The sequence below is a fragment of the Nannocystis punicea genome, assembly GCF_026965555.1.
In the GTDB taxonomy this organism is placed as follows: Bacteria; Myxococcota_A; Polyangia; order Nannocystales; family Nannocystaceae; genus Nannocystis; species Nannocystis punicea.
In genome coordinates, this window is sequence record NZ_CP114040.1 from 11,333,415 (window position 1) to 11,391,085 (window position 57,671).

The 57,671-nt window shown below is 72.3% G+C and carries 47 protein-coding genes (1 of these 47 only partly in view); 26 read left to right on the forward strand and 21 right to left on the reverse strand.

Annotated elements, in window-relative coordinates:
- The 5 genes from O0S08_RS43500 to O0S08_RS43520 form a co-directional block, all read right to left on the reverse strand.
- Window positions 1-1,086, reverse strand: the 5' portion of a protein-coding gene (locus O0S08_RS43500; RefSeq protein WP_269035405.1) for a tetratricopeptide repeat protein. The gene continues 105 nt to the left of window position 1, outside the view; the window shows 1,086 of its 1,191 coding nt (coding positions 1-1,086); it begins with the start codon at window positions 1,084-1,086; the stop codon falls past the left edge of the window.
- Window positions 1,087-1,186: 100 nt separating this feature from the next.
- Complete coding sequence (locus O0S08_RS43505) at window positions 1,187-2,917, reverse strand: HEAT repeat domain-containing protein (RefSeq protein WP_269035406.1); 1,731 nt, start codon at window positions 2,915-2,917, stop codon at window positions 1,187-1,189.
- A gap of 278 nt (window positions 2,918-3,195) precedes the next feature.
- Window positions 3,196-3,885: a bactofilin family protein gene (locus O0S08_RS43510; protein WP_269035407.1), complete on the reverse strand. Its 690-nt coding sequence runs from the start codon at window positions 3,883-3,885 to the stop codon at window positions 3,196-3,198.
- Window positions 3,886-3,887: 2 nt separating this feature from the next.
- A complete protein-coding gene (locus tag O0S08_RS43515; protein ID WP_096328205.1) occupies window positions 3,888-4,202 on the reverse strand; it encodes a bactofilin family protein in 315 nt (104 codons plus the stop codon).
- Window positions 4,203-4,234: 32 nt separating this feature from the next.
- Window positions 4,235-4,609 carry a bactofilin family protein gene (locus O0S08_RS43520; protein ID WP_096328206.1) on the reverse strand — a complete coding sequence of 125 codons (375 nt, stop codon included), beginning with the start codon at window positions 4,607-4,609 and terminating at the stop codon, window positions 4,235-4,237.
- Window positions 4,610-4,797: 188 nt separating this feature from the next.
- On the opposite strand from O0S08_RS43520, the gene O0S08_RS43525 reads away from it, so the two are divergent.
- Complete coding sequence (locus tag O0S08_RS43525) at window positions 4,798-6,204, forward strand: glutamate--cysteine ligase (protein ID WP_269035408.1); 1,407 nt, start codon at window positions 4,798-4,800, stop codon at window positions 6,202-6,204.
- Window positions 6,205-6,287: 83 nt separating this feature from the next.
- Here the strand turns inward: O0S08_RS43525 and O0S08_RS43530 are convergent, their stop codons facing one another.
- The gene (locus tag O0S08_RS43530) at window positions 6,288-8,150 is read right to left on the reverse strand and encodes a hypothetical protein (RefSeq protein ID WP_269035409.1); all 1,863 of its coding nucleotides are present in this window, start codon (window positions 8,148-8,150) and stop codon (window positions 6,288-6,290) included.
- Window positions 8,151-8,189: 39 nt separating this feature from the next.
- Entirely contained in the window at window positions 8,190-10,868 is a 2,679-nt protein-coding gene (gene alaS, locus O0S08_RS43535; RefSeq protein ID WP_269035410.1) for an alanine--tRNA ligase, read from the reverse strand.
- A gap of 165 nt (window positions 10,869-11,033) precedes the next feature.
- Between alaS and O0S08_RS43540 the strand changes: the two genes are divergently transcribed.
- Window positions 11,034-11,240, forward strand: a complete 207-nt coding sequence (locus O0S08_RS43540; protein WP_269035411.1) for a hypothetical protein — start codon at window positions 11,034-11,036, stop codon at window positions 11,238-11,240.
- Between the two features lie 48 nt (window positions 11,241-11,288).
- Window positions 11,289-11,810 carry a hypothetical protein gene (locus O0S08_RS43545; protein WP_269035412.1) on the forward strand — a complete coding sequence of 174 codons (522 nt, stop codon included), beginning with the start codon at window positions 11,289-11,291 and terminating at the stop codon, window positions 11,808-11,810.
- A 92-nt stretch (window positions 11,811-11,902) separates the two neighbouring features.
- On the opposite strand, the gene O0S08_RS43550 is transcribed toward O0S08_RS43545, so the two are convergent.
- Window positions 11,903-13,237, reverse strand: a complete 1,335-nt coding sequence (locus tag O0S08_RS43550) for a class I SAM-dependent rRNA methyltransferase (RefSeq protein ID WP_371879521.1) — start codon at window positions 13,235-13,237, stop codon at window positions 11,903-11,905.
- Window positions 13,238-13,462: 225 nt separating this feature from the next.
- Here O0S08_RS43550 and O0S08_RS43555 point away from each other — a divergent pair, with 225 nt between their 5' ends.
- Both O0S08_RS43555 and O0S08_RS43560 read left to right on the forward strand, forming a co-directional pair.
- On the forward strand, window positions 13,463-15,151 hold the full coding sequence (locus tag O0S08_RS43555; protein WP_269035414.1) for a GspE/PulE family protein: 1,689 nt from the start codon (window positions 13,463-13,465) through the stop codon (window positions 15,149-15,151).
- Window positions 15,152-15,165: 14 nt separating this feature from the next.
- Window positions 15,166-16,320, forward strand: coding sequence for a type II secretion system F family protein (locus tag O0S08_RS43560; protein WP_269035415.1), 1,155 nt, complete (start codon window positions 15,166-15,168; stop codon window positions 16,318-16,320).
- 75 nt (window positions 16,321-16,395) lie between these two features.
- On the opposite strand, the gene O0S08_RS43565 is transcribed toward O0S08_RS43560, so the two are convergent.
- From O0S08_RS43565 to O0S08_RS43575, 3 genes are all read right to left on the reverse strand, one after another.
- Window positions 16,396-18,159: a hypothetical protein gene (locus O0S08_RS43565; RefSeq protein WP_269035416.1), complete on the reverse strand. Its 1,764-nt coding sequence runs from the start codon at window positions 18,157-18,159 to the stop codon at window positions 16,396-16,398.
- Window positions 18,160-18,238: 79 nt separating this feature from the next.
- Entirely contained in the window at window positions 18,239-19,498 is a 1,260-nt protein-coding gene (locus O0S08_RS43570) for an OmpA family protein (protein ID WP_269035417.1), read from the reverse strand.
- The gene (locus O0S08_RS43575) at window positions 19,495-19,980 is read right to left on the reverse strand and encodes a DUF4398 domain-containing protein (protein ID WP_269035418.1); all 486 of its coding nucleotides are present in this window, start codon (window positions 19,978-19,980) and stop codon (window positions 19,495-19,497) included. The genes O0S08_RS43570 and O0S08_RS43575 overlap by 4 nt, the downstream gene beginning before the upstream one ends.
- A 328-nt stretch (window positions 19,981-20,308) precedes the next feature.
- Between O0S08_RS43575 and O0S08_RS43580 the strand changes: the two genes are divergently transcribed.
- The gene (locus O0S08_RS43580) at window positions 20,309-21,226 is read left to right on the forward strand and encodes a hypothetical protein (protein WP_269035419.1); all 918 of its coding nucleotides are present in this window, start codon (window positions 20,309-20,311) and stop codon (window positions 21,224-21,226) included.
- 72 nt (window positions 21,227-21,298) lie between these two features.
- Here O0S08_RS43580 and O0S08_RS43585 read toward each other — a convergent pair whose 3' ends face one another.
- A complete protein-coding gene (locus O0S08_RS43585; RefSeq protein ID WP_269035420.1) occupies window positions 21,299-21,658 on the reverse strand; it encodes a hypothetical protein in 360 nt (119 codons plus the stop codon).
- A gap of 740 nt (window positions 21,659-22,398) precedes the next feature.
- Here O0S08_RS43585 and ribF point away from each other — a divergent pair.
- The 12 genes from ribF (at window position 22,399) to O0S08_RS43645 (ending at window position 34,838) form a co-directional block, all read left to right on the forward strand.
- Window positions 22,399-23,394 carry a riboflavin biosynthesis protein RibF gene (ribF, locus tag O0S08_RS43590; protein ID WP_269035421.1) on the forward strand — a complete coding sequence of 332 codons (996 nt, stop codon included), beginning with the start codon at window positions 22,399-22,401 and terminating at the stop codon, window positions 23,392-23,394.
- On the forward strand, window positions 23,387-23,860 hold the full coding sequence (locus O0S08_RS43595) for a hypothetical protein (protein WP_269035422.1): 474 nt from the start codon (window positions 23,387-23,389) through the stop codon (window positions 23,858-23,860). The genes ribF and O0S08_RS43595 overlap by 8 nt, the downstream gene beginning before the upstream one ends.
- Before the next feature lie 553 nt (window positions 23,861-24,413).
- On the forward strand, window positions 24,414-25,310 hold the full coding sequence (dapA, locus tag O0S08_RS43600; protein WP_269035423.1) for a 4-hydroxy-tetrahydrodipicolinate synthase: 897 nt from the start codon (window positions 24,414-24,416) through the stop codon (window positions 25,308-25,310).
- A 36-nt stretch (window positions 25,311-25,346) separates the two neighbouring features.
- Window positions 25,347-26,171 (forward strand): 4-hydroxy-tetrahydrodipicolinate reductase, encoded by an 825-nt coding sequence (dapB, locus tag O0S08_RS43605; RefSeq protein WP_269035424.1) that lies wholly within the window; start codon window positions 25,347-25,349, stop codon window positions 26,169-26,171.
- The gene (locus O0S08_RS43610; protein WP_269035425.1) at window positions 26,171-26,554 is read left to right on the forward strand and encodes an ApeI family dehydratase; all 384 of its coding nucleotides are present in this window, start codon (window positions 26,171-26,173) and stop codon (window positions 26,552-26,554) included. Before dapB ends, O0S08_RS43610 begins: the two co-directional genes overlap by 1 nt.
- Window positions 26,555-26,600: 46 nt before the next feature.
- Complete coding sequence (locus tag O0S08_RS43615) at window positions 26,601-28,199, forward strand: NAD(P)/FAD-dependent oxidoreductase (protein ID WP_269035426.1); 1,599 nt, start codon at window positions 26,601-26,603, stop codon at window positions 28,197-28,199.
- A 119-nt stretch (window positions 28,200-28,318) separates the two neighbouring features.
- The gene (locus O0S08_RS43620; protein ID WP_269035427.1) at window positions 28,319-28,588 is read left to right on the forward strand and encodes an acyl carrier protein; all 270 of its coding nucleotides are present in this window, start codon (window positions 28,319-28,321) and stop codon (window positions 28,586-28,588) included.
- 7 nt (window positions 28,589-28,595) lie between these two features.
- Entirely contained in the window at window positions 28,596-29,138 is a 543-nt protein-coding gene (locus tag O0S08_RS43625) for a hotdog family protein (RefSeq protein WP_269035428.1), read from the forward strand.
- Window positions 29,135-30,367, forward strand: coding sequence for a beta-ketoacyl-ACP synthase (locus tag O0S08_RS43630; RefSeq protein WP_269035429.1), 1,233 nt, complete (start codon window positions 29,135-29,137; stop codon window positions 30,365-30,367). The genes O0S08_RS43625 and O0S08_RS43630 overlap by 4 nt, the downstream gene beginning before the upstream one ends.
- Before the next feature lie 81 nt (window positions 30,368-30,448).
- Entirely contained in the window at window positions 30,449-31,315 is an 867-nt protein-coding gene (locus O0S08_RS43635; protein WP_269035430.1) for a lysophospholipid acyltransferase family protein, read from the forward strand.
- 736 nt (window positions 31,316-32,051) lie between these two features.
- Window positions 32,052-33,662, forward strand: a complete 1,611-nt coding sequence (locus O0S08_RS43640) for an HYR domain-containing protein (RefSeq protein WP_269035431.1) — start codon at window positions 32,052-32,054, stop codon at window positions 33,660-33,662.
- Window positions 33,663-34,112: 450 nt separating this feature from the next.
- Window positions 34,113-34,838 carry a hypothetical protein gene (locus O0S08_RS43645; protein ID WP_269035432.1) on the forward strand — a complete coding sequence of 242 codons (726 nt, stop codon included), beginning with the start codon at window positions 34,113-34,115 and terminating at the stop codon, window positions 34,836-34,838.
- A gap of 268 nt (window positions 34,839-35,106) precedes the next feature.
- On the opposite strand, the gene O0S08_RS43650 is transcribed toward O0S08_RS43645, so the two are convergent.
- Window positions 35,107-37,704 carry a serine/threonine-protein kinase gene (locus tag O0S08_RS43650; protein ID WP_269035433.1) on the reverse strand — a complete coding sequence of 866 codons (2,598 nt, stop codon included), beginning with the start codon at window positions 37,702-37,704 and terminating at the stop codon, window positions 35,107-35,109.
- A 284-nt stretch (window positions 37,705-37,988) separates the two neighbouring features.
- Between O0S08_RS43650 and O0S08_RS43655 the strand changes: the two genes are divergently transcribed.
- The 4 genes from O0S08_RS43655 to O0S08_RS43670 all read left to right on the forward strand — a co-directional run bounded on the left by O0S08_RS43655 (window position 37,989) and on the right by O0S08_RS43670 (window position 42,153).
- Entirely contained in the window at window positions 37,989-38,825 is an 837-nt protein-coding gene (locus O0S08_RS43655; RefSeq protein WP_269035434.1) for an inositol monophosphatase family protein, read from the forward strand.
- Window positions 38,822-39,262 (forward strand): HNH endonuclease, encoded by a 441-nt coding sequence (locus O0S08_RS43660; protein ID WP_269035435.1) that lies wholly within the window; start codon window positions 38,822-38,824, stop codon window positions 39,260-39,262. Before O0S08_RS43655 ends, O0S08_RS43660 begins: the two co-directional genes overlap by 4 nt.
- A 790-nt stretch (window positions 39,263-40,052) precedes the next feature.
- Window positions 40,053-41,126: a hypothetical protein gene (locus tag O0S08_RS43665; RefSeq protein WP_269035436.1), complete on the forward strand. Its 1,074-nt coding sequence runs from the start codon at window positions 40,053-40,055 to the stop codon at window positions 41,124-41,126.
- Between the two features lie 46 nt (window positions 41,127-41,172).
- A complete protein-coding gene (locus O0S08_RS43670; protein WP_269035437.1) occupies window positions 41,173-42,153 on the forward strand; it encodes a hypothetical protein in 981 nt (326 codons plus the stop codon).
- Window positions 42,154-42,306: 153 nt separating this feature from the next.
- Here the strand turns inward: O0S08_RS43670 and O0S08_RS43675 are convergent, their stop codons facing one another.
- On the reverse strand, window positions 42,307-43,203 hold the full coding sequence (locus O0S08_RS43675) for an alpha/beta hydrolase (RefSeq protein ID WP_269035438.1): 897 nt from the start codon (window positions 43,201-43,203) through the stop codon (window positions 42,307-42,309).
- A gap of 17 nt (window positions 43,204-43,220) precedes the next feature.
- Window positions 43,221-43,661 carry an acyl-CoA thioesterase gene (locus O0S08_RS43680; protein ID WP_269035439.1) on the reverse strand — a complete coding sequence of 147 codons (441 nt, stop codon included), beginning with the start codon at window positions 43,659-43,661 and terminating at the stop codon, window positions 43,221-43,223.
- A 165-nt stretch (window positions 43,662-43,826) separates the two neighbouring features.
- Here O0S08_RS43680 and O0S08_RS43685 point away from each other — a divergent pair, with 165 nt between their 5' ends.
- Window positions 43,827-44,666, forward strand: coding sequence for a SirB1 family protein (locus tag O0S08_RS43685; protein WP_269035440.1), 840 nt, complete (start codon window positions 43,827-43,829; stop codon window positions 44,664-44,666).
- Between the two features lie 22 nt (window positions 44,667-44,688).
- Here the strand turns inward: O0S08_RS43685 and O0S08_RS43690 are convergent, their stop codons facing one another.
- Complete coding sequence (locus tag O0S08_RS43690) at window positions 44,689-44,964, reverse strand: hypothetical protein (RefSeq protein WP_269035441.1); 276 nt, start codon at window positions 44,962-44,964, stop codon at window positions 44,689-44,691.
- A gap of 70 nt (window positions 44,965-45,034) precedes the next feature.
- Between O0S08_RS43690 and O0S08_RS43695 the strand changes: the two genes are divergently transcribed.
- Window positions 45,035-45,925 carry a nuclear transport factor 2 family protein gene (locus tag O0S08_RS43695; protein ID WP_269035442.1) on the forward strand — a complete coding sequence of 297 codons (891 nt, stop codon included), beginning with the start codon at window positions 45,035-45,037 and terminating at the stop codon, window positions 45,923-45,925.
- Window positions 45,926-46,133: 208 nt separating this feature from the next.
- On the opposite strand, the gene O0S08_RS43700 is transcribed toward O0S08_RS43695, so the two are convergent.
- A complete protein-coding gene (locus O0S08_RS43700; protein ID WP_269035443.1) occupies window positions 46,134-46,805 on the reverse strand; it encodes a YceI family protein in 672 nt (223 codons plus the stop codon).
- A gap of 116 nt (window positions 46,806-46,921) precedes the next feature.
- Window positions 46,922-47,914: an alpha/beta hydrolase family protein gene (locus tag O0S08_RS43705; protein WP_269035444.1), complete on the reverse strand. Its 993-nt coding sequence runs from the start codon at window positions 47,912-47,914 to the stop codon at window positions 46,922-46,924.
- Between the two features lie 137 nt (window positions 47,915-48,051).
- Between O0S08_RS43705 and O0S08_RS43710 the strand changes: the two genes are divergently transcribed.
- Both O0S08_RS43710 and O0S08_RS43715 read left to right on the forward strand, forming a co-directional pair.
- Window positions 48,052-49,200, forward strand: coding sequence for a CaiB/BaiF CoA transferase family protein (locus O0S08_RS43710; RefSeq protein ID WP_269035445.1), 1,149 nt, complete (start codon window positions 48,052-48,054; stop codon window positions 49,198-49,200).
- A gap of 658 nt (window positions 49,201-49,858) precedes the next feature.
- Window positions 49,859-50,623 (forward strand): DUF1963 domain-containing protein, encoded by a 765-nt coding sequence (locus tag O0S08_RS43715; protein WP_269035446.1) that lies wholly within the window; start codon window positions 49,859-49,861, stop codon window positions 50,621-50,623.
- Window positions 50,624-51,040: 417 nt separating this feature from the next.
- Here the strand turns inward: O0S08_RS43715 and O0S08_RS43720 are convergent, their stop codons facing one another.
- From O0S08_RS43720 to O0S08_RS43730, 3 genes are all read right to left on the reverse strand, one after another.
- Window positions 51,041-54,268: an FG-GAP repeat domain-containing protein gene (locus O0S08_RS43720; RefSeq protein WP_269035447.1), complete on the reverse strand. Its 3,228-nt coding sequence runs from the start codon at window positions 54,266-54,268 to the stop codon at window positions 51,041-51,043.
- On the reverse strand, window positions 54,265-55,404 hold the full coding sequence (locus O0S08_RS43725) for a hypothetical protein (protein WP_269035448.1): 1,140 nt from the start codon (window positions 55,402-55,404) through the stop codon (window positions 54,265-54,267). Before O0S08_RS43725 ends, O0S08_RS43720 begins: the two co-directional genes overlap by 4 nt.
- Window positions 55,405-55,884: 480 nt before the next feature.
- On the reverse strand, window positions 55,885-57,156 hold the full coding sequence (locus O0S08_RS43730; RefSeq protein ID WP_269035449.1) for a proteinase inhibitor: 1,272 nt from the start codon (window positions 57,154-57,156) through the stop codon (window positions 55,885-55,887).
- Window positions 57,157-57,671: the final 515 nt, after the last annotated feature.

Sequence of the window (57,671 nt, forward strand, 5' to 3'; positions counted from 1 at the left end):
CGCCAGCGGCGGGTGCGGCTTGCCGAGAGTCGTATCACCTGCGAGCAGCACCGCCTGCAGCTCGCTCAGCTTGGCCTCGGTCTGGGCCGTGAACTCGCTCTCGTAGCCGAGCCGCCGGGCGGTCGCCAGGTTCTTCTCGAACACCCAGATCGCCTTGTTGACCACCGGCCTCAGCTGGCTCTTGAGCTCCTCGTAGTAGACCTGGCGCTGCTTGTCGTCGAGCCACTCCGGCACCGGGGCGTGCATCATGGCGTCGTAGAACTCCTCGAACAGGCTGCCCAGCTGGTAGCCCGCCGCCGAGACCCAAAACATGTGCTTGGCCTTGATGGTCTCGTTGTAGGCGTCCTGGGCCTTCTCCAGCAGGGCGAACTTGCGGGCGAAGTCCTCGGTCATCTGCTTCTCGGGCAGGCGGATCGGCACGTCGCGGAAGCGCCGGTGCCACACCGCGGCCCGGTAGAAGCGGGCCAAGCCGACGAAGTAGTAGTTGCTGAAGCGCTCGCTGCCCGCCTCCTGCGAGGCGACGAAGACCTGGTCGGCCTGCTGCAGCAGCGGCTCGGCCTGGTCGAGCTGGCCGAGCTCGAAGTGAGCGTAGCCCTGGCGGGCCAGCGCCTCGACCCTGGCGCTGGGCAGGGTGGCGCGGGCGAAGGCCTCGGCGTAGCTGTCGGCCGAGGCCTTCCACTCGCCGAGCTCGGCGTAGCAGGCGCCGCGGCGGGCGAAGAGATCGCCGGGGCCGTCGCTGAAGCGGGCCAGGTAGGCGTCGTAGGCGCGGATCGCCGCGGCGCAGTCGCGCAGGAGCTCCTGGGCCCGCGCCAGGCCGAGGTAGGCCTGGCGCACGCCGGTCTCGTCGGGGTCGCCCCCGAGGTAGCCGGAGAACAGGGCCACGGCCCGGGCCGCGTCGCCGCCAGCGAGCGCGGCCTCGGCGTCGGGCAAGGTCGCCGGACCCGTGGGGGCCGCCGCGGCCGCCTCGCCGGGCTTCACGGTGACCGCAGCGTCCTCGGGGGTGACGGTGCCGGCGGGCTTGCCGGCGCAGGCGACGGGCGCGCCCGCGAGGACGACGAGCGCGAGCCGGACGAGCGAGCGGGACATCGGCGTGAGCATGGCACACGAGGCCGTGGACATCACGGCCAGATTGTGAGTTGTCGCGTCGGAGATCGCTCCGGCCGAGTTCGCGCGGGGACGCCGGCGCTCACTCGGAGAGCTTGGCGATCGTGTCGCGGGCGGTCAGCACGGCCTTCTGATAGCTGATGTCGGTCGTGCCCTTCTCGCCCTTCATGATGTCCTCGAGCACGTCGACGCACTTCTGGCAGCGCTTGCCCTGCATGATGCGCGAGGCCATGAGCGCCATCGTCACGCGGGCGTCGACCTCGCGGACCTTGTAGGCCTGGGCGATCGCCTCGGCCACGGCGGCGTCACCGGGCGCCAGGCGGGTCAGCTCCATCGCCGCGTTCTCGCGCGCGACCCAGCTGGCGTTGGTGTCCTTGAGGGTCTTGAGGTAGCAGTCCTTGTCGTTCTTGCAGGTCTCGAGGGTGGTGAGGGCCGGCTCCCACTGCTTGAGGCCCTCCGCGACCTTCGGGTCGGTGTTGGCGGCGAAGGCCTCGCGCACGGTGGCGACCTGGTCGGGGCCGGCGGCGAGGACGGCGAAGCGGCCGGCCTCGATGCGGATCGACAGCGGCGTCTTGTCGGTGGTCGGCAAGGTCTCCGGGTCGCTCTCGGCGGTCTTGAGGAAGTTGGTGAGGCACTTCACGGCCTCGTCGCCGCCGACGTAGCCGAGCGACTCGACCATCATGAACTGCTCCTCGAAGTGCACGCTGGCCTGCGTGCACGGGCAGATCGCGGCCGCGGCCTTGGGATCGCCGATCTGGCCGAGCGAGGTGACGATCGCGTTGCGCAGGTTCTCGTTGTCCGCCTTGTCCGGATCCTCTTCCTCCTCCTCGTCGGCCTTCTTCTTCTTGTCCTTCTTCTTCGGGTCCTCCTTGACCACCGGCTTGCAGGAATCCGCGGGGATGTTCTTGATCAGCGCGTCGACGGCCTGGGGGCTGCCGAGCGAGCCGAGCATCAGCGCGGCGGTGAAGCGGACCACCGGCACGGTGCTGCCGGCCTCGACGACCTTCTTGATGACGATGTCGTCTTCCTTGCCGGTGAGCAGCTCGACGAGGCGCGGGACGGCCGGCTCGCCGATGCTGTTGAGGGACAGCTTGACGCGGTTGCTGAGGTTCTTGCTGTCGGTCTGATCGTCGGGGATCGAGAAGTTGGCGATCACGAGCGGCTCGATGGCCGCAGGGTCGCGCAGGTTGCCGAGCGCCTCGGCGACGATGCGGTGGATCTGCGGCGGCCGCATCTCGGTCGGCTGCTGCAGCGCGGCGATCAGCGCCGGCGCGGCCTTCGGGTCCTTGAGGATCCCGAGCGTGCGCGCGAGCTCGCGGCGGATCTCACCCTCGGCCTTGCCCTTGTCCTTGCTCGGGTCCTTCGTCAGGCCCTCGAACAGGCCGAGCACCGCGTCGGTCGAGCCCTTGGCCTTGGCGCGCTGGATGCCCTGCAGCGCGATCAGCACGCGCTTGCGGCCCTCCTCCGAGCCGTCGAGGGTGCCGAGCGCCTTGCTCCACAGCGGCGCGGCCTCGGGCCGGCCGATGTCGCGGAGCATCTCGAGCATGTTCACCTGGTGCTCCGGCGACGAGTCCCACTGCTCCTCGAACACCGGGATCACCTTCTGCACGAACTCGTCGAGCCGCGGGCCGTTGTCCGGCGAGGTGATGACGGTCTTGACCAGGTCCTTCATCCCCGAGAAGCCGATGCCCTTGGCGCTGGCATTGCGGATGTTCTCGATGTGCGTCTCGAAGGCGTAAGGGTCGGGCTCCTTGCAACCAGTGGTCGTGAACACCGACAGGGCAAACAGGGAGGAGAGAAGGAGCTTGCGCATCAGGCCGACCTTTCAGAAGACGGGGCCGCTCGGGCCGAGGAGGAGGGAGAGACGGAGGATCGCGGCCCAATGGGGCCGGATACGGCCGCGCGGGCCATGACAGATTTGCGCCGATGTTACCAAAGGCGCGCGCGGGATGTTTGCCGCAGTTTCGTCGCGCGTCAAAAAACCCAGGCCCGACGGGGTGCGCGGGGTTCAGGCGCAGCCCGTCGGTTCAGCGCCCCGGGGCGCCCCGCGGCGGCGATCTCGTTGTCGCGGGCGGGTCGCCCGGGGAGCGCTCAGATGCGCTCGACCTTGTGCTTGCCGCGGGCCAAGACCCGCGGGCGCGCGACCTTCTTCGCTCGCTTGACGCTGTCGCCCCAGTCGGCCTCGTCGGCCTCGCTGTAATGCTCGCTCGCATGCTCCTCGAGGCGCGGGCGGGTCAGCGACGGCTTGGCGAGCACGCTCTCGCGTCGCGGGGCGGTCCGCTGCGGGGGCAGACGAACGCCGTTCTGGGTCGCGTACGTGGCGGCGGGCCGGGGCTGGGGCGGGCGCGCCTGGGCGGCGGCCTGCGACCACTGGCGGCCTTCGCGGCGGTCGCGGCTGGACTCGGCCTCGGCCTCGAGCTCGTCCTCGTCGGGCGGCTCCATGCTGACCTGGCCGCGGAAGGCGGCGCCGGGCGCGACGATCAGGCGGGGCGCCCGGAGATCGCCGACCACGCGGGCGCTGGCGGCGAGGACGATGCTGCCGGCGGCGGTCAGGTTGCCGACCACGGTGCCGGCGACGACCACGTCATCGGCGTGCACGTCGGCGGCGATGATGCCCTCGGGCTCGACGTAGAGCGTGGCGGAGAGGTGGATGCGGCCCTCGATCGTGCCGTGGACACGAATGTCCTCCTGGCCAGACAGGCGGCCGACGATGTGCGTGCCGGGGGCGACGACGGTGGTGGCCTCGTCGGGCGAGGATTGCGTGGATTCCGACTGCGACACCTTCATCCCCCCATGTCAACGTTGCCCTTGAACGAGGCGCCGTCGGCGATGAGGATCCGCGGGGCGCGGATGTCACCGACGACGGTGCTGCTCGGGCGCAGCTCGGCGCGCTCGCTGGCGGCGACGTCGCCGCGGAGCGTGCCCTGGACTGTGATCGACGCGGCGTCGACGGTGGCCTCGACGACGCCGCCGTCCTCGATGACGAGGGTGTCCCGGACCTGGATCCGGCCCTTGACGGTGCCCCGGACGACGAGGTGCTCTTCGCCGGTGATCTCGCCGTCGATGAGGATGCTGGAGCCGATGACGGTGCTGGACATGAATCGTGCCTGCGGTCGGGGAAGATGGAAAGTCAGCGAGGGCGCGGTTGCCGGAGGACGTTGCCGGGCAGCGGGACGTCCATCTCGACGGCGCCCTTGAACTGCGCGCCGTCGGCGATCTCGACGCGCGGCGCGCGGAGGTTGCCGACCACCCGGGCGCCCTCCCGGAGGGTGATACCCTCGGCAGCGACGACGTCACCCTCGACCTGGCCGTGGATCTCGACGCTGTCGGCCTCGATGTCGGCGGCGACCAGCGCCGGCCCGGCGATGAGGAGGTGCGCCGTCAAGGCGATGCTTCCCTCCACCCTGCCCTGCACCACGACGTCTTCCTCGCCGACGAGGGACCCGCGGACGGTGATCCGCGGGCCGATGACACAGGGAGCTTCGTGGACGGCAGATCCAGCCATGGCCTTTACGCCGGCGAAGAGTAACGGCGGGCCTGCGCCGCGGTCAAGCGCGGGTGACGGTCGGGCCCGGCGCCGCAGGACCTATAGGCCGTTCATCACGCGCCCGTGGGCTTCAATTCGCTGTCAAGTCTCGCCGAACGCCACGTACACTGATTCTCCGCCAGCCTTGGCCACGACCCGGAGCCTCCGTGAGCAGCACCCCTGAGACCCCCGCCTCCGCCGCGCCGCTGCAGCCCGAAGACCTCACGGGGTTCTTCCGCCGCGCCGAACGCCCCGACCGCCGCACCCACAAGATCGGCACGGAACACGAGAAGTTCGGCGTGTTCGTCGCCGACGGCGAGTACCGTCCGGTCGCGTACGAGGCCCACGTCCTGGCGGTCATGCAGGGCTTCATGGCCCGCTTCGGCTGGAAGCCGGGCGGCGAGCGCGGCAACGACGGGGCGCTCATCAGCCTCGAACGCGACGGCGCCTCGATCACCCTCGAGCCCGGCGGCCAGTTCGAGCTCAGCGGCAAACCCCTGGCGGACGTCCACCTGACCTGCCAGGAGTTCACGCAGCACCAGCGCGAGCTTCACGCGGTGTCGCAGGAGCTGGGGATCGCCTGGCTGGCCTCCGGCTTCCAACCGTTCGCCACCCGCGACGAGATCCACTGGATGCCCAAGCCGCGCTACGCGGTGATGCGGGCCTTCCTGCCGACCCGCGGCCAGCGCGGGCTCGACATGATGCTGCGCACGTGCACCGTGCAGGCCAACTTCGACTACGCGTCGGAGCAGCAGGCAGGGGCCAGGTTCCGCCTGGCGATGGGGGTGTCGGCGCTGACGACGGCGCTGTTCGCCAACTCCCCTTATAAGGAAGGCGAGGACCGCGGGTTCGCCTCGCTGCGCAGCGACAACTGGACCGACGTCGACGCCGCCCGCTGCGGGCTGCTGCCGTGGGCGTTCGAGGCGCCGTTCTCGTACCAGCGCTACGTCGACTGGGCGCTCGACGTGCCGATGTTCTTCATCCGGCGGCAGGGCCGCTACATCCCGCTGCACGTGCCGTTCCGCGAGTACATGGCGACCGGCTACGTCGACCCCGACGGCGTCCGCCACTCCGCGACGCAGGGCGACTGGGAGCTGCACCTGAGCACGCTGTTCCCGGAGATCCGCCTGAAGCCGTACCTCGAGGTCCGCGGCTGCGACTCGGTGCGCCAGAACATCCTCTGCGCGCTGCCGGCGCTGTGGAAGGGCCTGCTCTACGACGACGACGCGGGCGAGGCGGCCTGGGAGCTGGTCGCCGACCTCGACTTCGGCGAGCGCCTGGCCCTGTGGGCCGAGTGCCGCCAGGTCGCCCTCGCCTCGCCGCGCGTCCGCGAGCTGTGTCAGCGCCTGCTCGCCATCGCGCGCGACGGGCTCGAGCGCGCCGACATCCGCGACCATCGCGGCCGCACCGAGGCGTTCTTCCTCGACCCCCTGGAGGCCCTGGTCGCCGCCGGGACGTCGCCCGCCGACGTCGCCCGCGCCCAGCTCGGCCCCCGCCCCGGCCGCGACGTCGAGGCCCGCCGCGCCTTCGTCCGCGCGTTCCACTTCGCCGGCGCCGGGCTCGAAGACACCTGACCTGACGGGCATGTCCCTTCGGGCATGGCTCGAAGGGCATGCCCGGACGAACATGTGCGCGGGGACATGTCCCCGCGCCAGCCTCACTCGTCGTCGTCGCGCAGGTAGGACGGCAGGTCCTCGATCAGCTCGACGCGGCTCAGCTCCTGGATGTCGTCGTCCGGCGGCGGCGGCGGCTTGCGGGCGGGCGGCGGCGGCGGCTTGCGCGGCGTCGGCGGCTTGGGGCTGGGGCCCTTCGGGCTGGGGCCTTTCGGACCGACCGAGGCCGCGCCGGAGCCGGCGCGCGGCTTGGCGAGCGGGGCGCCGAGCTCGACGACCTTCTTCTTGGGGGTGCGGTGGCGCAGCACCGGCGCGCCGCTGTCGCCGTCGCTGTCGTCGATGGCCGGGAGGCCAGGCATCGGCGGGGTGTCGCGGGTGCGCACGGGCTCGGCGAGCGCCTCGTCGGCGTCGACGCTGGTGGCGCTCGTCGGCGGCGACAGGTCGAGCCCGTCGCCGTCGTCGTCGTCCAGCAGCGAACCACGCACGTCGTCCATCGACGGCCGACGCATTGGCGCCGCCCGGGTCGGCGGCGCCTCGTCGAGCACGCTCCGCACGTCGTCGATCGACGACCGCCGCACCGGCGCCGAACGGGTCGGCGGCGCCTCGTCGTCGTCCACCAGCACGCTCCGCACGTCGTCGATCGACGACCGCCGCACCGGCGCCGAACGGGTCGGCGCCGAACGGGTCGGCGGCGCCTCGTCGTCGTCCACCAGCACGCTCCGCACGTCGTCGATCGACGACCGACGCACCGGCGCCGAACGGGTCGGCGGCGCCTCGTCGTCGTCCACCAGCGCGCTCCGCACGTCCTCCATCGACGGCCGTCGCACCGGCGCACCGAGCCGGCGGGCATCCTCCACCGAGTTGCGACGCACCGGAGCGTCGACGCGGCGGACGTCGTCCCGCGCGGGGCGCATCGGCGGCGCGTCGTCGTCGTCGACCAGGACGCTGCGCACGTCGTTCAGCGACGCCCGCCGCCCCGGCGCCTCGACGCGCCGGACGTCGTCCATCGACGCCCGCCGCAGCGGCGCGTCCAGCAGGCCGCCACGGAACTCGTCGACGGGGCGACCGATCGGCGGGTGGTCGTCGAACAACGACGAGGCGTCGCTGGACACCGGGACTTCGTCGTCCTGCAGCGTCGGCAGCGGCAGGTCGTCGTCGTCGTCCTGGATCGGCATCCGGACGTCGTCGTCGTCGTCGATGAAGCCGGACGCGTGCGGGCTCGTGTGCGAGGACACCGTCGGCGAGTGCGCGAGGGGCGAGTCGAGGTCGGGCCCGGCGCCCCGATAGAAAAGATCGCTGATGCCCGAGCTCTCGCCGGGTTCCTCGTCGGGGATCCCCAGCACCAAGGCGGCCGACTCCTCGCTGCTGATCCCGAGCGCGGCGGCCAGCGGCAAGGTCGCCGAGAGGTCGGGCGGCGGCGACGAGGACGACGGCGGCGGGTAATCGACCTCGCGCTGGGCCGCCAGCGCGAAGCTCCGCGCCAGCGTCGGCCGCTCGTCGACGACCGGCTCCGGCTGGCGGACCGGGTACGGCCGGCTGAGCTTCAGGAGCGACTGGAAGCGGGCGAAGCCGCCGAGGCCGGAGTCGGGATCGTCGTCGATCACCGCGGGCGCCGGCGGCGGCTGCGAGGTGGTGGCGGCCGTGACGGCGCGGCGCAGGTCGGCCGGCAGCTCGTCGTCCAGCTCCTCGTCGAGCCCCTCGCGGACGTCGAAGGCGCTGTCGCGGCGGGTGATGAACGAGCTGTCCCGTGGGACATGTCCCGAACGACCGCCGAGGAGCTCGCCGAGCGTCGAGTCGGGATCGAGCCCCTGCAGCAAGACGCTGGCCCGCGCGCGGGCCCACGCGAGCAAGGCCGGCACGTCCTTGGCGGCGTAGCCCTCGCCCGCGAGCAGGTCATCAGGCTGCATGTGATTTCACGGTATCACAGCGAGCCGCGCCCGTGCGGCTCAGGCGAGCTGCGCGGCGAGGGCGCTGCCGGCCGCGTCGATGGCCGCGGGCAGGCCGGCCGCGTTGGGTCCTCCGGCCTGCGCGAGGTCGGGCCGGCCCCCGCCGCGCCCGCCGACATGTGTGGCCAGGGCGGCGATGAGGTTGCCCGCGTGGACCTTGCCGGCGAGATCCTTGGTGACCGCGACCAGCAGCGAGGCCTTGCCGTCCTTCTCTGCGCCGAGGACGATCACGCCGGAGCCGAGGCGGTCGCGCAGAGTATCGGCCGCCTCGCGCAGGGCCTTGGGATCGGCGACTGCGACGACCTTGGCGAGCAGCTTGACGCCGGCGACTTCGGCGACGGTGTCGCCGGAGCCGCCGCCGCCGACGGCCAGCTTGCGCTGCAATTCGGTGATCTCGCGCTCGCGCTTCTGCGCGCTGACCTGCAGGCGGCCGAGCTTGTCGAGGACGTCCCCGGGCCCGCTGGCGTGCAGCTCGCTGGCCGCGCGGTCGAGGATCTGCACCGTCTGCTGCAAGTGATGCAGCGCGTTCATGCCGGTGACGGCCTCGATGCGGCGCACGCCCTGGGCGATGCCGACCTCGCTGACGATGGCGAACAGGCCGATGTCGCCGGCGCGGTGGACGTGGGTGCCGCCGCACAGCTCGACGCTGTCCTGACCGATCCGGACCACGCGCACCTGCTCGCCGTACTTGGCCTCGAACAGGCCGATCGCGCCGGCGCTCTTGGCCTCGCCGGGGCTCATCTCGCGCGTGTCGGTGTCGGCGTTGGCCAGCGTCATCTCGTTGACGATGCGCTCGATCTGCTGCCGCTGCTCCGGCGTGATCGGCCGCGGGTGCGAGAAGTCGAAGCGCAGCCGGTCGGGCGCGACCAGCGAGCCCTTCTGCGCCACGTGGGTGCCGAGCACCGCGCGCAGGGCGTGGTGCAGCAGGTGCGTGGCGCTGTGGTTGCGGCGGATCGCGGCCCGCCGCGCGCCGTCGACGGTCAACGTGACGAGGCGGCCGACCTCGAGGGTGCCGTGCGTGACCTTGCCGCGGTGGATGTGCAGGTCGCCGGTCGGCTTGAGGGTGTCGCTGATCTCGACGCGCACGCCGTCGCCCTCGGCGATGCCGGTGTCACCGACCTGGCCGCCGCTCTCGCCGTAGAACGGGGTCGCGTCGGTGATGAACTCGACGTCGTCGCCCTCCTTCGCGGCGGTCTGCTCGACGCCGTTCACCGCCAGCGCGAGCACGTTGCCGCGGCCGCTGAGCTCGGCGTAGCCGGTGAAGGTCGCGGCCTTGGCGAACCGCTCCTTGAAGCGGAAGTAGAGGTTGTCGATCGCCTTGTCGCCGCCGCCGAGGTTGGCAGCCGCGGCGCCGGCCGCCTGGCGCGCCTGGACCTCCTGCTTGACCGCCTCCTCGTCGAGGGTGAGGCCCTTCTCGCGGCTCAGGATCCCGGTGAGGTCGATCGGCAGGCCGTAGGTGTCGTAGAGCTCGGCGGCGACGCCCTGCGGGAAGGCGGTCTCGCCGGCGGGCAGCTCGGAGACGGCGCCGTCGAACAGCCGCAGGCCGCGCTTCAGAGTGCGGCGGAAGCTCTCCTCTTCGCCGCGCACGACCTCGTCGATCGTGGCTGCCCTTTCGACCAGGTTGGGATAGGCCTCGCCGAACTCCTCGACGACCTTCTTGCACACCTCGTGGAAGAACAGGTGCTCGAGGCCGACCTTCTCGCCGAAGCGGATCGCCCGGCGCATGATCCGGCGCAGCACGTACGGCCGCGTGTCGCGGTCGGGGAACACGCCGTCGGCGATCAGGAAGGCGGTCGCGCGCGCATGGTCGGCGATGACGCGGAACGGCGCCTCGCCGGCCCCGAGGTCGTGCGCCGGCGCGCCGGCCAGGCGCTTGGCGAGGTCGACCAGCGGGGTCAGCAGCGAGGTGCGGTAGTTGCTGCCGACGCCCTCGATCACCGAGGCGAGCCGCTCGAGGCCGGCGCCGGTGTCGATGCTCGGCTTCGGCAGCGGCACGAGCCGACCGTCGTCGAACTTCTCGTACTGCATGAACACGAGGTTCCACAGCTCGGTGTAGCGGGTGTCCTCGTAGGCCGGGCCGCGACCGGCGACGCCGGCGTCCGGCGGGGCCTTGTCGCCGTGGAAGATGTGGATCTCCGAGCACGGCCCGCACGGCCCCGTCGGGCCCATGGCCCAGAAGTTCTCCTTGGCCGGGAAGCGGTAGATCCTGTCCTTCGGGACATACGAGGTCCACAGCTCGTAGGCCTCGTCGTCGGCCGGGGCCGACTCGCCTTCGCCGCTGAAGACGCTGACGACCAGGCGGTCGGCCGAGATGCCGAGATCCTCGGTCAGGAACTCCCAGCCCCAGCGGATCGCGTCCTGCTTGAAGTAGTCGCCGAACGAGAAGTTGCCGAGCATCTCGAACAGCGTGTGGTGCCGCTCGGTGAAGCCGACGTTGTCGAGGTCGTTGTGCTTGCCGCCGGCCCGCAGACACCGCTGCACGGTGACCGCCCGCTTGTACGGCCGCGGGTCGCGCCCGAGGAAGGTGTCCTTGAACTGCACCATCCCGGCGTTGGTGAACAGCAGCGTCGGATCGTTGGCCGGCACCAGCGACGACGACGGCACGACGGCGTGATCGCGGGCGGCGAAGTAGTTGAGGAATCGGCTGCGGATCTCGTGAGCGCGAATGGGCCGCTGCATGGGCGGGGGAGAATAATCGATCCGCGCGGCCACGAGCCCCCGCGCACCGAACCCCCCGCGCGTGCGATTTCGCGCGCACTTCGCGCACGAGGCCCGCACGCGTTCGCGCGCAGATCCGGCCCGCCGGCTGGCTCGGGCGGGACCGCGGGCGTATAATGAGGAGGCATGTCCCTCCGCGGAATCCTGGCCGGCATGGCGTCGATCCTCGAGATCCAGCCGCCCGAACCGCCCCGCCCGCGCCGCCCCGCCAAGCGCCGCCCCGCCAAGCGGCCCCTCAGCGACGCCGAGGCGATCGCCCGCGAGTTCGCGGCCATTCGTCGCGACCTCGCCGGCATCTACGAGAGCTACGCCGATCGCCTGCCGCCGCGCTAGGACGCGCGCGAAGTTGCGCACGAATTTCGGCGCGCTAGCCTCCGGCGCGTGAATTCAGACGAGCTCGTCGTCCCCGGAGAAAACGAACCTCGCCGCGCCCTCGACCGCGAGGTCTCGGCCGCCGGGCGCTCTTCGATCTCCATCCTCGCGATGTTGCAGCGCTCGAGCCCCCTGCCGTCGCCCGAGCAGCTCGCGGCCTATCCGCCGGAAGGCCGCGAGCTGATCTATCGCCTCGCTCAGGCCACCCAAACGCACCTGCATCGCGTCGAGCTCGAGCGGCTGGAGCTCCGTCGCGAGAAGCTGCGCGCCCGCGCGATCGATCGCGCCGCTCAGCGGCGACAGATCGCTCGCGGGCAGTACCTCGGCTTCGGCATCTGCGTGCTGTTCCTGGCCGCCAGCGCCGCCGTGGCGCTGCTGGCCACCAGCGGATGGGGCCAGCTCACCGCCAGCTTGCTCGGCGGGATCGGACTCTCCAGCCTGGTGTTCGCGTTCATCCGCGGGCAGCAGCCGCGGGCCTCGCGGCGCCTGCGACTGCGCGCCCCGGCGCGGGCGGCGACGCAGTCGAACTGAGCTTCCACTCGGCCGATCGACTCGAGGTCGTCGCGCGGCGGTGCTCGAGCACTCGCGATCGAGTGACTCGAACTCGCGCGAGCCTTCCGCGCTCAGTCGAACTGCAGCAGCTTGACCTTGAGGTAGCGGCCCTCGATGAAGGCCGGGGGGACCGGGAAGTCGGGCGGGAGGCCGCACTCGCCGACCAGGCGGGCGGCGCGACCGGCCGCGTGGACGCCCTCGCCGACGGCGAGCAGGAACTCCTCCTCGCCGAGGCGCACTGCGTTGCTGATCGCCAGCACGAGGCCGCCGGGGCCGACGACCCCGCTGACCGCCCGCATCAGCTCGCCGTAGTCCTTGAGCGCGCTGAAGGTGCTGCCCTTGACGTTGCTGAACGGGGGCGGGTCGACGATCACCAGGTCCCACACGCGGCCGCGCTGGCGGAACTTCTCGAGCAGCGCGAAGGCGTCGCCGGTGATCGCCTCGATCGCCTCGGGGTCCATCTTCGAGGCGCTGAGGTTCTGCCGGCAGCGCGCGTGGCTGCGGGCCGCGGCGTCGACGTGGGTCACCGAGCGCGCGCCGCCGCGGAGCGCCCGCAGACCGAACGCGCCGGTGAAGCTGAACAGGTTGCACACGCTGCGCTCGCGCGACCACGCCTCGAACAGGCGCCGGCCCTCGCGGAGGTCGAGGAACAGGCCGGGCGAGACCGGAGCTGTCACATCGACCAGGAACTTGAGGCCATCCTCGTCGACCTCGATCTCGGGCGGCGCCGGCTTGCCGGCGAGGTGGAACGCGGGCGGCCGGCGGTCGTCGGGAGTGACGCCGCGGATCCGGTCCTGCAGGTAGATGCCGGTCGGCTTGAGCTCTTGCTCGAGGATCGGCACCAGCGCGTCGAGGTAGGTCTCGGCGATCTTGGCGTACTTGTAGACGAGCAGGTGAGAGCCGAGGCGGTCGACGGCGAGGCCGGGGAAGCCGTCGGCCTCGCTGTGGATCAGGCGGCACGCCTCGGAGGGCACGCTGGTGCCGCGACGACGCACGGCGGCCCGCACCCGCGCGAGCATCTCGTCCTCGTTCCACTCGAACTCGGCGGCCAGGCTCACCATGCGCAAGGCGATCGCGCCCTCGGGCTCGTTCAGGCCGTGGCCGATCAGGTAGCCGTCCGGATCCATCACCGGGACCACGGCGCCCTCGGGCAGCGCGAGCGGCCGCTGGACGGCGTTGCGGAACACCCACGGGTGGCCGGCGCGCAGCAGACGGGCCACCTCGTGCGGCACCTTGATGTGCGGGCCGCGGACACCGGGCCGCGGGTGACCGCCTTGGGTGCGCCGCCGCGGCGCCGCGTCGCCACCGGCAGCGCCGCCGCCCCCGCCGCGTCGCTGTGGCCGCGAGGGTTCGGCGGGGCGAGTGGCGGGGCGAGTGCGCAGCGGACGGCCGTCGGTGGGTGGCATGGCGGCCGCGGAGAATAGGCGATAGCGCCGCGACGTGGCGAAAAATCAGGTCGACTGGCCATGGAGCCGGCGGCGCCGGTGCAGGCGGACAGCGGTCCGCTGCCCGGGACAGTGGCGCAAAGGACAGGCGCGAGGGGCCGCGAAAGTTTCCTCGCTTGGCGGGCCGGGCGGCGGGCTGTAGGCTTTTCCGCCCTGGCCGCGCCCGCCGGCGCCGGCCGAGCCCGCATGGCAGACCGACTCGGCGAACTACTGGTCCATCGCGACCTGATCTCGCTGCCGCAGCTCCAGCGGGCGCAGTCGGAGCAGCGCGCGTTCGGCAAGCGCCTGACGACCATCCTGCTCAAGCTCGGCTTCATCAGCGAGCGCCAGCTGGCCGGCTTCCTCGCCGAGCACTTCAAGGTCCCTTACTTCGACTTCGCCACCCACGAGATCGATCCGGCGGTCATCCGCACGGTCGACAAGTCGCTCGCGGTCCGCCACCTGGCGGTCCCGGTCCAGCGCGCCGGGTCCAAGCTCATCGTCGCGATGGCCGACCCGAACAACATGCTGGCGATCGACGACCTCAAGTTCCACACCAGCCTCAACATCGACGCGGTGGTCAGCCTCGAGCCGGCGATCGAGGCGGCGATCGCCCGCTACTACGACAAGGTCGAGCTGGCGGCCCCCTACGGCGAGGTCCTCGGCGGGCTCGGGCTCGAGCCGGCGGTCAGCCTGCCCGAGCGCGAGCGGCCGCCGCCGCAGCTGTCGGAGCCGGAGCAGTCGATGGCCGGGCGGCTGTGCGAGGCGATCCTCCGCAACGCGCTGGCGAAGGGCGCGTCCGACATCCACATCGAGCCGTACGAGAAGGGCATGCGGGTCCGCTACCGCATCGACGGCGCGCTGTACCACGAGATGGACCCGCCGCTCGGCTACGGCGCGTCGCTGATCGGCAAGTTCAAGCAGCAGGCCGGGCTCGACGTCGGCGACCGCCGCCAGCCGCTCGAGGGTCGCCTGCGCTTCAAGGCCGGCAAGGAGCGCGAGGTCGCGTTCCACGTCGTCACCTTGCCGACGGTGTTCGGCGAGGCGCTGCGCCTGCGCCTGCTCGACCGCGCCGCGCTGCCGGCCGACCTCGCGCGGCTCGGCATCGACGGCGAACCACTGCGACAGGTGCGAGCCGCCCTGCACCGCCCCCACGGCCTCGTGCTGGTGGCCGGCCTCGCGGGCGCCGGGCGCTCCACCACGCTGTGCACCGCGCTCGGCGAGCTCACCGCCGACAGCGTGCGGATCGCCACCGTCGAGGACCCGGTCGAGTACCACCTGCAGGGCGTCTCGCAGGTCCAGATCCACTCCGAGCTCGGCCCCGCCGCGGCCGTGCGCGCGGTGCTGCGGCAGGACCCCGACATCGTCATGGTCAGCGAGCTGCGCGACCTCGAGACCGCCGAGCTGTGCGCCAGAGCGGCGGCCGGCGGTCGACGCGTGCTCGCGGCCCTGCCCGCCGGCGACGCCGCGGGGGCGCTCGTCCACCTGATCTACCTCGGCGTCGAGCCGCACGTGATCGCCGCGGCGGCCTCGCTGGTGATCGCCCAGCGACTGGTCCGCAAGCTGTGTCCCGAGTGCGCCGAGCCGGACCCGAGCTGCAGCGTGCAGCGGCTGGTCGACGCCGGGGTGCCGCCGGCGCTCGCCCGGGACGGCTCGCCCCGGCGCGCGCGCGGCTGCAAGGCCTGTCACGGCGGCTTCCGCGGGCGCACCGCGATCTTCGAGGTCATGCCGATCGGCGAGTCGCTGCGCGAGCGGATCATGGACGGCGCCGGCGTGTCGGAGCTGCGGGCCGAGGCGGTGCGGCTCGGGATGCGACCGCTGCGGCTGGCCGGCCTGCTGCGCGTGGTCGACGGCACCACCTCGCTCGACGAGGTCCTGCGCGCGACCACCGAATGACCCGAGGGACAGGTATGCCGCTGTTCGTGTGGGAGGCTCGCACCAGCGCCGGGGAGATCCGCGGGGGCGAGCTGGCCGGCGCGGACGAGGTGCAGGTGATCGAGGCGCTGCGCCGCCGCGGCCTGCGAGTCACTCGCGTCGACCGCGGCTCCCGCCGCGGAGCGCCGCACCTCGCCGAGGCCCCGGCGCGGGCCCTGCTGCCGGCCCTGCGGCAATTCCTGACCTTGAGGACAGCCGGTGTCGGGGCCGCGGAGGCGCTCGAGCTCGGGGCCCGCAGCAGCCGCGGCGCGGTGGCGCGGGCGCTGCACGCCGCCCAGCTGGCGGTCGAGTCGGGCGCCGGCGTCGGCGAGGCGTTCGCCCAGCACCCGACCACCTTCGGCGCGCTGGCGGCCCGCGCCCTCGGGGAGGCCGACGCCCGCGGGTTGTTCGATCCAACTCTGGCCGCGCTGATCGAGCTGCTCGCGACCGCCGACGCGGCGCGGGCCGCCGTGCGCGCGGCGGCGGTGCGCGTGAGCGCGGCCGCGGCGGTGCTGCTCGCCGGCGGGTCGGCGCTGACGGCGGTGCTCGTCCCGGCCGTCGGCGGGCTCTATCGCCGCCTCGACCTCGTGCCGACCGGCGCTGCGGCGGACGTCCTGGCGGTCGCGCCGTGGCTGTCTCTCGGGACAGGTCTCGCCGCCGCCGCCGTGGCCGTCGCCGCGACGCTCCTCGCGGTCTTCCCGTCGCTGCGTTCGGGCGCCCTCGGCCTCGCCGCCGGGCTGGCCGAGACGCTGCGGCGCCTGGCGCTGGCCCGCTTCGCCCGCGCGCTCGCGCTGCTCGCCACCGCCGAGGCGCCGCGTCAGGTCGCGCTCGAGCTGGCGGGGTGGGAGGCGGGCGACCGCGAGCTGGCCGAGGCCGCCCAGCGGGCGCGGCTCGGCGTGGCCCAGGGCGGCGAGCTCGGGGCCGCGCTGGCCGAGGCGGGGTTGCCGGCCGGGTTCGCCCGCGCGGTCCAGGCCGCCGACCGCGGCGCCGACCTGGCCGCCACGCTGCGCCGGCTCGCCGGGCTCGAGGAGGACGCCGCCCTCGAGTGGCTGTCCCGGAAGACAGGCCGCTTGGTCGTCGTCTTTTATGCGGCGTTCGCGACGCTGGCCGTGACCGCCGCGCTGGCGCTGGCCGCCCCGCTCCTGCGATAGGTCTGGCCCCGAAGCGACGAAGGGACATGTCCGCATGGACATGCCCCTCGCGCCCTGTCCCTCGGGACCTGTCCCCTAGAACGTGATGACCGGGCCGATGTTGAGGTCGATGAGGAGGCTGGTGGTGCGCGGGAACCACACGCCGACCTGCAGCTCGCCGAACAGGCCGAAGTGCTTGGCGGCCTGCCAGTGGAAGCCGAACACGCCGCCGATGAGGCCGCCGCCGATCCGCACCGTGTCGATGCGCTGGGACTTGTCGGCGTTGGCGGTGACCTGGGCGGCCTGTTGGCCGGCCGCCAGGCTCGCCGGCGAGCTCGGGTCGGCGCAGTCGTGCTTGTACGGCCACACCGCGGTGCACTGGCCGCCGCTCTCGAACGCGGTCTCCTTGTCGTCGGGCACGCTGTTGCCGTTGCGGTCGTTGGCGAAGCCCATGGGGACGCGGAGGCGGGTGAAGCCGCCGCCGAGGAAGCCGCCGACGAACAGGCGGAACTTCTTCTCGTCGGAGCCGAGGAAGTACTTGATCTTGAGGCCGCCGGCGATCGTCACGCCCGGCTTGCTGCGGATGCCTTCCGGGTTGGGGTTCGTGACGTCGTTCATGTACGAGTCGGGCAGCGAGGCCTTGGGGTCGTCGCGGTAGACCTTGGAGCCGGTCACTGCCTGGATGCGGAGGAAGCCGGAGAGCACCAGCTTCTTGCCGATCCGGCCGCCGATCTCGGGGGCGATGTGGAACGGCGCCGAGGCCATGCCGGTGCTGACCTTGTGGTGGGCCGCGCATTCGCCGGCGTTGTAGTTCATCGCCAACTGGTCGACCGTGTACGGCGCGCCGTAGGCCATCACCGCCGCGCCCATCTGCGCCTGGTACTGGATCGGGTCGCCGGGCAGGTCGCCGGTGCCGCTGCTCCACCGCGCCAGGGCGCAGGCGAACTCCTTGACGCCGTAGTTGAAGTTGCCGGCCGGCGTGTACTGGCTGTAGCTCTGGTCGGCGACGCCGCGGGCCACGCCGATGCCGGTGCCGAGGCCGAGGTTGATGAAGATCTTCGGCAGCGAGTGCTTCGGCGGCGGCGGCTTCTCCGGCTCCTTCTCCTTCGGCACCTCCTTGACGCACTTGACGTCGGCGACGAGGGGGTTGTCCTGCGCGCCCTTGTTGCCGAGCGCCTTGTTGGCGCCGTCGTAGACGTAGACGAAGTACTCGACCGGCTTGTCGCCGTGCTCCGAGGCGAGCACCTGGGCGGTGGCGATGTTGCCGAACGTGTCCATCGTCACCGACTTGAACTCGCCGGAGTCGCCGACGTTGCGCCAGTAGAGGCCGACCTGGCCGCCGTCGGGGATGCCGGAGGTCAGCACCTCGAACTTGAGGTCCTGGCCGCAGCCGTCGGTCGACGGCGAGGTGTGGCGGACCGCCTCGCTCGGCGCCGACGCGCCGGAGTCCTTGCGCGCCTTGTCGAGCAGCTTCTGCAGGTCGGGCGAGCGCAGCTCGGTCGGCAGGCTGACGTTGTAGTCGGCCTTGACCGCGTCGACGAACGCCGCGGTGGTCTCGTTCTTGTTGCCGGAGTTCGAGAAGATGATGACCGCCCGCAGCATCCGCAGCGGCGCGGTCGCCGGGTCGTCCGTGGTGGTCCCGGCCAGCGCCTGGTCGAGGGCCGCGAGCGCCGGGTCGAGCTCGAGGTTGTTGTACTGCCCGAGCGCCTTGTTGTAGGCGGCCTTGAGGTCGTCCCGCGAGTCGGCGAAGGCTGTCCCGGAGGACAGGATCACCGCCAACGACAGGGCGGCGGACAGCAGGCCCGCAGGGCGGCGCGGGTCGACGAGTCGACGGGGACGGACGAGGGTCTGCGTTCGCACAGGATCTCGAGCTCCTTCTAGCCGAACGCCGGCTGGGAGCCGGCGTTGGGTGTCCAGGGGGTTCGGCGCGCGGCGCCGATCACTGGATGGTCTTCTTGCAGTCCTTGAGGTTGAATTCCACGCGGCGGTTGTTGGCGCGGCCCTCGTTGGTCTTGTTGCTGTCGATCGGCTTCTCCTCGCCCCAACCGATCGGCTCGAGGCGAGCGGTGTCGATGCCGGCCTTGACCAGGTAGTCGCGCACGCTGTTGACGCGCTTCTGCGACAGGGTCTTGTTGTACTTGTCGGAGCCCTTGCTGTCGGTGTGGCCCTCGATGAAGATCTTGATGTCCGGCGCGGCGTTGAGCGTGTCCTTGACCTCGTCGAGCACCTTGAAGCTCTTCGGGTCGATGTCCCACTTGTTGAACTTGAAGTAGATCTTGTCGCTCAGCTTGATCTGGCAGTTGTCGATCTTCAGCACGTCCGGGCAGCCGTCGTCGTCCTCGACGCCGTCGTAGTCCTCCGGCAGGTTGCGGCAGTCGACCTCGACGCCGTTCTCGGTCTTCTTGTCCTTGTTGATCCAGTTGTACGTGCCGTCGGCGTTGCGCACGAGCTCGGCCGCGTCGAGGATCTTGTCCTTGTCGTTGTCCGGGTCGGGGCAGCCGTCCTCGTCCTCGAAGCCGTCGAAGTCCTCGGGGTCGTTCTTGCAGGTGTCGTTGACGTCGAGGATCGTGTCGCGGTCGTTGTCCGGGTCGGGGCAGCCGTCCTCGTCCTCGAACTGGTCGATGTCCTCGGGCTCGTTGCGGCAGTCGACCTCGCGGCCGTTCTCCGACTTCCGGTCGTTGGTCGACCAGGTGTACGACTTGCGGGCCTCGTCCTTCGTCAGCTTGTCGGCGTCGAGGACCCCGTCCTTGTCGTTGTCCTTGTCGGGGCAGCCGTCGTCGTCCTCGAAGCTGTCGAAGTCCTCCGGGTCGTCCGGGCACTTGTCGGCGATGTCGTCGTAGCCGTCCCAGTCGCGGTCGTTGGCGCCGACCGGCGGGCGGTTGACCACGTTCGGGTCCTTGCAGCGGACCGGGTCGGTCTTCTTGCGCGCGAGCTGGGTGTACAGCTCGGCCTTCTCGGCGTGGTCCTTGCCGCGGTAGTACTCGCCCATCGCCAGCGCGTCGCGCGAGAAGCGGATGTTCGCCTCGGCGATCGCCGTCTCCTTGGGCGCGCAGTCGATCGACTTCGAGCCGTCGGCGATCGCCCCCTGCAGCACCGTGTCGGTGCCCTGGACCTTGCCGAGCAGGCGCTCGCCGAGACACCCGAGCCCGACGAAGGAGCTCGCCACCGTGGCGACGACACAAACAGTAAGGCGGTTCACTTGCCACCTCCGACCTTCACGCCGGCCTTGACCTCGCCCTTGGCGCCGCCCGCATCCTTCGAGCCGCTCGCCTTCGCGTCGCCGCTCGCCTTCGCGTCGCCGGCCGCCTTGCCGTCGGTGGTCCCGGCCGGCAACTCGTCGGGGGTCGCGACGCCCTCGGCGCGCTGGTCCATCTGCCCCTTGCGCCGCATCTCGGCCTTCTTCTTCGCCTCTTCGGCGAGCTGCTTGGCGCGCTCGCCGTAGTCGAACGAACGCTCGTATTCGCTGTAGCCCATCAAGATCTTCGACTGCTCCAGGTAGGTCACCGAGCCCCAGTACTCATAGGGGGCGTTCTCCTCGGCGCCGGCCGCCTCGGCGTCCGCCACCGCCCGGGTCGACTCCTTGGCCACCTTCTTGAGGTACCCAAAGGGTCCACAGCCCGCGGTACACGCGGCCGCGACGACGATGGGGATCAGCTTGACGAATCGCGTTGTTCGCAGCACCAGAAGGCTCCCTGGTTCGAGATCGTGGCAGGCGTCGATTGGAGGGGTCGTAAGGTCCGGCCCCGGGCCCGAGAGGGCCAATAAGGAGCCGGGGGTCTGCCCGGGCGGGCGCGGCGACTGCCGAAATCGCCGCGACGATACCAGGGGCCGGCGCAAAGGGTCAACAAGCCGACCTCCGCCGTCTCGGCCCCGACAGGGCCGCCCTGCACGCCACTTCTGTGATAGCGGCCGCGGCTGCTGAGTCCCTGCGAACCGTGGGGAAAAGCCCTGCCTGGTTCGCCCGGTCGCTCCTGGTTCTCCCGGCCACTGGCGGGTACGCTGCTGGCCGATGTCGTCACGCCGCGAACGGCCGCTCTCCGCGCGCCCGGCCGCCCGCCTCGCCGCCGGGATCGCGCTCGCAGCGGGCCTCGCCTGCACCCGCGTCAGCGACACGCCGCGCTTCGAGCCGATCTCCGAGCGCCTCGAGATCCTCGAGACGATCCCCGGCCCGATGGCGGACGACGTGCCCCCCGGGGCCCAGATCGACTTCTGCTTCTCCGGCACCCTCGACCCGCGCGCCCTCGACGACCTCGACGCCTCCCTGCGCTCCGGCCTGGTCATCTTCGACGCCCAGCTCGACCTGCAACTGTTCGCCTGGCGCCCCCCGGGCGAGAGCAGCGGCACCGCCGACGCCCCCTGGTGCCCCGGCAGCGTGGTGTCCCTGCGGGCCAAGGAGCCGCTGGTCCCCGGCGTCCTCCACCGCGTCCGCCTCGCCCCCTCGGCGGTCGGCTGGGCCGGCGAACAGCTCGACGTCACCACCCCCGGGTGGGTCGCCGACGACTCCGGCCCCCTCTTCATCCTGCAGTTCTACGTCCGCGAGCCCGAGGACGGCGACAAGACCGACCCGCCCGCGCCCGCGCCGACGCTCACCGACCTGTTCGCCCCCGGCCAGGTGTTCGCCGCCAACAACCCCGCCTGCAGCTGCCACCGCGACCCCGACGACCTGGCCTACGAGCGCCTCGACCTGTCGTCGCCGCAGGACGCGTTCGCCGGCCTGGTCCTGCCGACCCGCCGGCAATCGACCGGCTTCCCGATGGTCGTCCCCCGCCGCCCCTCGGAGAGCTTCCTCGTCCAGGTGCTCCTGCGCGACGACGAGGGCCAGGCCCTGCACGGCGTCCGCGGCGACCCGATGCCCCCCGACGCCCCCCTCCCTTACCCGGAGATGCTGGCCATCGTCCGCTGGATCGAGGGCGGCGCGCTGCCCTGAGATCGCGCCCGGATCGCCGGCCGAGGGCCGACGCGGACGGGCATCCTTCGCGGCCGAAGCGGCCTCGGCAGCTCAGGGTGACTTGCCGCCGGGATACTCGGGCTGCTCGAGCTCCCGCAGCGTCGTCAGCATGCTCTGCAGGCGCTTGGCCCGCTCGCGAGCCTGCTCGCGCGTCCGCTCGAAGTCGAGGTCCTTGAGGCCGAGCGCCGAGGCCCGGTCGTACAGGGCGATCGCCTCTTCCTGGCCCTTGAGACAGCTTTGGATCTGGTCGGCCGAGATCACGTTCTGCCCGAGCTGCTGGTCGAACACCAGCTTGCACGGCCCGCGCTCGGCGTCGCCCTCGGCCTTCATTCCTTGCGTGTACACCTCGCGGGCGGACTCGCCGCAGCCGAGGACGAGGACCAACCAGAGCCCGAAGCAAAGCCGCGGCATGCTTCAACCCTACACCTTCTCGCGGCCCGAGCGAGCGCCCCGCGACCGGGCTGAGCCGAGGTGGTCGCGCAGCCTGAAGTTCGACCCAATCCGCCCCGAGCGCTCGGGCCTCGCCGAGGCACCACCGTCGAGCCGGAGCCCGAGAGCACGCACTGAATTCCTCCCGGCCGGCCGCCATCCTCGCTCTCGTCCACCCCTGCGCGACCTCTTCGTGCTCCGCCTTGGCACGCGACCTTTTCGCCTCCATGGCCCGCTGGCGCGCGAGAGCGTGACCTCTTCGTGCTCCCCCTGCCCGCCTGCCGGCACGCGACCTTTCGCCTCCATCGGCCCGCCTGCCGGCGCACGAGAGCGCGACCTCTTCGTGCTCCCCTGCCCGCGTGCCGGCACGCGACCTTTTCGCCTCCATGGCCCGCCGGTGCACGAGAGCGCGACCTCTTCGTGCTCCCCCCTGCCCGCCTGCCGGCGCGCGACCTTCTTCGCCTCCATCGGCCCGCCGGCGCGCCAGAGCGTGACCGCTTCGTGCTCCCCCTGCCCGCCTGCCGGCGCGCGACCTTTTCGCCTCCATGGCCGGCGCACGACCTTTACTTTCCCGCAGCCCCGCGGCCGTGCCTCGGTCTCCGCGCCCTCGCCCGCCGCGATTGCCCCGACAACGCCGTCCCGCTGCCCCCGCGCGTGAGCCAAGCCCCGCGCCGCCCGCGCTCCGCGCCCCCGCGCGCGTGCTAGCTTCGCCGCCGGTCGCCATGCGCCTCCTGCGGCAGCCCACGCCCCTTCCCCCCGGCACGGCAGCGTGCATCGGCGCCTTCGACGGCCTCCACCTCGGCCACCAGGCGCTCCTGCGCCGGGCCGCGGCCCTCGCTCCGCGCGTCGCCCTCGTCACCTTCGACCCTCACCCGGCCCAGGTCCTCGCGCCCGAGCGCGCCCCGCCGCGGCTCCAGACCCTGGCCCAGCGCGCCCGGGTCGCGGCGGCGCTGGGCGTCGACAGCCTGGTCGTCCTGCCCTTCACGCGCGCCCTCGCCGACACCGCCCCCGACGCCTTCGTCGACCAGCTCCTGCTCGGCGGTCTGCGGCCGGCCGCCGTCGTCGTCGGCCCCGACTTCCGCTTCGGCGCCGGTCGGGCCGGCGGCCCCGACGACCTGCGCCGCCGGCTCGTCCCGGCCGGCGTGCACGTCGAGGTCGTCGCCGAGGTCAGCCTGCCCTCCGACCCGGCCCAGGCCAAGCTCGGCAGCTCCGGGATCCGGCGCGCCGTCGAGCGCGGCGACCTGCCCGCGGCGGAGGCCATGCTCGGCCGCGCGTACAGCGTCGAGGGCCCGGTCGTCCAGGGCGCCCGCCGCGGCCGCGGTCTCGGCTTCCCGACCGCCAACGTCGCCGTCCGCAACCCGCTGTTGCCCCCGCCGGGCGTCTACGCCGGCGCGCTCGCGCTCGTCGCCCCCGACCGCGACGCCGGCACCCTCTGGCCGGCAGTCATGAATCTGGGTCAAAACCCGACCTTCGGCGAAGGAGCGGCCCAGACCCTCGAGGTCCACGCGCTCGACGTCGACCTGGGCCAGTCGCTCTACGACCGCCCGGTCGAGGTCGCCTTCGCCGCCCGCCTGCGGCCCGAGGAGCGCTTCCCGTCGGCAGCCGCCCTGGTCGCGCAGATCGCCCGCGACATCGAGGTCGCGCGCCCCCTCCTCACCCCGGCCTGGCTGGCCCACGCGGTCCTCGGCGCCGCCTCCACCTGGGACGACCATGTCTGAAGCGCCCGCCCTCGTCAGCGCCACGCTCGCCCAGCTGTACATGCAGCAGGAGCACCTCGAGCAGGCCCGCCGGGTGCTCGCGCGCGTGCTGGCGGCCGATCCACTGCACGGCCACGCCCTCGTCCTGGCCGAGCGCCTGGCCCACCGCTCGCGCGCGCGCCTCTACGCCGCCTTCCAGCCGGGCCGTGGCGTCGTCGTCCGCTGGCACGACGCCCCCCCGGACCCCGCCCTGCACCTGATCCTCGCCGTCTTCCGCCCGGTCCCGGCCCTCCCCGGCCGTACGAGCACCTGGATCACCTCGGCCCGCTGCCGCGAGCAGGCCGGCGAGCACACCTTCGAGATCGCCGGCGGCCCGCGCCCGAACCCCGCCAGCGCCAGCCTGTGCCTGGCTCGCCTCGGCGCCGATGGCCTGCAGCTCCTCGCCGTTCACGAGGCGATCTCCTGGCCCACCCCGGCGGGCCCGTAAACGGCCCGCACCGACCCTGAGTGGCGCGCGGCGAGACTCGGCCTCGATCGCGCCGAGGTAACGGTCGCTCGTCGCATCGGCGCCGCGCCTCCGCCCCGACCCGTCGCCCTCTCGCCGCATCGGCGCCCCTCCCCCGCACCCCCCCCCGTGCCGAGGTCGACCGCCGCTCGAGCCTCGCCGCATCGGCGCCCCTCCCCCGGACGTACCGAAGTAGGCGTCCCGCGCGGCTCCTCCTCGCTGCATCGGCACCGCCTCCCGACGGCCGCTCGCCGGCGCCCCTCCTGCTCGCCCGCGCCCTCGCTGATCGGGCGCCCCGGGCGTGTCGAGAACGCCGATCGCCGCATTGGCGCCCCTCCTCCGCACCCCCCGCGTGCCGAGGTCGACCGCCGCTCGAGCCTCGCCGCATCGGCGCCCCTCGCCGGCCCCGTATTCCCGACCGCTCGCCCGCCCGCGCCCCTGGTGTCGGCGCGCACAACGGCGACGCCTGGGCGGCCCCGTGCGCGCCCGCGGACGCGCGCGCGCCTGGGAGCCTGTGCTAGTGTCCGGCCCGCTCATGTTTCGCGGAGCACTCACCGCCCTGATCACCCCCATGCGGCGCACCGCCGGCGGCGCGTCCGAGCTCGACGAGCCCGCGCTGGTCGCCCTGGTCGAGGCGCAGCTCGCCGCGGGGATCCACGGCCTCGTGCCGTGCGGCACCACCGGCGAGGCGTCGACCCTGAGCGTGGGCGAGCACCTCCGCGTCGTCGAGCTCGTCGTCAAGACCGTGCGCGGGCGCGTCCCCGTGCTCGCCGGCGCCGGCGCCAACGACACCGCCAAGGCCATCGAGCTGGCGAAGGCCTGCAAGGCCGCCGGGGCCGACGGCACCCTGCAGGTCACTCCTTACTACAACAGGCCGACCCAGGCCGGCCTCGTCGCCCACTTCCGCGCCGTCGCCGAGGCCAGCGGTCTGCCGGTCGTGGTCTACAACGTGCCCGGGCGGACCGGCTGCGATCTCCAGGCCGAGACCGTCGCCGAGCTGGCCGCCGACCCGAAGATCGTCGGCATCAAGGACGCCACCGCCGACCTGAACCGGGCCGCGCGCATGCGCGAGCTGCTGGCCCACCGCCGCGACTTCGCCCTGCTCTCGGGCGACGACTTCACGGTCTTCCCGTTCCTCGCGCTCGGCGGTCACGGCGTCATCTCGGTCACCTCCAACGTCGCCCCGCAGTGGGTCGCCGCGCTGTGCAACGCCGCCGCGGCCGGCCGCTGGGACGACGCCCGCGCCCTGCACGACCGCCACTACCCGCTCGCCCGGGCCCTGTTCGGCCAGCCCAACCCGATCCCGGTCAAGGCCGCGGTCGCCCTCCAGGGCCGCTGCACCGACGACATCCGCCTCCCGCTCCTCGCCCTCGACCGTCCGAGCCGCGACGGTCTGGCCGACACCCTGCGCAGCCTCGGCCTGCTGTCCTGAGAGACAGGTCCCAAAGGCCAGCCTCCTCCCATCACCATGACGACCGAACGCCTCGTCCCCATCAGCATCGTCGGCGCCCGCGGGCGCATGGGCAAGACTCTCATCCGCGAGATCGTGCTCAGCGACACCATGATCCTCGAGGCGGCAGTCGACCGCGAGGGCGGCGCCGGGCTCGGCCAGGACGCCGGCCGGCTCGCCGGGCTGCACGACATCGGCGTCACCGTCGTCGACGACCTCCGGCCGCGGCGCAACAGCGTCGTCGTCGACTTCTCGCTGGCCCCCGCCACCGACGCCAACATCCGCCGCTGCGTCGAGGCCGGCGTGCCCCTGGTGCTCGGCACCACCGGCCTGCAGAAGGCCACCCGCGAGCTGCTGCGCGAGGCCTCGCGCGAGATCGCCATCGTCAGCGCCGCCAACTTCAGCGTCGGCGTCACCCTGCTGACCAAGATCGCCGGCCTCGTCGCCGGCTCGCTCGGCGAGAGCTGGGACGCCGAGCTGCTCGAGATCCACCACAGCCACAAGCGCGACGCCCCCTCGGGGACGGCCCTGCGGATCGCCAAGGCCGTCGCCAAGGCCACCGGCCGCGACCTCGAGGGCGTCATGCGCACCGACCGGGCCGCCGAGCACGCCCGCCCGCGCGAGCGCGGCGAGATCGGCGTCGCGGCCGTCCGCGGCGGCGACTCGATCGGCGAGCACACCCTCATGTTCCTCGCCGAGGGCGAGCGGCTCGAGCTGACCCACCGCGCCTTCGACCGGGCGATCTTCGCCCGCGGCGCCCTGCGAGCCGCCCGCTGGGTGGCCGGCAGGTCGCCGGGTCTCTACACCATGGCCGACGTCATCGGCCTCGGCGACCTCGGCTGATGCGCGACCGCTTCGACCTCGAGCTGGTGCGCCGCAGCAGCTCCGCCAGCGGCGAGCTCGCGACCTTCGCCGTCGGCGTCCCGGCCGACCTGCTCTATTTCGCGGGCCACTTCCCGGGCGAGCCGGTGCTGCCGGGGGTGGCCCAATTGGTCGCCCTCGTGCTCGACCGGGTGCGGGCGCTGTGGCCCGAGCTGGGCGAGCCGACGCGGGTCGGCAGGCTCAAATTCAAGCAGCCGATCGCCCCCGGCGACGCGCTGGAGCTCACCGTCGAGCTCGAGCGCGGCGAGGAGGCGCCGCGGGTGCACTTCCAGATCGATCGCGAAGGCCAGGCCTGCACCGTGGGGGTCATGACCTTTGCCACGGCGGCCGAGTCGCAGGCTTGAGCGCCGGCGCCGTCCATCGGCTATGTCATCACCTCCCGGAGGACTTGTGGAAGCAGTTCGAACCGTCGACGTCGCCGTGCTGGGCGGCGGCCTCGCAGGCAATCTGATCGCCCGTCAACTCCGCCGCCAGGTCCCCGGCCTGTCGGTCGCGCTGTTCGAGAAGAGCACCCAGGGGTCCTTCAAGGTCGGCGAGTCCTCCGTCGAGATCGCCGGCAACTATCTCACCCGCCGGCTCGGCCTCACCTCGTATCTCTACCAGCACCAGCTGCCCAAGAACGGCCTCCGCTTCTTCTTCGACACCCCCGAGAAGAACGCCGACCTGTTCAGCATGACCGAGCTCGGCAGCCGCCACCTGCTGCGCCTGCCCTCGTTCCAGCTCGACCGGGCCCGCCTCGAGACCGACCTCTTGCGCATGAACCGGGACGCCGGCGTCGACATCCACGTCGGCGCCAAGGCCCACGACCTCGCGCTGTCGCCGGCCACCGACGCCGGCCCCGGCATGCACGAGTTCACCGTCACCGAGGGCGAGCAGCAGACCCGGTGGCGCTGCAAGTGGCTGATCGACGCCAGCGGCCGCGCCAGCCTGGTCGCCCGCGACCAGGAGCTGCGCGTCCCGACCGACCTGCCGATCAGCGCCGTCTGGGGCCGGTTCCGCGGCCACGCCGACATGGACGACATGGGCCCGCCGGAATTCCGGGCCCGCGTGCAGCACACCGCCCGTTTCCTCAGCACCACGCACTTCTGCTACCCCGGCTACTGGATCTGGTTCATCCCGCTGGGCCAGGAAGTGATGAGCGTCGGCTGGGTCGGCGAGAAGGCCCAGTTCAGCGACGCCTGGCGCAAGCCCGAGGGCTTCCTCGAGTTCCTCAAGGGCCACCGGGCCGTGTGGGACCTCCTGCGCGGCGGCGAGGCCGAGCTCATCGACATCCTCTCGTACAAGCAGCTGGCCTACGGCACCAAGCGGTTCTTCCGCGGCGAGGACCGGTGGTTCCTCCTCGGCGAGGCCGCCGCCTTCACCGACCCCTTCTACAGCCCCGGCAGCGACTTCATCTCGATCGAGAGCGACTTCATCGTCGACATGATCGCCCGCGACGCCGCCGGCGAGAGCCGCGCCGACATCGCCGACCGCTCGAACACCTACGACGAGTTCATGCAGTTCCGGTTCGCCGCCACCGTGCTGCTCTACCGCGACCTGTACTCGGTGCTGGGCAGCTACGAGCTGCTGAAGCTCAAGTGGGACTTCGACATCGCCTGCTACTACAACCTGTGGGCGGCGCCGTTCTTCACCGACCAGCACCTCGACCTGCGCTACTTGAAGGGCGAGCTGCGGCGCAAGGACTTCGTGCTCCAGGGCCTGGAGACCTTCGCCCGCTTCTTCAAGCAGATCGAGGGCGAGATGCACGCCCGCGGCGGTTACTACCGCAAGAACCTCGGTCACTTCTGCTACCAGCTCGACCTGGTCGACTTCATGGACGACATGTTCGCGCCGCGGCCGCGGCGGCAGGTGATGCGCACCACAGAGGCGATCTTCAACGGCACCCGCGACCGCGGCCTCGCCATCTTGCAGGAGCTGGGGGTCGTGCCGACGCGTGACGCCCCCTCCCTGCCCCTGTACGAGTTCATGCTCCAAGACCCCCTCGCCTGAGCCGGCCGCGCCTGCCGCTTCGTCAGGCCTCCGGGCCCCGAAGCGGCGCGCCGAGCCCCCCGGCGAGCGCCTTTACCTCCCCGGGCCCTGCAAGTACCATTCGCCGAACGACCCCCAGCATGACGCGCGCGGAAATCTACAATCGGATCGTCGGGATCCTGGTCAAGAGCTTCGAGCTCGACCCGAACGACATCCGCCCCGAATCCCGGCTCTTCGAGGACCTCGACCTCGACAGCATCGACGCCATCGACATGTTCGTCGAGCTCCACGATGTCACCGGCCGCCGGATCGACGTCCAGGTCGCGCGGAAGATCCGCACCGTCGAGGACATCGTCAAGCTCGTCGAGTCCGAGCTCGCCAGCGCCAGCGTGCCGCCGACCCAGGAGTGACGGGCCCGTGGCCTTCCCGCCGCTCGACGAGATCTTGCCGCATCGGCCGCCGATGCTGCTGCTCGACGCGCTCACGGCGGCCGAGGTCGAGTCGGTGACCTGCAGCGCCACGGTGCGGGCGGGCGCCCCGTTCGTCGACGGGGAGCGGGTCTCCTCGCTCATCGCCCTCGAGTACTTCGCCCAGGCGGTCGCCGCCCTGTTCGCCTACAAGGCCCGCGGCGGCGGCGGCGGGCCGTTCCGCGGCCTCTTGCTCGGCGCCCGCGACCTCGAGCTCGCGGTCACGCACCTGCGCGTCGGCGACGTCCTCGACGTCCACTGCCGCGAGCAGTGGGCCAGCGGTCCGGTCGCCCAGTACCACTGCCTCCTGTCGCGCGGCGACGAGCGGCTGGCCACTGGCGCAGTCACCGTCCTGCGCGGCGACCCGGCCGAGCTCGCCGCGGCCTCGCCCGCCGCCGGGTCGTCCGACCTGTCCTCCGGGCCATCCGGGAGCGACCTGTCCTCCGGGACAGCCGGCGGCCCTCGCCTCGACCTCGTGGAGCCCGCGTCATGAACCCGCGTCGTGTCGTCATCACCGGCGTCGGCATCGTCTGCCCGATCGGCCACAACTTCTCCGAGGTCGACGCCGCGCTGCGGAGCGGCCGGCACGGCATCGTCGCCATGCCCGAGTGGGACCGCGTCGGCGAGATGCGGACCCGCCTGGCCGGCGTCGTCAGCGGCCTCGACCTCGAGCGCCGCTGGCACCGCAAGAAGGTCCGCACCATGGGCCGCGTCGCCCTGCTGGCCGCCTACAGCGCCGAGCAGGCGCTGGCCGACGCCAGGCTCGACGAGGAGACCCTCGGCTCGGGCGTCACCGGCCTGTCGTACGGCTCCAATTCGGGCTCGTCCGAGGCGCTGGCGGAGTTCTGCACCACCCTGCTCACCACCATGAGCATGAAGGGCCTGCAGTCGACCAGCTACCTCAAGTTCATGCCGCACACCTGCGCCGCCAACCTGGCCCAGTTCTTCGGCATCCGCGGCCGCGTGGTCCCGGTGACCTCGGCCTGCGCCAGCGGGGCCCAGGCGATCGGCAGCGCCTACGAGGCGGTCAAGTACGGCCTGCAGGACGTCATGGTCGCCGGCGGCGCCGACGAGATGCACTACACGACCGCGGTCACCTTCGACCTGATGTTCGCCACCTCGACGAACTACAACGACCGCCCGGACCTCAGCCCGCGGCCGTTCGACGCCAAGCGCGACGGCCTGGTCGTCGGCGAGGGGGCCGCCACCGTCGTGCTCGAGTCGTACGAGCGGGCGCGCGAGCGCGGGGCCACGATCTACGCCGAGATCCTCGGCTACGGCACCAACTGCGACGGCCTCCACATCACCGCCCCCTCCGAGCAGGGCATGCGCGAGGCCATGCGCCGCTCCCTGCGCGACGCGGGCCTGGCCCCCGACCGCGTCGACTACGTCAACGCCCACGGCACCGCCACCGACATCGGTGACGTGGCCGAGAGCAACGCCACCCGCGAAGTGTTCGGCCGCCCGGTCGCAGTGTCGTCGACCAAGAGCTATACCGGCCACACCATGGGCGCCTGCGGGCCGATCGAGGCCGCCTTCTCGGTCGCCATGCTGCAGGGCGGCTTCCTGGCGCCGACGCGCAACCTCGTCGAGGTCGACCCCCGCTGCGCCGACCTCGACTACGTGCGTGAGGTCCGTGACGTCCGGCCGGCGGTGATCATGAGCAACAACTTCGCCTTCGGCGGCGTCAACACGAGCCTCCTCTTCGGCCGGGTCGACTGAACCGGCCGCGGGCGCACGCCCAGCGAGGCGCGCCTTTGCCCTCGCGCCTCCTTCCCCCGGCCATCAGGCAGTCCCCTCGCCGTGCCCAAGTTCCTGCGCATCCCCCTGAGCGGCTTCGCGTTCATCGGCTTCTTCTCGTTCGGCTGCATCGCCGGCTGGCTGGCTCTGCCGATCCTGGCGATGTGGCCCGGCAGCCCGGAGGCCAAGCGGCGCCGGATCGAGCGCATCATCTGCGCGATCTACCGCGGCTTCATCGGCTTCCTCAACCTGGTCCGGCTGATCGAATACACCCGCCCGGAGCTCCCGCCCGACTTCCCGCGCGGCCGCGGCTACGTCCTGATCGCCAACCACCCGTCGCTGATCGACACCCTGCTCCTCATGGGCCTCGCGCCGGGCCTGTCCTCGGTGGTCAAGCCGCACTGGTACAGCTCGTGGATGCTGCGCGTGCTGATGCGCTACGCCAATCACATCCCCGGGGCCGACCGCACGGCCGCGCTGACGGATGGCACTTCGGACATGTCGCAAGATGCAGGCTCGGACGGCGACATGCCGGCGGTGGTCGATCGCATGGTGGCCCACCTGCAGGCCGGCCACGCGCTGGTGATCTTCCCCGAGGCGTCGCGCTCGTGGGAGCGCAAGATGCGACGCTTCCGCCGCGGCGCCGTCGAGGCGGCGGTGCGAGCCGGGGTGCCGATCGTGCCGGCGTTCATCTCGGTCAACCCTCCGATGTTGATGAAGCACCAGCCGTGGCACGAGGTGCCCGACCGCCGCGGAGCCTACCGCGTCGAGTTCTTCCCGGTGGTCGAGACCGCCGGCCGCGACCTCGACCCGCGCCAGCTCAACCGCGAGCTGCGGGCCCTGTACGACGGTCGCCACGCCGAGATGCTGCGCGAGCGCGACGCCCCGGCGCTGGCGGCCGCCCCGGTCGCACAACTGCCGCAGACCTGAGCGTACTGGCACGATTCTCGTTCGCGGACCTTCGATTCGCAGCGAGTAGGTTTGGGCGCAGCTCGCTTCGCGAATTGCCGACTGCGCCTCGCGGGGGCCCGGGGAAGGCTGCAGCCGTGAGAGGCCGACCCGCCGTCGTCGGCTTCGCTGGCAGATGTCTTTCAGGGCAGGTCATGGGGCGCCTGTTCGACGGCCAGGTCTGGCCGCCGAACCGACGCCTTCTCGCATCAATTACGGCGTGTCCTCCTCCTCGGCGAGCATCAGGGCGACGAACTGCGAGCAGGGCCGATTCCTCGAGCCGACCCGCCCAGCGAAGGTGGCGATCCGCGCCAGCGGAGCATCAAGGCATCCTTTCTGCGCGGACTCCCGAGTAGACCCGTAGCGTCACGATCGCAGTCTGTCTCGCCGACGAACAAGCATCAGACCTGGCTCCTGAGCAAACGCCGGCCGCGCCGTCTCGGGCCCGCGGCTCCATGCGCGCGCATTTTTCTATTTAGAGAAAAGAATGCGCGCGCATGCCGGGTGATGCGCGCGCATTGGCGGCAGGGTCAGGGGTCGTGGTCCTGCGGCGCGGTACGGATGTTGCTGCACCCGCGCTTCGACTCCGATGAAAGGATCTGGATTGCCCCGCGACACTATCGAGCTCACCTCATCGCCGGCGTCGACCGACGCGCCTATCGGCCCACGCCTCCGTTGCTCATCTTATCGTCGTCTGTGTACCGCGACGCGCGGCCTCGTGCTGGCCGCGCCGGTCCTGAGCGTGGTGCTGCCGGCCCCGCGCGCTCTGGCCACCTGCGAGCAGCCGGTGTACATCATCGCCCATCGTTGCAACGACGACGACGACGTGCCCGACGTCGTCGCCGCGCACGGGGTCAACGCCATCGAGGCCGACTTCTCGTGGGGCGACGACCGCTGGGCGGTCGAGCACGACCCGCTCGTGATCCCGACCTCGACGTACATCGAGGACTGGCTCGACGGCGTCAACGCCGTGCTCGACGACCCGAGCTCGCCGCTCGGCCTCATCATCCTCGACATCAAGGACCCCGACGGCCCGCTGCTCGACCTCTACAACGAGGTCCGCGGCGCGCTCGGGCCCGACATCAACCTGATGTTCTCGATCGCCGACTTCGACGACCGCGGCGAGTTCGACAAGATCGAGGCCGCGATCGCGGCCGACCCGCGCGCCGGCGTGGCCATCGATTACCTGGTCGACGATCAGACGATGAGCGCGGTGCAGAACCACTTCATCGGCACCGGGATCGGCAAGTACTGGCTCGCCGACGGCTACAACGTCACCGTGGAGACCCCCGAGAGCGTCGAGATCAACGTCGCCGAGGGCATGGACATCCGCGACTCGGAGAACGACTGCAGCGCCTTCCACGGCGTGTACACCTGGACCTACGAGAAGCAGTCGACGATCAAGTCGTTCCTCGACCAGGGCGTCAACGGCATCTTCATCAACGCCGACGAGTGCCACGTCGTGTGGGGCGCCGTCGATCTGTGGTCGGCAGGCCAGGCGGTCAACTATGCCAAGACGCTGCCGGGCATGAAGTTCGCCGCCCCGGGCGACAACCCGTTCGCCCACGTCGCCCCCACCTTCCCCTGCCCCGAAGACCGCGTCGTCGAGTGCGCGGCGCCCGACGGCACGCCCGCCACCGACCCGCAGATCTTCGGCTTCCTCACCGTCCACGGCGCGGACATCGGCCGCTGCGACGACGTCGACGTCGACACCGACGCCCCGGCCTTCTTCACCTGCGATACCACCACCAGCGTCATCTTCACCGCCACCGACTCCGGCGTGTGCAGCCCGACCAGCACGTGCGAGGCCAGCGTCACGGTCCAGGACACGATCGCCCCGCTGATCGACTGCCCCGACGACATCGCCGTCGATCCGCAGAGCCCGGACGGCACCGTCGTCACCTTCGCGGCCGCGAGCGCCGACGTGTGCGACGCCCTGCCCGTGGTCGACTGTCCCGACTCCGGCGCGACCTTCGCGATCGGCTCGGAGACCCAGGTGACCTGCACCGCCCTCGACTTCTCCGGCAACCAGGCCCTGTGCTCGCTGCAGATCAAGGTCTACACGCCCGAGGAGGTGGTCGAGAACCTGCAGGCGGTCGTCGACGGCCTCGCCGGCAGCCTCAACGGCGGGCAGCTGAACAGCCTGCACGTCCAACTCGCCGGCATCCTCGAAGCGCTCGACAACCCCAACGGCAACGCCGCCTGCGGCAAGCTCGGCGCCTTCCACACCAAGGTGTCCGCGTGGGTCGACAACGGCATCCTCACCGCCGCGGAGGCCCAGCCGTTGCTGCAGTCGACGACCAACCTGCTGGCGACCCTGTCCTGTTGAAGGACACTCGACGCAGTCCATGGGCGCGACGCTGCTGCGACCCGCACGAGCCCTGCGACGGACCGCTCCGACTCGAGCGGTTCCTGTCGCAGGTCGTCGCCTCGGCGACCCGGCGCGCGCCAGATCTATCCCGCGGCGAGCAGCGACGCGCCCGCTCCATCCTCTACCCGAGTCGTCGCCGCGAAGGTCCCGGGGCCGTGAATCGCCGGGGCCGCTGCTCCGCGAGCGGCAGACCCCTCGCCGCTGGCGAATGGTGCGCCCACCGGCGATCGAGGTGACCGCGAGCGACGGGGCCGCGTCGGACCTCGATCACCCGCAGTGGTTCGTCCGTCACCACCTCGCACGCCTCCACCTCCCGGCGACTGCGCGAAGCGCACGAGCGACCGACGTGTCATCGGCGCGTCATCGCCCGCCGCGTGAACCCGGCTCGTTGCCTGCTACGCTCCACGCGTGGTGCCTCGCGTATCTCTGGTGGCAGCGTTCTTCCTCGGCCTGTTCGTCGGCATCGCCCCGGTCGGCGATTCGCGCGCCGGCAACTGCCAGAAGGCCGGAGACTGCCCCACCGGCTTCACCTGCGCGCGCGGCTCGTGCGTCGCCGATCAGCTGCGGTGCGTGTTCGCCTGCACTGGCCGCGACGTGCAGGGCGAGTGCGTCACCTACGGCCAGGACTTCTGCGCCGCCGACGCGGTGTGCGCCAAGGATTGCGCGGTGCGCAGCACCTACGGCGACTGCCACACCTGGGACGCCGACGCCTGCGGCGAGGCCTACGCGTGCTCGGTGCGGTGCAAGGAGCGCAGCACCGACGGCACCTGCCTCGCCTACGACCGCGACGCCTGCGGCACCCGCTACAAGTGCGCCAAGCACTGCGTCCAGCGGGCCCAGAACGGCACCTGCATGGCCTACGGCCCCGACGTCTGCGGCCCCAGCATGGCCTGCACCCAGCGCTGCCTGACGCGCTCGACCCACGGCGACTGCACCATGTGGGGCCAGGACGTGTGCGGCCCCTCGGCCACCTGCGCCCGCCGCTGCACCTCGCGCGACGGCGGCGGCACCTGCCTCGGGTGGGGCGGCGACGTGTGCGGCGAGGGAGCCGTGTGCATCAAGCACTGCAACAGCCGCGGCAGCTTCGGCGCCTGCTTCGGCTTCGGCCCCGACCAGTGCGAAGCCGGCGGCTGAGCGAGCGCCGCTCGGGCGTCCGCCCGATGGCGCCCTTCCCCTATCGCCTCGCAGCGCGCGCGACGACTCGCCGCGAAGAGTGCCGCGCCGCGAGGTCGCCGGAACGGGCGCTCATCCCGACCCTTCCCCGGACCCCCGCGAGGCGCAGTCGCGAATTCGCGAAGCGACACCCACACCCTTCGCGCCACCAGCACGCCCCAAAGCACATGCCCCGGAGCACATGCCCCGAAGCACATGCCCCGAAGCACATGCCCTCCGATGATAATAATTAAACGCTCCACATCGACTGCACGCGCGTCTTGACCTTGCGCCGGGCCTCGCCGAACCCCGGCAGGTTGGCGAGCGGCTTGAGCGACGGGCAGCGGTCCACCCACTCGACGTCGATGAGCACCGAGTCCGCGGCCTTCTGGAAGTACACCAGCGCGTCCTCGTAGAACCCGCGGGCGCAGTAGATCTCGACCGCCAGCTGGCAGATCAGCGTGTAAAGGCGCGGGCTCACCCCGTCGGCGATGATGCTGAGGACGTACGCGTCGAGCTCCGCCTTGTCGAGCTCGCCGAGCAGGCCGCGGGCGTAGCCGACCGAGAACTTGGCGAAGCCGACCATCACCTCGTCGCGGATCGAGTCGAGCACGTCGCGCACGCGGTCGAGGTCGCCGTACCAGCCGGCCACGCGCAGGCGGATCTGCGTCGTCGGGTTGCGGTAGCGGGCGTCGGCCTCGATGCGCCGGAGGATCTCCTCGTACTCGACCAGCTCGCCGCGCAGCGCGTGCACGCGGGCCACGTCGAACAGGCCGACGAACAGGCGCGGCTCGAGGTCGACCGCCAGGCGGGCCCGCGACACCCCCTCGCGGGTGTTGCCGGCCTCGACCTGCAGCTGCGCCAGGTACTGGTGCGCGTGCGCGTAGGTCGGCGCGATCTCCAGCGCCTTGACCAGCGCCTGCACTGCGTCGCGCCACTCGCCGGTCTGCACCGCCAGCATCGCCTTCGCCAGGTGCGTCTCGGCCAGGTCGCTGGCGTCGGCCAGCGCGCGGGCCAGCGCCCGGCGGGCCTCTGCGGCCCAGTCGCGGTCGGCCGGCGCCTCCGAGAAGGCCGGCAGGAACCACGCGCGCATGCAGGCGACCGCGTAGCTGGCCAGCGCCGGGCGGAACTCGGGCGCCAGCTGCATGCACGCCTCGAGCAGCTCGATCGCCCCGTCCTCGCCGAGGATGTGCAGGCTGGTGATCTTCCGCCGCGCGCGCAGGTACAGCGCCACTGCCTCGGCCGGCGCGTCGCCGCGGGCCGCCACGGTGTTGAGCTCGACGCGGAGCGCCTCGGCGATCCGCTTGCTCATGCGGTCCTGCATCTCGAACACGTCTTCGATGCGGCTCTCGAACCGGTCGCTCCACAGCTGCGTCCCGCTGGCGACCTCGACCAGGCGGGCGAGCACGCGGATCTGCGTCGGCGAGCACTGCACCGTCGCGTCGACCACCGCGTCGACCCCGAGGTTGGTGCCGATCGCCCGGGGGTCGCGGTTGTCGCGGTACTGCGCCGTCGCGCCGCTGCCGAGCACCCGCAGGCCGCGGGTCCGCGACAGCACGTCGATCAGCTCGTCGCTCAGCGCGTCGCCGAGGTAGCTCTGGTCCGGCGGGCCCTGGTAGCGGAACGGCAGCACCGCCAGCGCCCGCTCGGTCGACGGCACCGGCGCCAGCGAGCGCATCGCCGACGTCGGCAGCGTCGAGCGGCCGACGTTCGTCGACGCGCCCGCGGACCCGCCCGCGGTCGAGTTCAGGCGCCCGCTCGCCATCGTCGACGGGGCCGGGACCGTCGTCGCTCTCGGCGTCAGCGCCCCGGTCCCCACGATCGTCGTCGCCTCGCGGTGGGCCTTGGCCGCCATCGCCGCCAGCACCGGCGCCACCGCCTGCGGCGCCGCCGACTCGCCGACGCTGACCAGCCACGCCCGCAGCCGCTCGGCCACCGCGGTCGCGCCGGCCGGGCGCTCCTCTGGCTCTTGGGACATGCACTGAAGGACCAATTCGCTCAGCACCGGCGGCAGGTCGGCGTGCACCGTCCGCGGGTCGGGCGGCGGCTCGGTCAGCCGGGCCAGCGCGATCGTCAGCGGCGACACCGGCCCCGACGCCCGCGCCTCCCCGGCGAACGGCAGCGCCCCGGTCAGCATCTCGAACAGCATCAGACCGACCGCGTAGACGTCGGTGCGGGTGTCGACCGGCTTGCCGGAGACCTGCTCGGGCGACATGTAGAGCGGCGTGCCGACCAGCCCCTGCGTGCGCCCGCCCTCGTCGGTCAGCGCGCGGGCGATGCCGAAGTCGGTGAGCACCACCCGGCCGGTGTTCTCGATCAGGATGTTGGCCGGCTTGAGGTCGCGGTGGACCACCCCGGCCGCGTGGGCCGCCGCCAGGCCCTCGCACACCGCCAGCATCACCCGCGCGGTGCGGGCCGGCTCGAGGGCCAGGCGCCGCCGCTCGCCGTCCTCGCGCACGCGCAGCACGTCCTGCAGCGTCGTGCCCTCGATGAACTCCATGGTGATGAAGTGCGTCCCGCCGGCCTCGCCCATGTCGTGGGTGCGCGCGACGTTGGGGTGGGTGATCCGGCGAGCCAGGCGGACCTCGCGGCGGAACCACTCGAGCTGGTCCGGGGCGCGCGTGATCTCGATGTCGAGCACCTTGAGCGCGACCACGTCGCCGACCATCGCGTCCACGGCGCGGTACACCGCCCCCATCCCACCACGACCGACCAGCCGCTCGACCCGATAACGCCCGGCGTAGAGCTCGCTCGTGTCGGCGAGCGGCGCGGTCGAGGTCGCCGTCGGCGTCGCGGTCACGCCCTCGCCGAGCAGGGTCTTGTCGAGCGGATCGAACTGCTTGACCACCGGCGCGAGCGTAACAGACCAGGTTGCGCCTGGCAGCGCGCCGGCCCGGGGCCGGAGAGCGCGCCCCCGGGTGACCTCGAGCCTGCTCGGCGCCCCGCGCGCAACCGCGAACTTCCGCCCCTGACTGTCGCTCCCGCCAGCGACGCGCCGCGCAGGCCACGCCGAATCACCGGCCCGAGCCGCAGCGGCGAAGTGCGCGCTCTCGTCCGCGGCCACGCGCGGCGATCGGCGGCGAGGATCGGCCGCGCGTCGGGCCGCCCCGACGGCTGTGCTACGTACGCCGCATGCACGACCCGGAGCTCGCGCTCGCGATCGCCGCCGCCCACGCCGCCGGGGCGGTGCTCCTCCGCCACTTCGAGGGCGTCTTCGAGGTCGAGACCAAGTCCTCGCCGATCGACCTCGTGACCTCGGCCGACCGCGCCGCCGAGGCGGTCGTGCTCGAGGCCCTGCGCAGCGTCCATCCTGACCATTCGTTCCTGGCCGAAGAGTCCGGTCTCTCCGGACATGACCCGAAGTACACGGTCTTGCCGGGCCCGGGCGAGCTGCGCTGGATCATCGACCCGCTCGACGGCACCACCAACTTCGCCCACGGCTTCCCCCACTTCTGCGTCTCGATCGCCCTGTGCGACGCGGTCGGCCCGCGGCTCGGCGTGATCCACGATCCGATCCGCGGCGAGACCTTCGTCGCCGTGCGCGGCCACGGCGCGCGGCTCGAGCGCAACGCCCGGCCGGGGCGGGCGCTGGCGGTCTCGCGGCCCGAGCGGTTGCAGCAGGCGCTGATCGCCACCGGCTTCTCGTACCAGCGGGCCACCACCCGCGACGACAACCTGGCCGAGTTCTGCCGCGTGGTGCCGCGGGTGTGCTGCGTGCGGCGGGCCGGCAGCGCCGCGCTCGACCTCGCCTACGTGGCGGCGGGGCGGCTCGACGGCTACTGGGAGTACCACCTGCAGCCGTGGGACGTGGCCGCCGGCGCGCTGCTGGTCCACGAGGCGGGCGGTCAGCTGCGGCGGCTCGACGGCGCGCCGTGGCAGCTCGGCTGCGCCGACGTGGTCGCCGCCGGCCCGACGCTGCTGCCGATCCTGCTCGGGGAGCTGCGCGCGGCCCGGATCGAGGCGCCATGAGGACGAAGCAGCAGGCCCGCGGCAGCTCGCGCCGGACCCAGCGGCTGTTGCTGTGGTGCGCCGCCACCGACCGCACCTTCGAGCGCGCGGTCGCGGCCGACGGCCGCGCGGTGCTCACCGGCAAGTGCATCCACTGCAACGCCCGCCACACCCTCACCGAGGAGGGCGCGCCGCTGACCTCCGCCACCATCGAGCACATCGTCCCGCGCGCCCACGGCGGCACCGACGCGCTCACCAACCTGGCGATCGCCTGCGCCCGCTGCAACATCGGCAAGGGCCACCGCCTCGACGACCGCCCGTGGCACGACCCGACCCTGCAGCGGGTGATCGCCACCCTGCAGGAGCGCCGCACCGCCCGCATGCGCCCGGCCCCCGAGTGGCTCGACCTGCCCCCGCTGGCCCCCGCTGGCGACGGCGCGCCCGACGACGAAGCCTGAGCTCGCGGCCTCCCCTGTCCCTCGGGCCATCTCTCCGCGGCCCGAGACCGACGGCCCCGCGGGCGCGAAAGCTCGCCTGTCTCTCGGGCCATCTCACGGCTGGCCGAGACCGACAGCCGCGGAGCGGTCGCCTCTAGCCTGTCCTTCGGGACATCTCAGTGACGCCGAGACCGACAGCCCGCCGAGCGGGCGCACGATCTCGCCTGTCTCTCGGGTCATCTCATCGCGGCACCGAGACTTACGGCACCTCGAAGCGGGCGAGTCTTCTCGCCTGTCTCTCGGGTCATCTCATCGCGGCGCCGAGACTTACGGCCCCTCGAAGCGGGCCAATCTTCTCTCCTGTCCCTCGGGACATCTGCCGACGACGTCGAGACCGACCGCCCCACCGAGCGTGCGCGTGATATCGCCTGTCTCTCGGACATCCCCCGCGTCCCGCCGAGGCCGACCACCCCGCAACCTCCCCTGTCCCCTGTCGTGCCCGAGGCGCCCGTCTCGTGAGACCTCCCGCGAACCCATTCCCAGCGGCAGCCGCGCGCCGTCGCCCTGCTCGAGGTCCTCGAGCCTCGCCAGCCTCGCTACACAGCCTCTGCCTCTCCTCACCCTCCCGTCCTCGCGTCTCGCGCGGCGCCGCGCCGGAATAACCCCCACTCCCTCGCGCGTGACAGCACCGACCGCGCGCGCCGAGCCGCGGCCGAAGATGTTTTTCAGAGCATGTCCGATGGGACATCTCGCCACCACGTGCGCGTGCAGGCCTGGGCGCGGGCCGCACGCGGCCGGAGGAAGCCAAGCCATGACCTCGATGCCTTCCAGCCCTGCCGGCCCGCCCGGCCACCTCTCCTCTCAGCGGCGCACCCGCGCCTTGACCCTCGCGGTCGGCCTCGCCGGTTTGACCGTCCTCGGCCTCGCGGTGTGGCTACCGCCGCCGGCCGACGCCGGCGGCCAGGCGATCCGCGGCGCCGGCCTGTTCGCCCTGCTCGCCTTCGGCTTCCTCCTGCTCGGCGCCCTGCTGCGGCGGGTCCAGCTCGGCTGGCACCGGTCCTTGCGCGGCCTGTTGGTCGGCGCCGGCGAGGCGGTGTGGCGCCTCAGCCTGCGCCTGTGGCCGCGCGAGCCGGCGTCCGACGCCCAGGCCCCGCCGATGCGCCTGGGCGAGCGGATCGCCCTCGTCGCCGGCCTCGGCCTCACCGCCCTCGACGTCGTCCTCACCACCTTGCTGCTGCGCGACGTCTTCCCGGAGCCGCCGTACCGCTTCGACCTGTTCGGCCTGCTCTCGCCCGAGGCCGCCGAGTGGTCGTTCTACGTCGCAGTCGCCGCCTTCAAGGCCGTCCTCGAGGTGTGGTTCGGCGTGTTCGACACCATCCGCGGCGGCGGCAGCACCCTCCGGTGGTTCGTGCTCGGCGGCGCCTCGGCCTTCGACGCCGCCCTGGCCGCCTCGCGCGGCCTCGTCCTCGCCGAGCAGGGCCTGGTCGGCTCCTCGGTCATGGTCAGCAACATCATCTTCATCGGCTTCGGCCTCGCGGTGCCGTGGGTCGCCGCGCACACCGGCGGCCTGCTCGTCGGCGCCATGGACGGCTGGCTGGCCCGGCTCGGCGTCCTGCGCCTGATCTCCGCCCTCCCGCGGATCGCCGTGCTCGCCCTCCTGTGGCTGGCCGCGATCGCCCTCGGCGCCCCCGCGGTCGCCCTCGTCCTCGCCGTCGGCATGCTGGTCGCGGTGTGGTCGGCGCTCGACGACGTCATCGCCACCATCCTCGGCCACGACGACGGCGCCCACGCGCTGGCGCTCCCGCTCGAGGTCATGCAGGCCGCCGACGAGCCGTCGGCCGGCCCGCCGCACGTCCCCCTGCAGATGACCGGAAGTGTCCCGTGAGACATGTCCCTTCAACCACCTCGTTCACGTCGAAAGGAGCTGTCCCATGAGCCACCTTCAACCCCTCGCCGCGCTCGGCGGCCTGCTGCTCGGCGGCGCCCTCCTCGGCGGCCTGCTCTGGTGGCAGTCCGGCCTGCAGCCCGCGGTGTCCAGCGACGACTGGCGCCCGCCCTGCGTCGCCCGCCTGGGCAAGACCTACGCCGAGTTCGGCCCGACCGTCGCCGTCGACGAGCGCCCGGCCCGCAACCTGCTGTTCGGCGTCGACCGCAGCGGCAGCAACCGCGAGCTCGCCGACGCCCAGCTCGACGCCGCGGTCGCCTACGCCGCGACTCTCGAGCCGGAGTCGGGCGTCGGCGTGCTGCTGATCACCGACCGCAGCGACCGCTCCACCACCCCGGACATGCCCTTCGAGCCAGGTGAGGTGGGGCGCCGCTGGACCGCCGCGCCGGTGCTGTGCGACGGCTGCAAGCCCGACAGCCTGTTCCAGCAGAAGTGCCTCGAGCAGCTGGACGTCGCCCAGGACCGCCGCGTCGGCGAGCTCAACGCCGTCGAGGACGGCCGGCGGACCCGCCTGCAGGAGGAGCGGGCGGTGCGGATCCACGACTGGCGCGACCGCGTCGCCGGCTACACGCCCAAGCCCGGCACCTCGCTCCTCGCCTTCTTCACCAAGCTGGCCGACCTCCCGCCGGTGCGCCGCGAGCCCGAGCGGACCACCGTGGTCGTGATGTCGGACCTCGAGGCCAGCCAGGCCGGCGAGCGCAAGCAGCTCGACAAGTTCGAGCGCGCCTACCGGGCCTCCGGGACCTGCCCCGAAGCGTCCTGGCTGCCGAAGGGCATCTCCGGCCTCGAGATCGCGCTGGTCCAGAGCGTGCGCGACGGCATCGACGCCGACCTGTGGGCCCGCCGCTGGGACGCCGTGCTGACCTGCGCCGGCGCCCACGTCCGCCGCCACCGCTACAGCGCCGCCGTCCCGCTGCGCCAGCTGCTCGACGAGCCGGCCGGCCCCGCGATCGCCCTCGCGGACTGACCCTCAGGACATGCTCTCGAAAGCATGTCCTTTCGAACATACCATCACGCAGCCGGCACCCGCTCCCCGACGCCCGCGACGCCGGGCCACGCCGGCGCGCCCCTGTCCGCGTCCTCGCCGCCACCGAAGGACATGTCCTCCAGGACATGTCCTTTACTTCGCCGTCAGCACCCCGAGCTCGTGCAGCCACGCGAGCATCGTCGCCGGCCAGGTCGCCATCTGCGGCATCCCTGGCCGCTGGGCCAGGCCGACCCCGTGGCGGCCGTCGTCGTACAGGTGCAGGCGGGACGAGGCCCCGCGGGCGCGGGCGGCCTCGTCGTACAGCTCGCTGTTGTGGAACACCACCTTCGTGTCGCGGCGCGAGTGGACCAGCATCGCCGGCGGCGCGTCGGCAGTCACGCGCTGCTCGAGCGACAGCCCCTGCACCAGCTCCGGCGTGGCCGGCTCGTCGCCGAGCATGCTGCGCTTGCTGCGTTGATGGGCCCAGCGGTCGTCGAGGGTGACCACCGGATAGACCATGACGATGAAGTCGGGCCGGCAGGACACCTGCTCGAGCGGGTCCTTGCCGGCCAGGTCGCCCTCCTTCGGGCACGCCGTGGCGACGAACCCGGCCAGGTGCCCGCCCGCGGAGTAGCCGATGAAGCCGATCTTCTTCGCGTCGACCCCGAGCTCGGCCGCCTGCGAGCGGACCCGCTGGACCGCGCGCCGGCCGTCGGCGAGGAAGTCGCGGTGATGGTAGTCGTCGCCGCTGACGCGGTAGCGGAGCACCACCGCCACGAACCCCTGCTCGCTCAGCCAGCGGGCCGTCGGGAACGCCTCCGGCCGCAGCCCGCCGGTGTGCGCGTAGCTCCCGCCCGGCGCGACGATCGCCGCCGCCCCGTTCGACTTGCCCGGCGGCGGCAGGTAGTAAAAGAGCTCCGGCTGGTCGGCCTTCGCCGTCCCATGGGCCCCGGGCGCCCCGTCGGGCCACAGCAGCTCGCGCCGGGCGAAGTCGCGCGGCGTACAGCCCAGCGCGATCACCAGCCCGAATGCACATGCCCCCAAAGACATGCCTTTAAGGACATGTCTCATTTGCCAGCCTCGGCTTCGATGTGCGCGCAGTACGGCCCGATCTCGGCGCGGAAGGCGTCCGTCCAGGCGCACGGGCGCTTGGTCTCCGGGTCGACGCGGACCACCGTGCGGCGGCCGGTCGCGTGGTCGACGTCCTGGTCGAGCGGCATCACCCGCAGGCCGAAGGTCAGGCTGGTGCGCCCGAGCCGCTCGACCCACACGCGCACGCGCACCTGACCGGTGCCGATGACCGGGCGCTGGTAGTCGAGGGAATTCGCCCGCACCAGGTGGTACTGGTCGGGGTTCGTGTTGAAGTCGAGGACCCCGGCCCAGCCGAGGTGGCGCCAGAACGAGCCGATCGCGTGCTCGAAGAGGAGCAGGTAGCGGGCGTTGTGGAGGATGTGGAAGGCGTCGAGGTCGTCGAAGTAGACCCCGTGGATCGTCTCGTGGAAACGCATGACCGTCCGCGAGCGGTATACCGCAGGCCGGGCCCGGCGCGGACCCCGATCGGGGCGCCCGCCGGCGTGTCCGGACACTCGTTCGCGTGTCCGCGCGGCAGCCCTCACACGGGCCGCCGCGGCCGCCGCCATGGTTGTGAGTTATCGTGATCGCAGCGCCTCGGGATGGACGCTCGCCAACACCACGCCCGCCAGCAATTCACCCGCCTCGCGGCCGCCCCCGATCACGCGCTCGACCTCGGCGAGACGGCGCTGTGGATCGGCGCCGAGGAGGACGGGCCGGTCGACGTCGAGGACTACCTGGCCCGGCTCGACGGCCTGGCGGCGACCTTGCGCCAGCGCCTCCAGCCCGACCACACCGCGCGCGAGCGGCTCGACCAGCTGCTCGCCTACGTGTTCCGCGAGCTCGGCTTCCACGGCAACGAGTCCGACTACTACGACCCGCGCAACAGCTACTTCCACCAGGTGCTCGACCGCCGCTGCGGCCTGCCGATCTCGCTGGCGCTGCTGCTGATCGAGCTGGCGCGGCGGGTCGGCCTGCGCGTCGCCGGGGTCGGCTTCCCGGCCCACTTCCTCGCCGTCGACCTCGACCTGCCGCAGCTCTACATCGACCCGTTCCACGGCGGCCGCCTGCTGACCGAGTACGAGTGCCGCGTCATGCTGCGGCAGAAGACCCAGGGCCGGGTCGAGTTCGATCGCAACCAGCTGCGCCCGGTCGGCGGTCGCCAGCTGCTGGTGCGCATGTTGAACAACCTCAAGAGCGTGCACCTGAGCCGCGGCGACCTCGAGCGCGCGCTCGCGGCCAGCGACCGGATCCTCCTGCTCAGCCCCGGCGCGGCCGAGGAGTACCGCGACCGCGGCCTGTGTCAGCTGCAGCGCCGGGCCTACCGCGCCGCGGTCGAGGACCTCAACCATTACCTCAGCCTCGCGCCGATGGCCGACGACCGCCAGCTGATCGCCGCGCGGGCCGCCGAGGCGCGCAACAAAGCCCGCCTGGTCAATTGACCAGGCGGGCGCTTTGGGGGGCTCACACGTCGTGGGCCATCTGCAGCATCTGCGGGATGAAGTGCATGCGCACCTTGATCATGCTCTCCCACTTGCGTTGCGTCCGGCTCTGCACGCCCTCGTGATCGGGCTTGAGGGCGTCGCCGGACACCGTGTCGTTGTCGAAGTCGAACATCTTGGTGGCGCCCTTCTGGCCCTTGAGGGCGGCCTCGTCGGCCTCGGCGTCGGTGCGGGCGGCGGGCGCGGCCCAGGCGGCGGTGGAACAGAGCATCAACGAAGCGACGACGATGAAGCGCATGCGAATCTCCTGTGCGTGGGAGGCAGCAACGCCGGCCCCGGGGCGTCGGTCTACGTGCTATGACTTCGCCGTGCGCCGCGTCGTCGCCGTCGTCTTCGCCCTCGCGCTCGGGGCCTGCGCCGAGAAGTTGCCCGAGGCCCACGTCATGCCGCTGGTCGGCGCCGAGCAGAGCTTCGGCCGCGAGGTCGCCGAGCTCGGGGTGGTCGACGGCTTCACCCGCAACCTCGCCGCCGACGCAGTGCTGCTCCGCCCCGAGCCGCAGCCGGCCGCGCAGGCGCTCGCCGGCCCCTCCGGCATCGACCTCACCTGGGAGCCCGCCTTCGCCGAGGTCGCCGCCTCCGGCGACCTCGGCTACACCACCGGCCCCTTTCAAGCGCACCAGCGCGACAGCGGCGAGGTCAAGCACGGCCACTACGTCAGCGTGTGGCGCAAGGAGGGCGACCGCTGGCGCGTCGTCGTCGACGGCGGCAGCGCGCACCCGCCCCCGCTCAACCTGCCCGACCGCTTCACCCACGCGCCCGCGCGAGACTACGCCCAGTCGGCCGACCACGCCGCCGAGCTCAAGAGCCTGCGCGCCGCCGAGGACTCGCTGATCGCCGGCGTCGCCGCCGAGGGCGGTCGCGCCCTCCTGACCGCCGCCGCCCCGGACCTCCGCTTCTTCCCCCCGGGCAGCTTCCCCGTCACCGGCTCCAGCGCGGTCCAGACCGCCCTGCTCGCCCGCAGCGACGTCCTCACGTACACCCGCCGCGGCGACGGCGTCTCGGCCGCCGGCGACCTCGGCTACGTCTACGGCGAGGCCACGCGCATCGTCAAGCCGAACACCCCCGCCGAGCACGGCGGCTACCTGCGGCTGTGGCGGCGCGACGAGGCCGGCCGCTGGCAGCTCGCCCTCGACCTGACGATCACCGAGCCCCAGACCCAGGCCGCGCTCGAGTCGCACGACGCCAAGCACCAGCCCTGAGAGACAGGTCTCTCAGGACATGTGCTGAAAGCCATGCACATTCGAGCGCGTCGTTGACGGCGGCTCGTCGAGCGCGCCGAGCTCGAGGCGAGCCGAGCGCTGCTCGGCTTCGAGGAGCTCCAAAGAACATGCCCTGAAGGACATGTCCTTCAGGGCATGATTCCGGCGCTCGACCCGCGTCGCCGAGGCCCGGCCGCGCGCCTCGGGCTCAGCCGGCCTTGAACTTGAGGTCGAGCTTGAGGAGGACCTCGTCCTTGATCAGGTCGTCGGGCTTGCCGGGGTACTCGATCTTGAAGTCCTTGCGGTTGATCGTGAACTCGGCCTGGCCCTGCGCGCCCTGGGCGTCGACGGTGACCTTGGCGGGGAAGCGGATCGCCTTCTTCTCGCCGTGGAGCTCGAGCTCGCCGCCGATCTCGTGGGTCACGCCGTTGTCGCCGGCCTTGGGCACGAACTCGTTGGCCGAGAACACCGCGGTCGGGAACTTCTCCACGTCGAAGAAATCGGGGCTCTTGAGGTGACCGGTGAGGTCGGCCGCGTCGGAGGTGACCGAGGGCGTCTTCACCGTCACGCGCAGCGACTCGAGCTTGTCGCCGGCCAGCTTGGCCTCGCCCTCGAAGTCCTCGAAGCCGCCCTTGTGGTCGCCGGTGAGCTTGGCGCCGACGAACCCGATCGAGCTGCCGGCCTTGTCGAGCTGCAGCGTGCGCGCAGCCGCGGCGGGCGCGTCGGCCTTGGCCTCGGCCTTCGTCTCGGCCTTGGCCTCGACCTTCTTCACGTCCTCGACCTGCGCCTTGGGCTTGCCGTCGATCTCCGACGAGCAGGCGCCGGCCAGCGACGCCGCCAGCGCGAGCGACAGCAGCGGATAAAACGTTGTACGTGCCATGGTGCGCGGGACCCTAGCACGAGCCCGCAGCGGCCGGCAAACCGCGGCGGGCGGCCCACCCGACCCGCGACGAATCCTCCGCCGATTGCCCCGCCGCGTGGGCCCTCACGTCGGACTCAACGCCGCCCGGCCTGCAACACCAGCGGATGCCCCGAGAGCTGATCGAGCTGCTCCACCACCTCGCTGTCCTCGCGGACATACGCGTCGAGGAACGTCGAAATCACCTCGACGAAGAAGTTGCGCAGCGCCTCGCCCGGGGCCGTCGCGCGGTGGTCGAGGAACGAGCGCCCGGTGGTCGGATCGTCGGGGTGACAGAACGCGAAGTGATTGGCCCCCGCGAGCAGGAACATGTGGGCGTCCCCACGGCCCCCCGGCAACGCCTCCTGAAAGGTGCGACGGATCAGCGCGAACGCGTCCGACGGCGACGAGCCGTAACGATGACTGCTCGCCGCGATCACCCCGTCGCGCTCCCCGCCGAGGAGCAGCAGCGGCACCTCGCCGGGCAGCGGCAGCAGCGAGTGCTCCGGCCAGCCCAGCGCAGTGAGGGCGCCCGCGTGGCCGGCGTAGGCGAACGCCGCCGCGAGGTTGTTGAAATAGCGCAAGGCCGCGTTCTGCAGCGCTGCGCAGCCGCCGGCGGAGTGACCGCCGAGGACGACGTGCTCGAGATCGAGCAAGCCGGCGAGGATGCCCTCGCACTGCAACCTCGCCAGCTCGTCGAGCAGCGGCCCGATCGTCGTCGACGTCGGCGCGTGACCGAAGCCCGCGGGACTCAGGCGCGAGGCGTCGAGCCCGGGCGTCAGACCGGTCACGCCGGGCTCGCCGGGCCGCAGCTCGCCGACGTACGAGAACGTCACGAACACGTAACCACGATCGGCCAGCGCCTGCGCCAACCAGCGGTAGCTCTCCGGCCCGACGTTGACCCCCGGCAAGAAGATCACCACCGGGAAGGGCCCCGCGTCGGCGTCGGCCTCGACCGCCCCGAGCTCGCGCTCCGACGCCGCGCCCGTCAACCGACCGGGATAAAACACCCGCGCGTGCAACGTGTCGTGCGGCGCCCGCAGCCCCGGCAGCCGCACCGCGCGATGGAGGGCCCGCACGATGCGGGTCATCGCCGCACCTCCGCGCCACCTGTCCCGAAGTACCCATTCACGCGCGCCGCAGCGGCGCCGCCCTCGATCGCGTGGAGCTCGCGTGCCGTCATGCCTGTTCGCCTCCTCGGCGGGTCGCCGATAGTATCCTCCGACCCATGGAAAAAGCCGCCCTCCCGCTCGCCGGCCTGCGCGTGCTCGACCTGTCCCGGATCCTCGCCGGGCCCAGCGCCGCCCAGCTGCTCGGCGATCTCGGGGCAGATGTGATCAAGATCGAACATCCTCTCGGGGACGACACTCGTCGCTGGGGCCCGCCCGACTTTGAGGGCGGCGCCGCCTACTATCTGGCCTGCAATCGCAACAAACGCTCGCGCGTGCTCGACTTCAAGCGCGCGGCCGACCGCGAGGTACTGTTCAGCCTGCTCGCCGGCGCCGACGTGCTGCTCGAGAACTTCAAGGTCGGTGACCTCGCGCGCCAAGGCCTCGACTACGCCGCCCTCGCGCCCCGCTTCCCGCGGCTCGTCTATTGCAGCATCACCGGCTTCGGCCAGACCGGGCCCGACGCCGCCCGCGTCGGCTACGACGCCCTCATCCAGGGCCTCGGCGGCCTCATGAGCATCACCGGGCCCGACCGCGACCACCCCACCAAGGTCGGGGTCGCCGTCGCCGACCTCGGCACCGGCCTCTACGCCGTCGTCGCCGTCCTCGCCGCCCTGCTCGAGCGAAGTCGCAGCGGCCTCGGCCAGCACATCGACCTTGCCCTGCTCGACACCCAGGTCGCCGGCCTCGCCAACATCGCCATGAACTTCCTGTGCACCGGCGAGGTCCCGCGCCCCCTCGGCAACGCCCACCCGACCATCGTGCCCTATCAGAGCTTCGCCACCGCCGACCGCCCACTGATGCTGGCCATCGGCAGCGACCCGCAGTTCGCCAGCCTGTGCGTCGCCCTCGGCGAACCCGCGTGGGCCGTCGACCCCCGCTTCGTCACCAACCCGGCCCGCGTCGCCCACCGAGCCGAGCTGGTCCCGCTGTTGGAGCAACGCCTGTCCCAAAAGACACGCGACGAGTGGCTGCGGATCTTCGCCGCCGCCGCCCCGCAGTTCCCGCACGGCCCGATCCGCGACCTCGCCGAGGTCGCCGCCGACCCACAAGTCCACCACCGCGGGATGTTCACCACCATGGCCGACGGCCACACCCCCTGTTTAAAGAATCCGATCGTCTTCTCGCGCACCCCCATCGAGCACTACGCCCGCCCCCCACGCCTCGGCGAGCACCCCGACGCGACCTGGCGCGAAGAACCTGTCTGAAAGGGCATATCCGCCAAGGCGGCCCCCGCCGCTCGACTTCTCCTCGCGCCCCCATCGAGCACTACGCAACTCCCCGCGCCTCGGCGAGCACCTCGCCGCGACCTGGCCCGAAGAACATGCTTGAAAGATCATGTCCGCCAAAGCGGCCCCCGCCGCTCGACTTCTCCTCGCGCCCCCATCGAGCACCACGCAACTCCCCGCGCCTCGACGAGCACCCGATGACATGTCGCAAAGAACATGTCTTCAAGATCATATACTTTTCAAGCGGCTCCTGCCGCTCGCCGTCCTCTCTTGCACGCCATCAGCCCTATACCCGCCCCGCGACCGACGAGACATGGCCATGGGACAATGTCTTAAAGAACATGTCTTTGACATGCGCGGTCCGTCGCCTTCGCGCGCGCTCCCGTCGAGCACTACGCCCGCGGCACGGCGAGCACCCAGCGCGACGGCGCCGGCGCGAAGGCCCGGCTCCGCGAGTCCTCGATGAGCCGTGCCGGCCCAGTAACCCGAACACTGCCGCAGTCCCGATCCACTTTCCGCCGTCTCGCAGCCGCACCTCATCTCCAGCGTCGGGGCCAGCACCTACCCCGGGTCGAACCATCGCCGTCTCGCGCCGCCGTTGTGACGCGCCCGCCTTCCGCGTATCGTCGCGCGCCGCATGAGCGACGCACCGAAGGACATCGAGGAGCTCCTCGCCATCCCCGAGCTCGCGCCGGTCGCCCCCGCGCTGCGCCAGCGGACCTCGCCTGCCCTGCGCATGCGCCACGGGGCCGGCTTCCCGCCGGCGGTCGACGACACCTCGCCGGGGGCCGACAAGCTCGGCGGCCTCGCCGACGTCCCGCGCTCGCTGGCCGACCCGATCTACCGCCGCCGCAGCCTCGTCCTGCAGCTCGACCTCGCCCGCGCCCACGCCCTCCTGCCCGGCTTGCCGCTGCCGCCCCGCGGCCTCTTGCACGTCCTGCACGACCGCGAGGGCGAGCACGACGACGACCGCGACGTCTCGCTGCGGATCGTCGGCGTCGACGAGCCGCTGCGCCGCGAACCTGGCCCGAAGGTCGGCCACCGCGCGCGCCCCCTGACCCTCGAGCTCGAGCAGACCCTGCCCGACACCGGCGACCCCGAGCTCGCCACCATCGCCTTCCCTGACGACGACGAGGTCACCTACGAGGCCTGGTTCGAGGCACGCGGCGCCCTGCGCCGACCGCCGACGCACCGCCTGCTCGGCTGGCCCGACTGGGTTCAGGACCCCTCCCTGCCCCCGCCTCCCGCCCCCGCCCGCGGCTGGCGGCTGCTGCTGCAGATCGACAGCGCCGGCAACGGCCTCGAATGGGGCGACTCGGGCTGCCTCTACATCTTCGTCCCCGACCTCGACCTCCACGTCGGCCAGCTGGACCGCGCCCACATTTTTATTCAGAGCTGCTGAGCTCAAAAACATGTCCTGCAGGACATGTTCCGCTGTTTCATGGAGAGCGGCGCCACAGCGCCCCGTCGCGTCTTCATCCGCGAGCCCGCACCAGCGGACAGCTCACCTCCGCCGAGCTCGGCGACGCTCAATCAGAGCGCACCCCGGCTCCCCGTACAATCACATGTCCCCGAGGACATATCATCGTTCGATCGCCTTCGATCCCGCGGGCGATCACGTGCCCCTGAAGAAGCCGGCGAGGCCCGCCGCCGAGCGGCGCTCCCCGCACAATCACATGTCCCCGAGGACATATCATCGTGCGATCGCCTTCGATCCCGCGGGCGATCACGTGCCCCTGAAGAAGCCGGCGAGGCCCGCCGCCGAGCGGCGCTCCCTCGCGCAATCACATGTCCACGAGGACATCCGCGCTCTCACGCCTCAGCGCGCCCGCACGCCGAGGCGCGTCACGCCTTCGCGGTCGACGTAGACCCACTCCGGCCCGGCCGCGTCGAGCTGCGCGCGCCGGATCTGCGCGTCCGCCGTCGTCTCCGATCCTCCCGCCGGCAGCGGCTTGTGGTGCAGTGCCAGCGGACCGTCGCCGCCGCGGACGAACACCAGAGTGCGCGCCGTCCCCGACACCAGGACCGCCAGCACGTCCGTGACGCCCTCGCCGTCGACTTCTTCGACCGCGAGGCCGCCGATCTGCGCCTCCTCCGGTCCGAGCCTGGTGTCGTGGCAATCGCCGCGCGGCCCGTCCTCGCCGCCGTGACAGACGCGCAGCGTCGAGCCGCCCTCGTAGCCCGCGGCTGCCAGCAGATCGCCATGACCGTCGCCGTCGACATCGCCCGTCGCCAGCGGTCCTGCGCTCCAGCCCATCGGCCACGTCTGCGGCGCGCTCGCGAACCCGCCGCGCCCGTCGCCCGCGTACACGTACGCCCCGCCGCCCCACGACAGCAAGAGCGCGTCGAGGCGGCCGTCGCGGTCGACGTCGCCGAGCCACGGCCCGATCGCCCCCTCGACCACGAACGGCCCGCTCTGCCCCGCGCCCAGCCCCTCCGGGCCGCCCGCGTGCGTCACCAGCATGCCGGCGGGGTGCAGGTAGACCAGGTCGGCGTCGCCGTCCCCGTCGACGTCGCCGGCCCGTAACGGACCGCTCGCCTCGATCGCGAACGCCAAGCTCGCCGCGCGCTCCCAGCCGTGTCCCCGCGCCCTCCGCAGCTCGCTGACGAACCCCGGCCCATCGACCTCCACCCGCGACCACAGCAGCTCGTCGGCGCCGTCGCCGTCGACGTCGAGCAGCAGCCCGCGCGTGGTCGCGTCGCCTTCCCCTTCAAACATGTCGTATCGCACAGGTCCCAAAGAACCTGTCCCATCGAACCTTCCCACGCCGACGTCGCCGGCACGGCCGAGCGCCACCACCTCGTCGCGGCCGTCGCCGTCGACGTCGCCGAGCAGCAGCCCGCCCGCCTGCGCCGCCCGCAGCGCCCGCGCCGGGTCGGGCGCCAGCACCTGCTGCGGCCCGCCGCGCAGCACTTGCAGGCCGTCGACGCCCGCGGCCGCCAGGTCGGGCGCCCCGTCGGCGTCGAAGTCGGCCACCGCCAGCGCGCGCGGTCGGTTGCTCGCCGTCGTCGTCCCGCCGGGCACCAGCCGCGGCCACCACGGCAGCGGGTGCCCGAGCTGCACCGTCGCCAGCGGCTCGAAGAACCGCTCGCTCAGCGCGATCGCGTCGGTGCGGCCGTCGCCGTCGAGCTCGGCGACCACCACCTCGTCGCAGCGCCCGTCCGACACCGCGACCGCCGGCGCGAACGCGTTCCACGCTCGCCCCGCCGCCACCATCAACCCGTCCTCGCGGCATACCAGCAGGTCGGCGAGCCCGTCGTCGTCGAAGTCGGCGCGCGTCAGGCCGAGCGTGCGCCCCTCCGGCAACGCCCCCGCGATCCACCGCCGCCCCGCGCTGCGGCTCTCGATCACGATCTGCGGCCCCTCCGCGCCGAGCCCGATCCGCAGCAGCTCGTCGCCCACGTGCTCGGCCGAGAAGTCGCCGACGATCACGTCGTCGCTGGCCGCGAACTCGAGCGACATCGACCGGTCGACCAGCGCGAACGCGTCGTCCGTCAGCTCCAGAGTCAACAGACCGGCCCCCGCGTCCGCCCCGGACGTCGCCGCGAACGCCGCCTGCAGCGCCAGCAGCTCGCTCCGACCGTCGCCGTCGCCGTCGAACGCGACCACGCGCCGTGGGTCGCCCGCGAACGCGAACTCGACCGGCGACTCGAACCGCTCGCCGACCCCGCGCGCGCTCCACAGCGAACCCGCCCGCGCCTCGTCAGCGCTCACGTAGCCGGCCCGGCGCCACGTCACCACGTCCTCGACCCCGTCGCCGTCGAGGTCGGCCAGCGCCAGCGCGGCCGCGTCCTCCGGACCGGGCGAACGCACCGGCTCGGCGAACCCGCCCTCCTGCCCGCGCAGCAGGGCGATCTCGCCGCGCTCGCCGTCGCTGACGACCACATCGATCCACCCGTCGCGGTCGACGTCGCGGGCCACCAGCGGCCCCGCGAACCCCGGCCCCTCGGTCGCGAACCACGGCAAAAACCCGAACCCCGGCGCCTCGCGCAGCGGCGTCGCCCCGGCGGCCGCGTCGCGGACCACCACCTCGTCGATCCCGTCGTGATCGACGTCGCCGACCGCCAGCCCGTCCCACGCGCCGGCGTCGGTCGTCGTCCTCGCCCCGGGGGCCGCCAGCGGCAGCCGCGTCAGCGCCGGCTGGAGTCTCGACAGGACCCAAAGCTCATGTCCCTCGAGACCTGTCCTCATCGACATGTCCATCGGGCCCGCCGGCACCGGCCAGCGCCGGGTCTCGCGGGCCGCGCCCGCCCCGTCGCCGAGGATCAGCGCCGCCTCGTCGAGGAGGTCGTCGATCACCGCCAGGTCGAGCGCGCCGTCGCCGTCGAAGTCGGCCGCCAGCGCCCGCTGCGGCCCCGCCCCGGCGTACAGCTGCGGCCCGGGCCGCAGCCCCCCATCACCTGTCCCGAAGAACAGCCTCGCCGCGCCCTCGACCGCGAGGGTGACCACCACGTCGGCGCGGCCGTCCCCCGAGAAGTCGCCGACCGCCAGCGACGTCGGCCCCGCGCCCGCGGCGATCGGCTCGCTGCTCACCATCCCCTCCGCCCCGCGGCGCAGCACCCGGAGGTCGCCGTCCTCATCGTCGGCCACGATCAGCTCGGCGCCGCCGTCTCCGTCGAGATCGGCCGCAGCGATCGCCACCGGCCGCGGCCCCACGGGCACGCGCTCGCCGACCTCGAGCCGCCCGGGCCCGGCCCCGCGCAGCAGCGCCACCGCCCCCTCGCCGGCCAGCGGCGCCGCGACGTCGAGCCGGCCGTCGCCGTCGACGTCGGCGATCGCCAGCCCCGCCGGAACCTGACCGATCGACCAGGTCTCGGCCGCGCCCGACCAGCCCCACGCGACAGTCAGCGTCCCCAGGCCCGGGCTCACCGCCACCCACTCGGCCGCGCCGTCGCCGTCGAGGTCGCGCACCAGCGCCGGCCCGCTCCCGCCGCCGACCCCGAAGCGCTCGCCGGGCGTCGCACAGACCTGGTCGATCGCACATTGCTCCGAGGACAGCTCGCAACCCGCCGCGAGCGCCGCCAGCAGCGCGAGTCGCCCCCTCATTCGCCGATCCGCTCCATCACCACGCCGAAGGTCACCGGCTCGCTCGCGTCGGTCTCTGCGCGCATGAAGTAGCGCCCGGCCGGCAGCTCGAGCTCCTGCACCTCGCCGGCGTACAGCCGCGCCAGCGCCGGCCGCTCGCACCCGCCGCAGCTGCCGATCGTCACCTGCACCGCCGCGTCGTCGCGCAGCTCGAGGCGGAAGCGCCCGGCCTCCGCGACCTCGAGGGCGTGCACGGTCCGCACGCTCACGCCCGCGGCGCCGATCGCCGCCGCGTCGTCGCAGTCGAGGCTGAAGTTGCGGGCCAGGCGGTCGCCGTCCCACGCGACCTCGGGCGCCTCGCACTCGAGCAGCTTGAAGCGATACGCCGAATAGTGACAGTCCGCGCGCTCGGCCTCGAAGTCGCCCACCACTTCCTCGAGCGTCGCCCCGAACACCGCGCGGAACTCCCGGGCCAGCGCGCGGTACGGGTCGGCGTACCAGGTCCGGCGGTAGAACTCGAGGTGCAGCCGCAGGCCGAAGCGGTCGATCAGGTAGCGCGTGAACGCCCCGGCCAAAAAGTAGTACTCGCCCGGCAGCCACAGCGAGCGGTCGCGCAGCGCCGCCAGCACCCGCGGCGCCGGCTCGATCTCGCCGTCCGCCTCGGGCTCGTCGTCGGTCGGCTCGGCGTCGCGGGTCCCGCCCTCGAACGCCATCGCCAGGCCCTCGATGAAGAACGGGTGCGCCAGCCCGAGGTCGCTCGCCGCCGAGTGGACCAGCTCGTGCTCGTGCGGCATCTCGCTGGCGTAGACCGTGCGGACCACCGCGCATGCCGGCATCCCCCCGCACGGGTTGCGCCGCGCGTAGTGCTCCGGCGTCATCCAGCGGAACTCGATCCACGGCTCGTCCGTCAGCGGCAGCCCGATCTCCTCCGCGAACCGCTCCACGAACCGGTCCATGTGCTCGAGCGTGCCCGCGCACATCGTCAGCCCGTCGTCGGCCTCGACCTCGACCTGCCGGCCGCGCGTCTCCGCCGTCTCGAGGCAGCCGAGCAGCAGCAGAGAACATGCCCCTTTGGACAGATTTCTTTTAAAGAAATGTGCGAACGTGCGGCCGGTCGAGGCTCGATGGGACGCGCGGGCGAGGGCGGGGGGCAGCACCGACCATCGCAGGCTACGTCAGCAACCTCGGCCGGATCACCGGCGAGATCAAAAACGCATCAACGGTGATCGCACGGCGGCCCACCCGCCGGCGCATTCATCGGCGCACCGCTCACCGCGCCCGTGGGCACGACCAGTCCTCCGCACCGCGCGATCGGCCGTATGACCGCAACCGCCTCTTCCTCTTCCTCTTCCCGTCCCGAATCGCCGGACCCGCCGTCTTCCTCGAACAGTCCCCGAATCACGGGTGCGGCGCGCTGCTCGCCGCGACGAGTCCTCCTCCTCGCCCCACTCACTTCGTCGCTTCGGCGAGCCGCTCGCCTCGCCGCGCTACCCCGAGCATGTAGAGCCCGTCCCGATTCGCCGGACCCTGCCGTCTGCCTCGAAGGGTCCCCCGAATCACGCACGCGGCGCGCCGCTCGCCGCGACGAGTCCTCCTCCTCGCCCCACTCACTTCGCTCCGGCGCGCCGCTCGCCGCGCTAGCCCGAGTACGTGAACAGGCAGCGGGTGATCGGCACGCCGATGTCGGCCAGCACGTACAAATAATACGTGTCACCCGCCTCGAGCGTCGGCGGCGAGCCGTCGGCGGGGAAGCCCTGGCTCGCGCCCTCGGGCAGCTCGCCGTAGCGGACGCTGCGGCTCGCCATCGGCGCGCTGTCCCACGGCACCTCGACGCGCCAGACTGTCCCTTCGGGCAGGTCGAGGTTCGGCGGCACCCCCGGGTTCGGCGCGTCGGCGGCGAGCACGTACACGTAGCGGGCGCTGCCGCCCTCCCAAATCATCGTCCCGTCGGCGGCCACGCCCTCGTCGCCTGCGCAGGCCTGCGGCTCGAACAGGTATTGCTGGTAGAAGGGCGCGGGCGTCGGGTCGGCGTCGGCGAAGTCGGCGGGCGACAGCCCGCGGTGCTCGAGCTCGGCGGCGAAGAAAGCAGCCATGCGCTCCGGATCGGTCGTCGGCAGGCCGGTGCTCGCGCGGTCGAAGCCGTTGTTGTCGGCCGCGGGATAGGCCCCCAGCAGCGACGAGTCGAGGAACCCGCCCGCGAACGCCAGGCCGTACGGCGTGAACGAGTTGACCCAATTGCCCGGCGCCTCGAGGTCCCAGATCGCCGCGCCCTCGGGGGTGATGCTCGATTGATGGCAGCACACGCACGCGCACGCCGACACCTGCTCGGTCACCCACGCCAGCTCCTCCGCGTACGCGAGATCTGCCAGCCGCGGGTCGTCGACCTCCGGCTGCGGCGACGGCTGCGCCGAGTACGGCCGCTGCGTCCGCACCATGTCGCACGCCGCGTACGCGGCGAAGTCGCGGCCCGGCTCCGTGCAGCCCGAGATCATCGACCACGTGCAGACATCGCCGCCCTCGCCCTGCCCGGCCGGCTCGCCCGCGAGCGGCTGCCGGCACTCGAGCACCGGCCACTGGAACACTGTGCCCTCGACCGGGTCGGGCAGATCTTCGCCGCCGCAGACCGGCGCGGGCACGAAGATCCCGCCGCCGAAGATCTCGCAACCACGCTCCTGCTGCCGACAATCGCCCGCGTCGGCCCCCGGCACGACGACTCGAATTACCCGCTCCGGATCGCCGAGCACGCACGCGCCGAGGATGTCCTCGAATTCACAGGCCCCGCCCTCGAGCTCCGCGCCCCAATCACGACAGTCGGCGCCCGCGCCCACCTCGTCCCAGCGGTCGCCGCGGTACTCACGACACTCGGTCCGGTCAGAGAATCGATTTTTATAGACGCAGTGCCCGAACACAGTCTCGGGAATCAGCGGATCCCCGGTGCGATTGCACCCGCCCGCCGCCACCAAGAAGGGCGCGAAAACGAACAATTTTAAAAGGGGCCGGGGCGAGCGAAGCGGAAGCATGGTGCTCGAGCTTGAAAAAGGTTTGTCCAGGCGTCAAGGCAACGGGAGCGAAGAACATGGGGCAAATGATACGAGTTTCAGATCGACTCGCTCGTTATCGCTCCGATGCGAACAAACCTTCATCATCCGCGTTCGCGGAGAGCCCGACCGATCCTTGAGGCACATTGCCGCCTCCCGCCACCCGGCGCGACGATTCGCGCGCGCGGCATTGTTCAGTCCGGCCGCTCGCCGGCTCACCCGATCCTGTGATTTCGTGGCCACAACGGCTCCAGACCTACTGCTCAGAATCCACGGGGCGAGCCAAACCCCGCACTCGTCCGCGATGACGTCCTCCCGCCAATGGAGGAGCCGCGCATTCACGGCGAGGGTCACCTCCGCCGCGCAATCATCCCGAGCCCCGAGCG

Excerpts from the sequence above, each read along its gene's own strand:
- O0S08_RS43505 (WP_269035406.1), bottom strand. The coding sequence starts at position 2,917 with ATGCGCAAGCTCCTTCTCTCCTCCCTGTTTGCCCTGTCGGTGTTCACG.
- O0S08_RS43560 (WP_269035415.1), top strand. The coding sequence starts at position 15,166 with ATGCCGCTGTTCGTGTGGGAGGCTCGCACCAGCGCCGGGGAGATCCGC.
- O0S08_RS43580 (WP_269035419.1), top strand. The coding sequence starts at position 20,309 with ATGTCGTCACGCCGCGAACGGCCGCTCTCCGCGCGCCCGGCCGCCCGC.
- O0S08_RS43555 (WP_269035414.1), top strand. The coding sequence starts at position 13,463 with ATGGCAGACCGACTCGGCGAACTACTGGTCCATCGCGACCTGATCTCG.
- O0S08_RS43685 (WP_269035440.1), top strand. The coding sequence starts at position 43,827 with ATGGACGCTCGCCAACACCACGCCCGCCAGCAATTCACCCGCCTCGCG.
- O0S08_RS43520 (WP_096328206.1), bottom strand. The coding sequence starts at position 4,609 with ATGGCTGGATCTGCCGTCCACGAAGCTCCCTGTGTCATCGGCCCGCGG.
- dapA (WP_269035423.1), top strand. The coding sequence starts at position 24,414 with ATGTTTCGCGGAGCACTCACCGCCCTGATCACCCCCATGCGGCGCACC.
- O0S08_RS43715 (WP_269035446.1), top strand. The coding sequence starts at position 49,859 with ATGAGCGACGCACCGAAGGACATCGAGGAGCTCCTCGCCATCCCCGAG.
- O0S08_RS43595 (WP_269035422.1), top strand. The coding sequence starts at position 23,387 with ATGTCTGAAGCGCCCGCCCTCGTCAGCGCCACGCTCGCCCAGCTGTAC.
- O0S08_RS43710 (WP_269035445.1), top strand. The coding sequence starts at position 48,052 with ATGGAAAAAGCCGCCCTCCCGCTCGCCGGCCTGCGCGTGCTCGACCTG.
- O0S08_RS43620 (WP_269035427.1), top strand. The coding sequence starts at position 28,319 with ATGACGCGCGCGGAAATCTACAATCGGATCGTCGGGATCCTGGTCAAG.
- O0S08_RS43515 (WP_096328205.1), bottom strand. The coding sequence starts at position 4,202 with ATGTCCAGCACCGTCATCGGCTCCAGCATCCTCATCGACGGCGAGATC.
- dapB (WP_269035424.1), top strand. The coding sequence starts at position 25,347 with ATGACGACCGAACGCCTCGTCCCCATCAGCATCGTCGGCGCCCGCGGG.
- alaS (WP_269035410.1), bottom strand. The coding sequence starts at position 10,868 with ATGCAGCGGCCCATTCGCGCTCACGAGATCCGCAGCCGATTCCTCAAC.
- O0S08_RS43665 (WP_269035436.1), top strand. The coding sequence starts at position 40,053 with ATGACCTCGATGCCTTCCAGCCCTGCCGGCCCGCCCGGCCACCTCTCC.
- O0S08_RS43660 (WP_269035435.1), top strand. The coding sequence starts at position 38,822 with ATGAGGACGAAGCAGCAGGCCCGCGGCAGCTCGCGCCGGACCCAGCGG.
- O0S08_RS43655 (WP_269035434.1), top strand. The coding sequence starts at position 37,989 with ATGCACGACCCGGAGCTCGCGCTCGCGATCGCCGCCGCCCACGCCGCC.
- O0S08_RS43700 (WP_269035443.1), bottom strand. The coding sequence starts at position 46,805 with ATGGCACGTACAACGTTTTATCCGCTGCTGTCGCTCGCGCTGGCGGCG.
- O0S08_RS43585 (WP_269035420.1), bottom strand. The coding sequence starts at position 21,658 with ATGCCGCGGCTTTGCTTCGGGCTCTGGTTGGTCCTCGTCCTCGGCTGC.
- O0S08_RS43540 (WP_269035411.1), top strand. The coding sequence starts at position 11,034 with ATGTCCCTCCGCGGAATCCTGGCCGGCATGGCGTCGATCCTCGAGATC.
- O0S08_RS43680 (WP_269035439.1), bottom strand. The coding sequence starts at position 43,661 with ATGCGTTTCCACGAGACGATCCACGGGGTCTACTTCGACGACCTCGAC.
- O0S08_RS43670 (WP_269035437.1), top strand. The coding sequence starts at position 41,173 with ATGAGCCACCTTCAACCCCTCGCCGCGCTCGGCGGCCTGCTGCTCGGC.
- O0S08_RS43630 (WP_269035429.1), top strand. The coding sequence starts at position 29,135 with ATGAACCCGCGTCGTGTCGTCATCACCGGCGTCGGCATCGTCTGCCCG.
- O0S08_RS43530 (WP_269035409.1), bottom strand. The coding sequence starts at position 8,150 with ATGCAGCCTGATGACCTGCTCGCGGGCGAGGGCTACGCCGCCAAGGAC.
- O0S08_RS43720 (WP_269035447.1), bottom strand. The coding sequence starts at position 54,268 with ATGAGGGGGCGACTCGCGCTGCTGGCGGCGCTCGCGGCGGGTTGCGAG.
- O0S08_RS43675 (WP_269035438.1), bottom strand. The coding sequence starts at position 43,203 with ATGTCTTTGGGGGCATGTGCATTCGGGCTGGTGATCGCGCTGGGCTGT.
- O0S08_RS43610 (WP_269035425.1), top strand. The coding sequence starts at position 26,171 with ATGCGCGACCGCTTCGACCTCGAGCTGGTGCGCCGCAGCAGCTCCGCC.
- O0S08_RS43690 (WP_269035441.1), bottom strand. The coding sequence starts at position 44,964 with ATGCGCTTCATCGTCGTCGCTTCGTTGATGCTCTGTTCCACCGCCGCC.
- O0S08_RS43550 (WP_371879521.1), bottom strand. The coding sequence starts at position 13,237 with ATGCCACCCACCGACGGCCGTCCGCTGCGCACTCGCCCCGCCACTCGC.
- O0S08_RS43705 (WP_269035444.1), bottom strand. The coding sequence starts at position 47,914 with ATGACCCGCATCGTGCGGGCCCTCCATCGCGCGGTGCGGCTGCCGGGG.
- ribF (WP_269035421.1), top strand. The coding sequence starts at position 22,399 with ATGCGCCTCCTGCGGCAGCCCACGCCCCTTCCCCCCGGCACGGCAGCG.